This is a genomic window from Citrobacter sp. wls613 (assembly GCF_005281195.1).
GTDB lineage: Bacteria > Pseudomonadota > Gammaproteobacteria > Enterobacterales > Enterobacteriaceae > Citrobacter > Citrobacter gillenii.
The window spans coordinates 230,109-287,779 of sequence record NZ_SZXN01000056.1 but is presented as its reverse complement, the minus strand read 5'-3'; the positions used below and the strand labels follow the sequence as shown (position 1 = coordinate 287,779).

The 57,671-nt window shown below is 53.3% G+C and carries 54 protein-coding genes and 1 tRNA gene (1 of these 55 only partly in view); 17 read left to right on the top strand and 38 right to left on the bottom strand.

Going from position 1 to position 57,671, the window contains the following annotated elements; translation table 11 throughout:
• The 3 genes from FDX01_RS11495 to yfbV all read right to left on the bottom strand — a co-directional run.
• Window positions 1-650, bottom strand: the 5' portion of a protein-coding gene (locus tag FDX01_RS11495) for a sugar phosphatase (RefSeq protein ID WP_117343406.1). The gene continues 28 nt to the left of window position 1, outside the view; only the first 650 of its 678 coding nucleotides appear in the window; its start codon is at window positions 648-650; its stop codon lies beyond the left edge, outside the window.
• On the bottom strand, window positions 643-1,137 hold the full coding sequence (locus tag FDX01_RS11490) for a YfbU family protein (protein WP_096756365.1): 495 nt from the start codon (window positions 1,135-1,137) through the stop codon (window positions 643-645). The genes FDX01_RS11495 and FDX01_RS11490 overlap by 8 nt, the downstream gene beginning before the upstream one ends.
• Before the next feature lie 83 nt (window positions 1,138-1,220).
• A complete protein-coding gene (gene yfbV, locus FDX01_RS11485; RefSeq protein ID WP_045445597.1) occupies window positions 1,221-1,676 on the bottom strand; it encodes a terminus macrodomain insulation protein YfbV in 456 nt (151 codons plus the stop codon).
• A 340-nt stretch (window positions 1,677-2,016) separates the two neighbouring features.
• Here yfbV and ackA point away from each other — a divergent pair, with 340 nt between their 5' ends.
• From ackA to yfcC, 3 genes are all read left to right on the top strand, one after another.
• Window positions 2,017-3,219, top strand: a complete 1,203-nt coding sequence (gene ackA / locus FDX01_RS11480; protein ID WP_115257905.1) for an acetate kinase — start codon at window positions 2,017-2,019, stop codon at window positions 3,217-3,219.
• A gap of 75 nt (window positions 3,220-3,294) precedes the next feature.
• Window positions 3,295-5,439, top strand: coding sequence for a phosphate acetyltransferase (pta, locus tag FDX01_RS11475; RefSeq protein ID WP_096756363.1), 2,145 nt, complete (start codon window positions 3,295-3,297; stop codon window positions 5,437-5,439).
• A gap of 214 nt (window positions 5,440-5,653) precedes the next feature.
• Entirely contained in the window at window positions 5,654-7,174 is a 1,521-nt protein-coding gene (yfcC, locus tag FDX01_RS11470; protein ID WP_117343405.1) for a putative basic amino acid antiporter YfcC, read from the top strand.
• An 81-nt stretch (window positions 7,175-7,255) separates the two neighbouring features.
• Here the strand turns inward: yfcC and yfcD are convergent, their stop codons facing one another.
• From yfcD to yfcF, 3 genes are read right to left on the bottom strand one after another with little or no spacing between them, the layout of a single operon-like run.
• Window positions 7,256-7,810, bottom strand: a complete 555-nt coding sequence (gene yfcD / locus FDX01_RS11465) for an NUDIX hydrolase YfcD (protein ID WP_096756361.1) — start codon at window positions 7,808-7,810, stop codon at window positions 7,256-7,258.
• Window positions 7,811-7,866: 56 nt separating this feature from the next.
• Window positions 7,867-8,418, bottom strand: coding sequence for a phosphodiesterase (gene yfcE / locus FDX01_RS11460; RefSeq protein ID WP_137399793.1), 552 nt, complete (start codon window positions 8,416-8,418; stop codon window positions 7,867-7,869).
• Window positions 8,419-8,473: 55 nt separating this feature from the next.
• Complete coding sequence (gene yfcF / locus FDX01_RS11455) at window positions 8,474-9,118, bottom strand: glutathione transferase (RefSeq protein WP_135911678.1); 645 nt, start codon at window positions 9,116-9,118, stop codon at window positions 8,474-8,476.
• Window positions 9,119-9,252: 134 nt separating this feature from the next.
• Between yfcF and yfcG the strand changes: the two genes are divergently transcribed.
• The 4 genes from yfcG to FDX01_RS11435 all read left to right on the top strand — a co-directional run bounded on the left by yfcG (window position 9,253) and on the right by FDX01_RS11435 (window position 11,807).
• The gene (gene yfcG, locus FDX01_RS11450; protein ID WP_137399853.1) at window positions 9,253-9,888 is read left to right on the top strand and encodes a GSH-dependent disulfide bond oxidoreductase; all 636 of its coding nucleotides are present in this window, start codon (window positions 9,253-9,255) and stop codon (window positions 9,886-9,888) included.
• Between the two features lie 54 nt (window positions 9,889-9,942).
• Complete coding sequence (gene folX / locus FDX01_RS11445; protein WP_096756358.1) at window positions 9,943-10,305, top strand: dihydroneopterin triphosphate 2'-epimerase; 363 nt, start codon at window positions 9,943-9,945, stop codon at window positions 10,303-10,305.
• Window positions 10,306-10,324: 19 nt separating this feature from the next.
• On the top strand, window positions 10,325-11,218 hold the full coding sequence (locus tag FDX01_RS11440) for a TIGR01777 family oxidoreductase (protein ID WP_096756357.1): 894 nt from the start codon (window positions 10,325-10,327) through the stop codon (window positions 11,216-11,218).
• Between the two features lie 70 nt (window positions 11,219-11,288).
• Window positions 11,289-11,807 (top strand): GNAT family N-acetyltransferase, encoded by a 519-nt coding sequence (locus tag FDX01_RS11435; RefSeq protein WP_137399792.1) that lies wholly within the window; start codon window positions 11,289-11,291, stop codon window positions 11,805-11,807.
• Between the two features lie 31 nt (window positions 11,808-11,838).
• On the opposite strand, the gene hisP is transcribed toward FDX01_RS11435, so the two are convergent.
• From hisP to FDX01_RS11400, 7 genes are all read right to left on the bottom strand, one after another.
• On the bottom strand, window positions 11,839-12,612 hold the full coding sequence (hisP, locus tag FDX01_RS11430; RefSeq protein ID WP_096756355.1) for a histidine ABC transporter ATP-binding protein HisP: 774 nt from the start codon (window positions 12,610-12,612) through the stop codon (window positions 11,839-11,841).
• A gap of 7 nt (window positions 12,613-12,619) precedes the next feature.
• Window positions 12,620-13,333, bottom strand: a complete 714-nt coding sequence (gene hisM / locus FDX01_RS11425) for a histidine ABC transporter permease HisM (RefSeq protein ID WP_096756354.1) — start codon at window positions 13,331-13,333, stop codon at window positions 12,620-12,622.
• Complete coding sequence (locus FDX01_RS11420) at window positions 13,330-14,016, bottom strand: histidine ABC transporter permease HisQ (RefSeq protein ID WP_096756353.1); 687 nt, start codon at window positions 14,014-14,016, stop codon at window positions 13,330-13,332. Before FDX01_RS11420 ends, hisM begins: the two co-directional genes overlap by 4 nt.
• Before the next feature lie 186 nt (window positions 14,017-14,202).
• Window positions 14,203-14,985: a histidine ABC transporter substrate-binding protein HisJ gene (gene hisJ / locus FDX01_RS11415; protein WP_096756352.1), complete on the bottom strand. Its 783-nt coding sequence runs from the start codon at window positions 14,983-14,985 to the stop codon at window positions 14,203-14,205.
• Between the two features lie 246 nt (window positions 14,986-15,231).
• Complete coding sequence (gene argT, locus FDX01_RS11410) at window positions 15,232-16,014, bottom strand: lysine/arginine/ornithine ABC transporter substrate-binding protein ArgT (protein WP_096756351.1); 783 nt, start codon at window positions 16,012-16,014, stop codon at window positions 15,232-15,234.
• A gap of 287 nt (window positions 16,015-16,301) precedes the next feature.
• Entirely contained in the window at window positions 16,302-16,871 is a 570-nt protein-coding gene (locus FDX01_RS11405) for a UbiX family flavin prenyltransferase (protein WP_096756350.1), read from the bottom strand.
• A gap of 40 nt (window positions 16,872-16,911) precedes the next feature.
• Window positions 16,912-17,925: a LacI family DNA-binding transcriptional regulator gene (locus tag FDX01_RS11400; protein WP_117343401.1), complete on the bottom strand. Its 1,014-nt coding sequence runs from the start codon at window positions 17,923-17,925 to the stop codon at window positions 16,912-16,914.
• 340 nt (window positions 17,926-18,265) lie between these two features.
• Here FDX01_RS11400 and FDX01_RS11395 point away from each other — a divergent pair, with 340 nt between their 5' ends.
• Both FDX01_RS11395 and FDX01_RS11390 read left to right on the top strand, forming a co-directional pair.
• Window positions 18,266-19,669 carry an MFS transporter gene (locus FDX01_RS11395; RefSeq protein ID WP_115257898.1) on the top strand — a complete coding sequence of 468 codons (1,404 nt, stop codon included), beginning with the start codon at window positions 18,266-18,268 and terminating at the stop codon, window positions 19,667-19,669.
• A 7-nt stretch (window positions 19,670-19,676) separates the two neighbouring features.
• Window positions 19,677-21,644: a beta-L-arabinofuranosidase domain-containing protein gene (locus FDX01_RS11390; RefSeq protein WP_117343400.1), complete on the top strand. Its 1,968-nt coding sequence runs from the start codon at window positions 19,677-19,679 to the stop codon at window positions 21,642-21,644.
• 101 nt (window positions 21,645-21,745) lie between these two features.
• On the opposite strand, the gene purF is transcribed toward FDX01_RS11390, so the two are convergent.
• From purF to pdxB, 9 genes are all read right to left on the bottom strand, one after another.
• Window positions 21,746-23,263, bottom strand: coding sequence for an amidophosphoribosyltransferase (gene purF / locus FDX01_RS11385; protein WP_096756346.1), 1,518 nt, complete (start codon window positions 23,261-23,263; stop codon window positions 21,746-21,748).
• 33 nt (window positions 23,264-23,296) lie between these two features.
• Window positions 23,297-23,785 carry a colicin V production protein gene (cvpA, locus tag FDX01_RS11380; protein ID WP_096756345.1) on the bottom strand — a complete coding sequence of 163 codons (489 nt, stop codon included), beginning with the start codon at window positions 23,783-23,785 and terminating at the stop codon, window positions 23,297-23,299.
• A 234-nt stretch (window positions 23,786-24,019) separates the two neighbouring features.
• Window positions 24,020-24,691 carry a cell division protein DedD gene (gene dedD, locus FDX01_RS11375; protein ID WP_115257896.1) on the bottom strand — a complete coding sequence of 224 codons (672 nt, stop codon included), beginning with the start codon at window positions 24,689-24,691 and terminating at the stop codon, window positions 24,020-24,022.
• A complete protein-coding gene (gene folC / locus FDX01_RS11370; protein WP_137399791.1) occupies window positions 24,681-25,949 on the bottom strand; it encodes a bifunctional tetrahydrofolate synthase/dihydrofolate synthase in 1,269 nt (422 codons plus the stop codon). The genes dedD and folC overlap by 11 nt, the downstream gene beginning before the upstream one ends.
• Before the next feature lie 188 nt (window positions 25,950-26,137).
• On the bottom strand, window positions 26,138-27,052 hold the full coding sequence (gene accD, locus FDX01_RS11365; RefSeq protein WP_096756342.1) for an acetyl-CoA carboxylase, carboxyltransferase subunit beta: 915 nt from the start codon (window positions 27,050-27,052) through the stop codon (window positions 26,138-26,140).
• 149 nt (window positions 27,053-27,201) lie between these two features.
• On the bottom strand, window positions 27,202-27,861 hold the full coding sequence (locus FDX01_RS11360) for a DedA family protein (protein WP_096756341.1): 660 nt from the start codon (window positions 27,859-27,861) through the stop codon (window positions 27,202-27,204).
• Between the two features lie 23 nt (window positions 27,862-27,884).
• Window positions 27,885-28,697 carry a tRNA pseudouridine(38-40) synthase TruA gene (gene truA, locus FDX01_RS11355; protein ID WP_096756340.1) on the bottom strand — a complete coding sequence of 271 codons (813 nt, stop codon included), beginning with the start codon at window positions 28,695-28,697 and terminating at the stop codon, window positions 27,885-27,887.
• A complete protein-coding gene (locus FDX01_RS11350) occupies window positions 28,697-29,710 on the bottom strand; it encodes an aspartate-semialdehyde dehydrogenase (protein WP_115257894.1) in 1,014 nt (337 codons plus the stop codon). The genes truA and FDX01_RS11350 overlap by 1 nt, the downstream gene beginning before the upstream one ends.
• Before the next feature lie 67 nt (window positions 29,711-29,777).
• Window positions 29,778-30,914 (bottom strand): 4-phosphoerythronate dehydrogenase PdxB, encoded by a 1,137-nt coding sequence (pdxB, locus tag FDX01_RS11345; protein WP_137399790.1) that lies wholly within the window; start codon window positions 30,912-30,914, stop codon window positions 29,778-29,780.
• Window positions 30,915-31,022: 108 nt separating this feature from the next.
• Here pdxB and flk point away from each other — a divergent pair, with 108 nt between their 5' ends.
• Window positions 31,023-32,030: a flagella biosynthesis regulator Flk gene (gene flk / locus FDX01_RS11340; RefSeq protein ID WP_137399852.1), complete on the top strand. Its 1,008-nt coding sequence runs from the start codon at window positions 31,023-31,025 to the stop codon at window positions 32,028-32,030.
• Here flk and FDX01_RS11335 read toward each other — a convergent pair.
• Both FDX01_RS11335 and fabB read right to left on the bottom strand, forming a co-directional pair.
• Complete coding sequence (locus FDX01_RS11335; RefSeq protein ID WP_137399789.1) at window positions 32,027-33,205, bottom strand: MFS transporter; 1,179 nt, start codon at window positions 33,203-33,205, stop codon at window positions 32,027-32,029. The genes flk and FDX01_RS11335 overlap by 4 nt on opposite strands.
• Before the next feature lie 237 nt (window positions 33,206-33,442).
• Window positions 33,443-34,663, bottom strand: a complete 1,221-nt coding sequence (gene fabB / locus FDX01_RS11330; protein WP_096756333.1) for a beta-ketoacyl-ACP synthase I — start codon at window positions 34,661-34,663, stop codon at window positions 33,443-33,445.
• Between the two features lie 159 nt (window positions 34,664-34,822).
• Here fabB and mnmC point away from each other — a divergent pair, with 159 nt between their 5' ends.
• Entirely contained in the window at window positions 34,823-36,826 is a 2,004-nt protein-coding gene (gene mnmC / locus FDX01_RS11325; protein WP_137399788.1) for a bifunctional tRNA (5-methylaminomethyl-2-thiouridine)(34)-methyltransferase MnmD/FAD-dependent 5-carboxymethylaminomethyl-2-thiouridine(34) oxidoreductase MnmC, read from the top strand.
• 53 nt (window positions 36,827-36,879) lie between these two features.
• Here the strand turns inward: mnmC and FDX01_RS11320 are convergent, their stop codons facing one another.
• Genes FDX01_RS11320 through prmB form a run of 6 tightly spaced genes read right to left on the bottom strand, consistent with a single transcriptional unit; the run spans window position 36,880 to window position 41,431 of the window.
• Window positions 36,880-37,158: a YfcL family protein gene (locus FDX01_RS11320; protein WP_096756331.1), complete on the bottom strand. Its 279-nt coding sequence runs from the start codon at window positions 37,156-37,158 to the stop codon at window positions 36,880-36,882.
• A gap of 32 nt (window positions 37,159-37,190) precedes the next feature.
• On the bottom strand, window positions 37,191-37,739 hold the full coding sequence (locus FDX01_RS11315; RefSeq protein ID WP_115257889.1) for an elongation factor P hydroxylase: 549 nt from the start codon (window positions 37,737-37,739) through the stop codon (window positions 37,191-37,193).
• On the bottom strand, window positions 37,739-38,548 hold the full coding sequence (locus FDX01_RS11310) for a sulfite exporter TauE/SafE family protein (RefSeq protein WP_096756329.1): 810 nt from the start codon (window positions 38,546-38,548) through the stop codon (window positions 37,739-37,741). Before FDX01_RS11310 ends, FDX01_RS11315 begins: the two co-directional genes overlap by 1 nt.
• Window positions 38,548-39,372: a penicillin-insensitive murein endopeptidase gene (mepA, locus tag FDX01_RS11305; RefSeq protein WP_115257888.1), complete on the bottom strand. Its 825-nt coding sequence runs from the start codon at window positions 39,370-39,372 to the stop codon at window positions 38,548-38,550. The genes FDX01_RS11310 and mepA overlap by 1 nt, the downstream gene beginning before the upstream one ends.
• Window positions 39,373-39,375: 3 nt before the next feature.
• Window positions 39,376-40,461 carry a chorismate synthase gene (aroC, locus tag FDX01_RS11300; RefSeq protein WP_096756327.1) on the bottom strand — a complete coding sequence of 362 codons (1,086 nt, stop codon included), beginning with the start codon at window positions 40,459-40,461 and terminating at the stop codon, window positions 39,376-39,378.
• Between the two features lie 37 nt (window positions 40,462-40,498).
• Window positions 40,499-41,431: a 50S ribosomal protein L3 N(5)-glutamine methyltransferase gene (gene prmB, locus FDX01_RS11295; protein WP_115257887.1), complete on the bottom strand. Its 933-nt coding sequence runs from the start codon at window positions 41,429-41,431 to the stop codon at window positions 40,499-40,501.
• Between the two features lie 166 nt (window positions 41,432-41,597).
• Here prmB and smrB point away from each other — a divergent pair, with 166 nt between their 5' ends.
• Window positions 41,598-42,149 carry an endonuclease SmrB gene (gene smrB, locus FDX01_RS11290; RefSeq protein WP_096756325.1) on the top strand — a complete coding sequence of 184 codons (552 nt, stop codon included), beginning with the start codon at window positions 41,598-41,600 and terminating at the stop codon, window positions 42,147-42,149.
• A 108-nt stretch (window positions 42,150-42,257) separates the two neighbouring features.
• Here the strand turns inward: smrB and sixA are convergent, their stop codons facing one another.
• The 4 genes from sixA to FDX01_RS11270 all read right to left on the bottom strand — a co-directional run bounded on the left by sixA (window position 42,258) and on the right by FDX01_RS11270 (window position 46,870).
• A complete protein-coding gene (sixA, locus tag FDX01_RS11285) occupies window positions 42,258-42,743 on the bottom strand; it encodes a phosphohistidine phosphatase SixA (protein WP_096756324.1) in 486 nt (161 codons plus the stop codon).
• Between the two features lie 208 nt (window positions 42,744-42,951).
• Complete coding sequence (gene fadJ, locus FDX01_RS11280; RefSeq protein WP_137399787.1) at window positions 42,952-45,099, bottom strand: fatty acid oxidation complex subunit alpha FadJ; 2,148 nt, start codon at window positions 45,097-45,099, stop codon at window positions 42,952-42,954.
• Entirely contained in the window at window positions 45,099-46,409 is a 1,311-nt protein-coding gene (gene fadI / locus FDX01_RS11275) for an acetyl-CoA C-acyltransferase FadI (protein WP_137399786.1), read from the bottom strand. Before fadI ends, fadJ begins: the two co-directional genes overlap by 1 nt.
• 176 nt (window positions 46,410-46,585) lie before the next feature.
• On the bottom strand, window positions 46,586-46,870 hold the full coding sequence (locus FDX01_RS11270) for a YfcZ/YiiS family protein (RefSeq protein ID WP_115257884.1): 285 nt from the start codon (window positions 46,868-46,870) through the stop codon (window positions 46,586-46,588).
• A gap of 371 nt (window positions 46,871-47,241) precedes the next feature.
• On the opposite strand from FDX01_RS11270, the gene fadL reads away from it, so the two are divergent.
• Window positions 47,242-48,522 carry a long-chain fatty acid transporter FadL gene (gene fadL / locus FDX01_RS11265; RefSeq protein ID WP_115257883.1) on the top strand — a complete coding sequence of 427 codons (1,281 nt, stop codon included), beginning with the start codon at window positions 47,242-47,244 and terminating at the stop codon, window positions 48,520-48,522.
• Between the two features lie 60 nt (window positions 48,523-48,582).
• On the opposite strand, the gene mlaA is transcribed toward fadL, so the two are convergent.
• Window positions 48,583-49,338, bottom strand: a complete 756-nt coding sequence (mlaA, locus tag FDX01_RS11260) for a phospholipid-binding lipoprotein MlaA (protein ID WP_096756318.1) — start codon at window positions 49,336-49,338, stop codon at window positions 48,583-48,585.
• Window positions 49,339-49,626: 288 nt separating this feature from the next.
• Between mlaA and FDX01_RS11255 the strand changes: the two genes are divergently transcribed.
• The 3 genes from FDX01_RS11255 to FDX01_RS11245 all read left to right on the top strand — a co-directional run bounded on the left by FDX01_RS11255 (window position 49,627) and on the right by FDX01_RS11245 (window position 51,367).
• On the top strand, window positions 49,627-50,568 hold the full coding sequence (locus FDX01_RS11255; protein ID WP_137399785.1) for a formate/nitrite transporter family protein: 942 nt from the start codon (window positions 49,627-49,629) through the stop codon (window positions 50,566-50,568).
• Window positions 50,569-50,643: 75 nt separating this feature from the next.
• Window positions 50,644-50,718 (top strand) — tRNA-Arg (locus FDX01_RS11250).
• 109 nt (window positions 50,719-50,827) lie between these two features.
• Window positions 50,828-51,367, top strand: a complete 540-nt coding sequence (locus tag FDX01_RS11245) for a DUF2058 domain-containing protein (RefSeq protein ID WP_096756304.1) — start codon at window positions 50,828-50,830, stop codon at window positions 51,365-51,367.
• A 51-nt stretch (window positions 51,368-51,418) separates the two neighbouring features.
• Here the strand turns inward: FDX01_RS11245 and pgtA are convergent, their stop codons facing one another.
• From pgtA to pgtC, 3 genes are read right to left on the bottom strand one after another with little or no spacing between them, the layout of a single operon-like run.
• Window positions 51,419-52,666, bottom strand: a complete 1,248-nt coding sequence (gene pgtA, locus FDX01_RS11240) for a two-component system response regulator PgtA (protein ID WP_137399851.1) — start codon at window positions 52,664-52,666, stop codon at window positions 51,419-51,421.
• Window positions 52,656-54,665 (bottom strand): two-component system sensor histidine kinase PgtB, encoded by a 2,010-nt coding sequence (gene pgtB / locus FDX01_RS11235; protein ID WP_137399784.1) that lies wholly within the window; start codon window positions 54,663-54,665, stop codon window positions 52,656-52,658. Before pgtB ends, pgtA begins: the two co-directional genes overlap by 11 nt.
• On the bottom strand, window positions 54,662-55,885 hold the full coding sequence (gene pgtC, locus FDX01_RS11230; RefSeq protein WP_137399850.1) for a phosphoglycerate transport regulator PgtC: 1,224 nt from the start codon (window positions 55,883-55,885) through the stop codon (window positions 54,662-54,664). Before pgtC ends, pgtB begins: the two co-directional genes overlap by 4 nt.
• 391 nt (window positions 55,886-56,276) lie before the next feature.
• On the opposite strand from pgtC, the gene pgtP reads away from it, so the two are divergent.
• A complete protein-coding gene (gene pgtP / locus FDX01_RS11225) occupies window positions 56,277-57,668 on the top strand; it encodes a phosphoglycerate transporter PgtP (protein WP_115257854.1) in 1,392 nt (463 codons plus the stop codon).
• Window positions 57,669-57,671 lie beyond the last annotated feature (3 nt).

Here is a 57,671-nt window from a genome sequence, read left to right as displayed (position 1 = left end):
CCGTTGGGTTGTTTAGTCACGGAAATATGCTCCAGACTGGTCAGCGCAAAATCGACCTCATCCAGACGCGGCGTATCCGCCGGCGCGTTCACAGCGATGACATGACACCCTGCCGCCAGACCAGAGAGCACCCCGGCTGGCGCATCCTCAACAACGGCACATTCACGCGGCGCAAGACCCAGCAGTTGCGCGCCTAACAGATAGGCGTCAGGCTCTGGCTTACCTCTTTTTACCCGCTCGGCAGTGACAAACACTTCCGGAGCAGGCAGACCCGCAACACGATGGCGCGCCCGCGCCACCGGCATGGATCCCGACGTGACGATCGCCCAGGGGATCCCGGCTTTATTGAGGTGATTGAGTAAATCCACCGCTCCTGGCAGTGCGGTGATGCCTGCGGTCTCCGTTGCCTCTATTTGCTCCAGGCGCGTAAATTCTGCGGCAATATCTGCCTCTGACTTACCCACCATAAAGTGTCGCAAGGAAGTAATCGCCTGCTTACCGTGAATAAAACCCAGCACCTCATCGTGGTCAAGCCCAAAACGATCGGCCCAGTTGCACCATGCACGTTCTACCGCAGGTAAGGAATCGACCAGCGTACCATCCAGATCAAACAGAAAGCCTTTGCACTGCACGCTCGCCCCCTCAGGCATTAATGATTTGGTTAATTTCATTCGCGCTCAGGTGGTACTGACGCGGGCAAGAATGCCAGACACTCAACATACGCTGATATTTTTCCCACATCGGCGTCTGGGCGTTAAAACCATGCGTCCCGGCATCAAAGTGGGTATAACGCCCTTCCACATTGACCATAAAACGCACGTATCCGAGGAAGCGCGCTTCCGTTGCGGCATCAAAGCCCAAAAATGTGACGCGGCGCTCATCAATGGACTGGGCGTCTTTAAGGTTAGTCCATGAAACATGTAATGCGTGATACATCTCCATGATATCGATAATTGTGCGGCAGGTTTCTTCTGTCAGCTCACCAAACTCACGATCGAGCTCGCGCATCTGCAAGCCATAACCGCGTTCAATAATCGTCTGTAAACGACGATAACGCTCGGCGTTGGTTGGATCGAGCATAGTCATCATTTTGTACTGGTTAGATAAAATGAGACGTTGAGCGTTGGTCATTTCCATTTGGGACTCCTGTATCACTACTGCTGCGATGAAAAAAAAGAAGGCATCTTATGCCTTCTTTTATATGCGTAATCAGGGGTCAATTACAAATCATCGAGAAAAGTTTTATCCAGTTGTTTGAAGGCGCGCTTAAGCGTGTCAGCTAGCGCTTGATAATCAGGCTTCCCTTCCACCGGAGCTAGTGCCTGGCCGGCCTCTTGTAATTTACCCCGGACTTCATAGAACCAGTTGAGAATCGAGGGCGGCAACGGCGTAACGGAACGTTTACCTAACCACCACATGCCCTGCATTGGCAGGCTGAGCGCAAACAGCGCGGTCGCTACGGCCGGTCCCAGTTGCCCACCCAGCGCGATTTGCCAGCACAGGGTAAAGACGGCAATCGGCGGCATAAAACGGGTCGCGTAACGCGTCATGCGGATTACGCGATTCTCAACAAATACGGGCGCCAGGCGCTTTTCCATCGGCCACGTCTTAGCGTAGTGCTGCCCCCGGCGAAACAAACTGAAAAAATTTACGGAGCGATTATCCGGTGTCGACATGGCGGTTACCTCAACTTCACATATAAAATTTAAAAAATTTGTGCAAAACAACAACTGCAAGGGACATCGTTCAAAACATTTTGTCTTCGATACCCACAATCAGGTATCCTGTGTCGGCCTGTAAGGCCTTTAGTCCAAAATCATTGAGTCGTCAAATTGGCATACAGTATGCCATTGGCTGAAAAATACGCAAAATGACATAGACTCAAAGGTATTTATTCCATCATGCCCAAAAAGACAACGGCGCATGATGTTAATCATAAACGTCGGTGTCATCATGCGCTACGCTCTTTGGCTCCATGACGTTTTTTTAGCCACGTATCCATAAATAGGTACTTCCATGTCGAGTAAGTTAGTACTGGTTCTGAACTGCGGTAGCTCCTCACTGAAATTTGCCATCATCGATGCAGTAAACGGTGAAGAATACCTTTCTGGTTTAGCCGAATGTTTCCATCTCCCAGAAGCACGTATCAAGTGGAAAATGGACGGCGGTAAACAAGAAGCGGCTTTAGGTGCAGGCGCCGCTCACAGTGAAGCGCTGAACTTCATCGTTAACACTATTCTGGCACAAAAACCGGAATTGTCCGCGCAATTGACTGCGATTGGTCACCGTATCGTACACGGCGGCGAGAAGTATACCAGCTCCGTGGTTATCGATGATTCCGTTATTCAGGGCATCAAAGATTCTGCCTCTTTCGCACCGCTGCACAACCCGGCTCACCTGATCGGTATTGCAGAAGCGCTGAAATCTTTCCCTAATCTGAAAGACAAAAACGTGGCCGTGTTTGACACCGCGTTCCATCAGACTATGCCGGAAGAGTCTTACCTCTACGCTCTGCCGTACAGCCTGTACAGAGAGCACGGTGTTCGTCGCTATGGCGCACACGGCACCAGCCACTTCTTCGTCACTCAAGAAGCGGCAAAAATGCTGAACAAACCGGTTGATGAACTGAACATCATCACTTGCCACCTGGGCAACGGTGGTTCTGTGTCTGCTATCCGTAACGGTAAATGTGTTGATACCTCCATGGGTCTGACCCCGCTGGAAGGTCTGGTGATGGGTACGCGTTCCGGTGACATCGACCCGGCGATTATCTTCCACCTGCACGACACCCTGGGCATGAGCGTTGACCAAATCAACAAAATGCTGACCAAAGAGTCTGGCCTGCTGGGCCTGACCGAAGTCACCAGCGACTGCCGCTATGTTGAAGACAACTACGAGACCAAAGAAGACGCTAAACGTGCAATGGACGTTTACTGTCACCGTCTGGCGAAATACATCGGTTCTTACACTGCACTGATGGACGGTCGTCTGGACGCCGTCGTCTTCACCGGTGGTATCGGTGAAAACGCCGCGATGGTTCGTGAACTGTCCCTGGGCAAACTGGGCGTTCTGGGCTTTGACGTTGACCACGAACGTAACCTGGCCGCACGTTTCGGCAAATCTGGTTTCATCAACAAAGAAGGTACCCGTCCTGCGGTGGTTATCCCAACCAACGAAGAACTGGTTATCGCGCAAGACGCGAGCCGTCTGACTGCCTGATTTCACACCGCCAGCCTAGCTGGCGGTGCTGTTTTGTAACCCGTCGAAATCGACGGTAACGAAAGAGGATAAACCGTGTCCCGTATTATTATGCTGATCCCTACCGGAACCAGCGTCGGTCTGACCAGCGTCAGCCTTGGCGTGATCCGTGCAATGGAACGTAAAGGCGTAAGTCTGAGCGTCTTTAAGCCGATCGCTCAACCGCGTGCCGGTGGCGATGCGCCAGACCAGACTACTGCGATTGTCCGTGCGAACTCGTCTCTGCCAGCCGCTGAGCCGCTGAAGATGAGCCACGTTGAGTCTCTGCTCTCCAGCAATCAGAAAGATGTGCTGATGGAAGAGATCATCGCAAACTACCACGCGAACACCAAAAATGCTGAAGTGGTGCTGGTTGAAGGCCTGGTCCCAACCCGTAAGCACCAGTTCGCTCAGTCTCTGAACTACGAAATTGCGAAAACGCTGAATGCAGAAATCGTCTTCGTAATGTCTCAGGGCACTGACACCCCGGAACAGCTGAACGAGCGTATTGAACTGACTCGCAGCAGCTTCGGCGGCGCTAAAAATACCAACATCACCGGCGTTATCGTTAACAAACTGAACGCACCGGTTGATGAGCAGGGCCGTACTCGCCCGGATCTGTCCGAAATTTTTGACGACTCCTCCAAAGCGAAAGTGGTTAAAGTTGACCCGGCTAAACTGCAAGAATCCAGCCCGCTGCCGGTTCTGGGCGCGGTGCCGTGGAGCTTTGATCTGATCGCCACTCGTGCAATCGATATGGCGCGTCACCTGAACGCCACCATCGTTAACGAAGGCGATATCAATACCCGTCGCGTGAAGTCTGTGACTTTCTGCGCACGCAGCATTCCGCACATGCTCGAGCATTTCCGTGCCGGTTCTCTGCTGGTGACCTCTGCCGATCGTCCTGACGTGCTGGTTGCAGCATGCCTGGCGGCAATGAACGGCGTAGAAATCGGTGCTCTGCTGCTGACTGGCGGTTACGAAATGGACGCGCGCATTACAAAACTGTGCGAACGTGCATTCGAAACCGGCCTGCCGGTATTCATGGTAAACACCAACACCTGGCAGACCTCCCTGAGCCTGCAGAGCTTCAACCTGGAAGTCCCGGTTGACGATCACGAGCGCATCGAGAAAGTTCAGGAATACGTTGCTAACTACATCAACGCTGACTGGGTTGAATCCCTGACTGCGACCTCTGAGCGCAGCCGTCGTCTGTCTCCGCCAGCGTTCCGCTACCAGCTGACCGAGCTGGCGCGTAAAGCAGGCAAACGCGTAGTTCTGCCAGAAGGCGACGAACCGCGTACTGTTAAAGCGGCAGCTATCTGTGCTGAACGTGGTATCGCGACCTGCGTACTGCTGGGTAACCCGGATGAAATCACCCGTGTTGCAGCGTCTCAGGGCGTTGAACTGGGCGCAGGCGTAGAAATCGTTGACCCGGATGTGGTTCGCGAAAGCTACGTGGCCCGCCTGGTCGAACTGCGTAAAAACAAAGGTATGACTGAAACCGTTGCCCGCGAACAGCTGGAAGACAACGTGGTTCTCGGTACCCTGATGCTGGAGCAGGACGACGTTGACGGCCTGGTTTCCGGTGCTGTTCACACCACCGCAAACACCATTCGCCCACCGCTGCAGCTGATCAAAACTGCACCGGGCAGCTCTCTGGTGTCTTCTGTGTTCTTCATGCTGCTGCCGGATCAGGTTTACGTTTACGGCGACTGCGCGATCAACCCGGATCCGACTGCAGAACAGCTGGCAGAAATCGCCATCCAGTCCGCAGACTCCGCAACGGCCTTCGGTATTGAACCTCGCGTAGCGATGCTCTCCTACTCTACCGGCACCTCTGGTGCAGGTAGCGACGTTGAGAAAGTCCGCGAAGCAACGCGTCTGGCTCAGGAAAAACGTCCAGACCTGATGATCGACGGTCCGCTGCAGTACGACGCCGCTGTTATGGCTGACGTTGCGAAATCTAAAGCGCCGAACTCTCCGGTTGCAGGTCGCGCTACCGTGTTCATCTTCCCGGATCTGAACACCGGTAACACCACCTACAAAGCGGTACAGCGTTCTGCCGACCTGATCTCCATCGGGCCGATGCTGCAGGGTATGCGCAAGCCGGTGAACGATCTGTCTCGTGGCGCGCTGGTAGACGATATCGTCTACACCATCGCACTGACCGCGATCCAGTCTTCCCAGCAACAGCAGTAATTTTCTGCGTGTGTCGGATAGTGGCGCCAAGCGCCTTATCCGGCCTACACATCATGCTCATGAAAGCCGGAAATAGCTGATATTTCCGGCTTTTTTATCTCCGCAATTGCAGTCGCAAATTCTGAAAATTTTGCTTAGCTGCGCTGCATCAATGAATAACTATTCTTCTCTTCTCATACTTAGTCTCTTTGCTTTGCAACAGGGATAGTCTGTCATGTCTGCAGTTACAGAATCACAATCCGCGAAAAAATGGGCTATGCCCGATACGCTGGTGATTATTTTTTTCGTCGCTATTTTAACCAGCCTGGCCACCTGGGTTGTTCCCGTCGGCATGTTCGACAGTCAAGAAGTGCAGTACCAGGTTGATGGGCAAACCAAAACCCGTAAAGTGGTCGATCCCCACTCTTTTCGCATTCTGACCAACGATGCCGGCGAAGAGCAGTATCACCGGGTGAAATTTTTCACCACCGGCGATGAAAGTCCCGGGCTGATGAATTTTCCGTTCGAAGGGTTAACCTCCGGCTCTAAATTCGGTACTGCCGTTGGCATCATTATGTTTATGCTGGTGATCGGCGGCGCGTTTGGCATTGTTATGCGCACCGGAACCATTGATAACGGCATCCTGGCGCTCATCCGCCATACCCGGGGTAACGAGGTCTTGTTCATCCCGGTGCTGTTTATCCTCTTCTCATTGGGTGGCGCGGTCTTTGGTATGGGAGAAGAGGCGGTCGCCTTTGCCATTATCATCGCCCCACTCATGGTGCGCTTAGGTTACGACAGTATTACCACCGTGCTGGTGACCTACATTGCCACCCAAATCGGCTTTGCCAGTTCATGGATGAACCCGTTCTGTGTGGTTGTCGCACAGGGCATTGCAGGCGTCCCGGTACTCTCCGGCTCTGGTTTGCGTATCGTGGTGTGGGTCGTTGCCACAATGATTGGCCTGACTTTTACGCTGGCCTACGCAACACGCATCAAGAAAAACCCCCTGCTATCCCGCGTTCATGAATCAGACCGTTTTTTCCGCGAACAGCAGGACGAGGTGGTAGAGCGACGCTTCACGCTGGGTGACTGGCTGGTACTGATCGTCCTCACTGCGGTAATGATCTGGGTTGTCTGGGGCGTTATCGTCAACGCATGGTTCATTCCTGAAATCGCCAGCCAGTTTTTCACTATGGGTCTGGTGATTGGCATTATCGGCGTTGTCTTCCGGCTCAACGGAATGACGGTTAACATCATGGCTTCCTCATTCACTGAGGGGGCACGCATGATGATTGCCCCGGCCCTGCTGGTCGGTTTTGCCAAGGGGATATTACTGCTGGTTGGTAATGGTGAGGCAGGCGATGCGAGTGTGCTGAATACCCTGCTGCACAGCATCGCCAACGGCATTAGCGGCCTGGACAATGCCATTGCGGCGTGGTTTATGCTGCTGTTCCAGGCGGTATTTAATTTCTTCGTCACTTCCGGTTCGGGCCAGGCAGCGCTCACTATGCCACTGTTAGCGCCTCTGGGCGATCTGGTCGGCGTAAACCGTCAGGTGACCGTGCTGGCCTTCCAGTTTGGTGACGGATTCAGCCACATTATCTATCCAACATCAGCATCATTAATGGCGACGTTAGGCGTTTGCCGGGTGGACTTCCGTAACTGGCTGAAGGTAGGTGCCACACTGCTGGGCCTGCTGTTTATTATGTCCAGCGTGGTGGTGATTGGTGCGCAGATAATGGGGTATCACTAATTCACAACGCCGGTTGGCGATGTCAAAGCGTGTCACCCGGCCTACCCGATTGCATTACTGGGTAGGCTGGATAAGCGGTGTTTACTCCGCCTCTTCCTGTTTTTCGGCTTTCGCCCCTTCATTCTTGGCGTTGCGGGTCATCCACAGCGCCAGCGCTTTCAGCGAGTCCGGTGTGAACTCATCACAGCGCGCGGTAATTTCTTCCGGCGTTAGCCAGCAGACTTCGCTAATTTCTTCTTCCTGCAGCGCGAACGGACCGTGGGATACGCAGCTAAACAGCCCTCCCCATACGCGACAGTGTTGGTCTTCAAAATAAAACTGACCGTGTTCAGCAAACGGTACGCCTGCAATGCCCAACTCTTCTTCCGCTTCACGGCGGGCAGATTCAAGCATTTGCTCATCAGCCTGAACAACACCACCCGCGGTAGCATCCAGCATGCCGGGCAAAAAATCTTTTGTCTCGGTACGACGCTGAACCAGAATTTTGCCCATACCATCATGCACGACGATATACGTTGCGCGATGACGTAAGCGCTGCGCCCGCATTTGTTCACGGCTGGACTGTGCGATGACTTCATTGTCTTCATTCACAATATCCACCCATTCCGTACTTGCCAAACGATGCTGTTCCACCATCAGGAAACCTTCTTTTTTCTAGCGCTCTTACGGCGCGTTTACGTTTGTGGGGTAACTTACGGATTAATCTCGATCTGCGCAATGATACTTTGATCATTGAGTGCCATTACGCTGAGAACATTATCATCCAGAATCCCGTAACTTGCCGTAAAACCCCCTTTCGGAATACTGACCGAGCCGGGGTTAAAGTGGTAAATATCACCACGCTTCTCGGCAACCGGCAGATGCGTATGCCCATAAATCAGCACATCACCCGCATTCAGCACCGGGAGGTTTTCCGGGCCATAAAGATGCCCATGCGTCAAAAAGAGCCGCTGATTATCCATCAGAACCTGCTGCCATGGCGCAGTTATTGGAAAATGCAGGAGCATCTGATCCACTTCGCTATCGCAATTACCACGTACCGCAATAATACGTGACGCCAGCGCGTTCAAGCGGTCAGCAACCTGCGCAGGTGCATAACCTTGTGGCAGCGCATTACGCGGTCCGTGGTTTAAAATATCACCCAATATCACCAGCCATCGCGCCCCGCTTTGGGCAAACAGTTCAAGTACGCGCTCCGTGGCTGGCAACGACCCATGAATGTCCGATGCGAACATCAGCTTCATCACTCACTCCTCGTCGTATAATACCGTTTAATGATACTGGATTATCGCTCGATTATCAGCAGGAACGCTTCGCTGAAAGCGCGATAAAACGTTGTACCGAAGCCCGCTGCCACTGGAAGGTGGCGTAGTCGGCTAACGCCTGTGGAACGTCATCTCCGTTTAGCACCAGACGATTAAGCATTAGCGCTAAATCACAATCTGCGATACACCATTCGCCAAATAAATTTTGTTTCCCATGAGCAAGCAAACTTCCCGCCGTGGCGAACAATTTTTCTGCGCTGGCTTTACCCGCTTCACTCAACGGCGCTTTCTTCACCCCGGCAAACACAACGTCCGTGGAACGTTCTTCACGAATAGGCATCAGGTCGCTGCGGATCCACGCCTGAACCTGGCGGGCACGCGCGCGTTTTTGCACATCATGCGGATAGATGCGTTCCCACTGCGGCGGCGAGAAGGTCTCTTCCAGGAACTCGGCAATCGCCGATGATTCGCTCAATTCAAAACCGTCAATCTCAAGAACCGGGACGCGACGCGTCAGCGCATATCCTTGCCAGGTGGGTTGTAAATGCTCGCCCGCACTGAGATCAACGGTTTTCAGCGTAAAAGGCAGCCCTTTCTCCTGTAGCGCAACGTAAACGGACAACACATAGGGGGAGAAAAAGTTGGCATCTGACCACAGCGTAATTGCAGGTTTGCTCATAATGACCTCGGGATTGGATTGGCTAGCTTTCAAAATATAGAGTCTTTCTCACCCTGTCACTTGATGAAAACTCACGCACGCCAACAGGCTCTATACTTGTCATGACCCGGTTCATCACTCAACGGACGCTGAAAATGATCGACCTCTACTACACACCAACGCCCAACGGTCACAAAATCACGCTGTTTCTCGAAGAGGCGCAGTTGAAATACCGTCTGATTCCTGTCGATATCAGCAAAGGGAATCAATTTCATCCGGATTTTCTGCAGATCTCGCCGAACAATAAAATCCCTGCCATTATCGATAACGCCCCGGAGGACGGCGGTAAGCCGCTCAGCCTGTTTGAATCGGGTGAAATTTTGCTGTATCTGGCGGAGAAGAGCGGCAAGCTGCTCAGCGGTGAATTACGCGAACGCCACACCACGTTGCAGTGGCTGTTCTGGCAGGTGAGCGGTCTGGGTCCCATGTTGGGCCAGAATCATCATTTTAATCATTTTGCCCCCCAAACCATCCCTTACGCCATTGAGCGCTATCAGGTTGAAACTCAGCGTCTGTACAACGTGATGAACAAACGTCTGGAAATATCCCCCTGGTTAGGTGGCGATCACTACAGCATTGCGGATATTGCTTGCTGGCCGTGGATTCATGCTCATCAGCGTCAGCGTATCGACCTCGATACCTATCCGGCGGTTAATAACTGGTACGAACGCATTCGTACCCGTCCCGCCACGGAACGTGCGCTGCAGCACGCACCGAGTGAGAACCGGTAACGCGATTCGATTCTCGTGTATCATTAAGAGGTTCATACATGGAGGAAACCTGCAATGTCACAACCTGACGCAATTATTCGTATAAAAAACCTTCGTCTGCGCACGTTTATTGGCATCAAAGAAGAGGAGATCCTGAACCGTCAGGATATCGTCATTAACATCGCCATCCACTACCCGGCAGACAAAGCCCGCGCCAGCGAAGATATCAACGATGCGTTGAATTATCGCACCATTACCAAGAGCATTATTTCGCACGTAGAGAGTAACCGCTTCTCATTGTTAGAAAAATTAACCCAAGATGTGCTCGATATCGCACGCGAACATCACTGGGTCACTTATGCTGAAGTAGAGATCGATAAACTTCACGCATTGCGTTACGCCGACTCCGTGTCCATGACGCTGAGCTGGCAGCGCTAATCGTTATCCGGGAGGCAATATGCAGATTCTGATTACCGGTGGTACTGGCCTGATTGGACGCCATCTGATCCCCCGCTTGCTGGAATTGGGGCATCAGATAAGCGTTGTAACACGTACCCCTGATAAGGCCCGTCAGATTCTGGACTCCCGGGTTACGCTGTGGAAAGGGCTGGAGGACAGGCCCAACCTCAATGGCATCGACGCGATTGTTAACCTTGCCGGAGAGCCCATCGCCGATAAGCGCTGGACGGCTGAGCAAAAGGAGCGTTTGTGCCAAAGTCGCTGGGGTATCACCCAGAAACTGGTCGATTTAATCAACGCCAGCGATACGCCACCGACGGCGTTGATCTCAGGTTCGGCTGCCGGATACTACGGTGACTTAGGTGAAGTCGTCGTCACGGAAGAAGAACCGCCGCACAATGAATTTACCCATAAGCTCTGCGCCCGGTGGGAGCAAATTGCCTGCGGCGCGCAAAGCGATAACACGCGCGTATGCCTGCTGCGTACCGGTGTCGTACTGGCACCTGCGGGCGGTATCCTCGGAAAAATGGTTCCGCCGTTTCGCCTTGGTCTGGGCGGCCCCATCGGTAACGGACGTCAGTATCTGGCCTGGATCCATATTGATGATATGGTCAATGCGATCATCTGGCTGCTGGATAACGATTTGCGTGGCCCATTCAATATGGTCTCGCCGTACCCGGTGCGTAATGAGCAATTTGCCCATGCGCTGGGCCATGCGCTGAATCGCCCTGCTGTCTTACGCGTTCCCGCAACCGCAATGCGCTTGCTGATGGGGGAATCCTCGGTGCTGGTTCTCGGCGGTCAGCGCGCATTACCTAAGCGGCTGGAAGCGTCTGGTTTTGCGTTTCGCTGGTATGATTTAGAGGAAGCACTGGCCGACGTCATTCGATAAGCGCGAAGACTGTTCACTGTCGCCATTACGGTGGTAAGGTTATAAGCCTGACTTCTGTAATGGCGAATTTATGGCGATAATTACCACCCCGCGACTTATCCTCTCCCCGTTTCAACCGACTGACTGGCCGTTTTTCCTGCGACTACGCGAAAACCCGGACATCATGCGCTTTATGGGCACTATCTCCCCGATAAAAGAAACACGCCTGCTGTTCGCCCGGCGCCTTAATGCACCCCATACGTTTGTCATCCGCCAACATCATGACACGACTCCGCTCGGTGATATTGGTTTGCAGATTAGTCATCACTTTCCGCAAGAGGCTGATATTGGCTATTGCATTATTTCACGCGCTCAGGGAAAAGGGATTGCCAGTGAAGCGGTACGCGCGGTGTGCGACTATGCCTTTGAACACGCTGGCGTAATGGCGATAAACGCGTGGGTGCTGGCGGACAACAAAGGCTCAGTACGCATACTGGAAAAGACCGGTTTTGCGCACACACAGGTGCTCGAGCAAGCCTATGAAGTGAATGGTGTGCATTATGACGACTGGGGTTATCGTCTGGAGTGCGGGAAGCCGAAGGCCCGGTAAGCAACAAAAACGCCACCGGGCAATCGAGCGCTTATTTCAGCGATCCTTTAAGGAACTGCTGTAAACGTGGACTTTGCGGATTACCGAAGACCTGCTCCGGATCGCCTTCTTCTTCAATTTTCCCCTGATGCAGGAAAATCACGTGCGTGGAGACATGACGGGCAAACCCCATTTCGTGGGTGACGACCACCATGGTTTTCCCCTCTTCGGCCAGCTGTTGCATGATACGCAATACTTCCCCCACCAGCTCTGGGTCAAGCGCTGACGTCGGTTCATCAAACAGCAGAACCTCCGGCTCCATAGCCAGCGCGCGCGCAATGGAGACACGCTGCTGCTGACCACCGGACAGGTGCACCGGATACTTACCCTGAGCGCGTTCATCAATACCCACTTTAGCCAGATATTTCACCGCACGCTCGCGGGCTTCCTGCTTGTTCAGCCCTAATACCTGAATCGGCGCTTCCATGACGTTTTCCAGCACCGTCATGTGGCTCCACAGGTTAAAGTGTTGAAAGACCATGGTCAGGCGCGTACGCAGCAGGCGCAGCTGATTTTTATCCGCCACCTTAAGCTGACCGTCTTTGTCACGGACCAGGCCAATGTTCTGACCGCTGACCACAATCGACCCGGCGCTCGGTTTTTCAAGAAAGTTAATACAGCGCAGGAACGTACTTTTGCCAGAGCCTGACGAGCCGATAATACTGATCACATCACCCGCATTGGCCTGCAGCGATACCCCTTTCAGCACTTCATGTTCGCCGTAGTGTTTGTGTAAATCGATAACGTTTAATTTATTCTCAGACATCATGTTCTCAGTGCGTCGAAGGTTTTACATGCTGCAACCAGCGTTTTTCCGCTTTACGGAACAGACTGATCAGGACATACGAAATCATCAAATACAGCACGGCGGCAATACCGAAGGCGGTAAACGGCTGGTAGGTCGCCGAGTTGATATCGCGGGCAATTTTCAACAAATCCGGTACCGTGGCCGTAAAGGCCAGCGCCGTTGAGTGCAGCATTAAAATAACCTCATTGCTGTACGCAGGCAGCGCAATACGCAATGCGGAGGGCAAAATAATGCAGCGATACATCTTGAATGAAGAAAAACCGTAAGCGCGCGCGGCTTCAATCTCACCATGAGGCACCGAACGAATCGCCCCGGCAAAGATCTCGGTGGTATAGGCGCAGGTATTCAGCGTTAATGCCAGCACGGTGCAATTCAGCCCGCTGCGGAAAAACGCGTTGAGAAGGTCCGTCCCTTTGACAATTTCCAGCGTGTACATCCCGGAATAAAACACCAGTAGCTGAACGTAAAGCGGCGTGCCACGGAAAATATAGGTAAATAGCCAAATGGGGAACTGGATAAACTTATTGCTGGATACGCGACCAATCGCCAAAAACAGCGCCAGAATGCCGCCCATCACTACGGATGAAATCAGCAACCACAGGGTGATCGCTACGCCGGTAAAGCGATAGCCGTCGGTCCACAGCAGGGATTTCCAGTACTCCTGAATAATCTCAATCACAGGTCAGCCCTCTTCACACCCACAGAGTAGCGGCGCTCAAGGTACAGCAGCACACCATTAGACACGGTGGTAAACACCAGATAGATAAGCCCGCACACGACGGCAAAATAGAATGGCTCCCAGGTGCTCTTCCCGGCAAGCTGCGTCGCTTTCACCACGTCTTCCAGTCCGAGCAGCGAAACCAGCGCCGTCGCCTTCAAAATGACCTGCCAGTTATTGCCAATCCCCGGCAGCGCGTAGCGCATCATCGCCGGGAACATAATCCGGCGAAAAATCTGCGAAGAGGTAAACCCAAACGCCGTCGCCGCTTCAATATGGCCTCTTGGAACCGCCATAAACGCGCCACGGAACGTTTCAGTAAAATAGGCCCCGTAGATAAAACCGAGCGTAATAATCCCCGCCACCATCGGATCAATATCAATCTGGCTGATACCAACCGCGTCAGTGACCGTGTTCAGTGCGATTTGTAATCCGTAGAAAATGAGCAACATCAAGACGAGATCGGGTACCCCACGGATCAACGTCGTGTACCCTTCGAAAATCAGCGCCATTGCCCGGCTTTGCGACAGCTTTGCGCCCGCGCCGACAAGGCCTATCAGAACCGCCAGTACCACCGAGCTAAGAGCAAGCTCAAGCGTCACGATTGCGCCCTGTAAAATAACACCTGAAAAGCCATACAACATGCTGCCTGTCCTGTCGTGTGTGGTGAAGTAAGAAGCCTCTTTTGATTTCAGACAAACTGTTAAATGCCGGATGGCGGCGTTGCCTTATCCGGCCTACAAAATCGCTGTAGGCCTGATAAGCGCAGCGCCATCAGGCATAAATTCAACACGTCAAAAATCTACGGGCTTTATCAGCACCAGCGGTGATTAACCGCCATAAACATCAAAATCAAAGTACTTTTTCGCCAGCTTCTCGTAAGTTCCGTCAGCGCGCATTTCTGCAAACGCTTTATTCAGTGCTTCGCGCAGTTCGTTATCCTCTTTGCGCAGCCCCATACCGGTACCCACTCCGAACAATTTCTCGTCTTTCACAGACGGGCCGCCGAATTTGTAATCTTTGCCTACCGGCTGCTTCAGGAAACCTTCGCTGGCCGCAACTTCATCCTGGAACGCGGCGTCAATACGCCCGGCCGTCAGGTCAGAGTAGATATTGTCCTGCCCCTGATAGGAGACAATTTCAATACCTTTCGGCGCCCAGTGTTCATTGCCAAACGTTTCCTGAGTCGTGCCCTGCAGTACACCGACACGCTTACCTTTCAGCGATTCAATGGTCGGCTGGATAGCCGAATCTTTCGCAACCACCAGACGAGAGTCTGCTGCATAAAGCTTGTCGGTAAAGGCGATTTCCTGCTGACGTTTTTCAGTGATCGAAAGTGACGACATGATGGCATCAATTTTCTTCGCTTTTAACGAAGGGATCAGCGCATCCAGCGGGTTTTCAACGAAGGTACATTGTGTATTAATACGCTTGCACAGTTCTTTTGCCAGATCGATGTCAAAACCGACTAATTCACCCTGCGAATTTTTCGATTCAAACGGGGCATAAGTGGGGTCGGTACCGATCCGCACTTTTTGCGGAATAGCGGCAAATGCTGCGGTAGCACTGGAGAACGCCAGAACCAGAGAAAGAGACAACACCAGTTTTTTCATAACTATCCTCAACAGACTGTCTTATATAGGGGATCTTTACAGGACCAGGTGCAGTTATCGTGCCATTAATCAGGCCAACATGGCAAAGCATTCTGCCCTGTTGGCGGTATTTTTTTGCATGAAAAGCGCTTAAGTATGCATTCATGCTCATTATGTCAGCGATAAAAGCACCAAAATAGTGCACTGTAACTATCATGCACCGTAATCGTTCCCCGTTACGGTGCAATCGCTTCCCGTATTGGCGTATTAGTCGCCGTAGACATTAAAGGCAAAGTACTTTTTCGCCATTTTGTCGTAAGTCCCATCCTGACGCAGTTCGCCGAGCGCTTTATTAAAGGCCGCTTTCAGCTCTGCGTCATCTTTGCGTAAGCCAATCCCGGTTCCGTCACCAAAGTACTTTTTGTCTTTTACCGAAGGACCCGCAAAATCGTAGTCCTTGCCCGCAGGCTGTTTCAGGAATCCTTCGCTAGCCGCAACTTCATCCTGCAACGCGGCATCCAGACGTCCTGCCGTCAGGTCAGAATAGATAAGATCCTGGTTCGCATAGGCCACCACATCCACGCCTTTGCTGCGCCAGGTATCGTTAGCATAGGCTTCCTGGGTTGAGCCTTGCAGTACGCCAACATGTTTTCCCTTCAGCGAATCAAGGGTCGGTTGGATCGGGGAACCCTTCGCAGCAATCAGACGTGAGTCTGCGGCGTAAAGTTTGTCTGAGAACGCGATTTCTTGCTGGCGCTTTTCGGTAATAGACAGAGAGGAGATAATGGCATCGATTTTCTTCGCTTTCAGAGAGGGGATCAGCGCATCAAAGTCACTGGCAACCCAGGTACATTTGATCTGCATACGTTTACACATCTCATTGCCGAGATCGATATCAAACCCGACAAAATCCCCTTTGGCATCTTTAGAGGAAAAAGGGGCGTAGGTGGTATCTGTACCAATACGAACTGTCTGCGGAAGCGCTGCGTAGCTGGCCGCGGTGGCGGAAAGTCCTACCAGCAATGACAAAGCAAGTACCGTCTTCTTCATACATAACCCTCAAGTGGCGAAATTTTATTATGTTTTACGTTGTGTTGTGTGTTTGCAGACTTTTTCATGCAGGTCTTATGCCATTTTCGCGTCGATGAGGATATTCGACGTTAAATATGTTAATAAAACGTTGCAATATTGTCCTGATTTTGAAGATAGCAGGTATGACGGTTGAACCGCAGCGTTTCGTTACGTTTTAACGAATTAAATGTTGAGGATATGATCGCGGTTACAAAATTGCCCTGAAACAGGGCAAGGAATGCAGATATGCACGCTGGCGGAGCGGCTTATGCCCCCTGCCAGCGGGTAAACAGATCGTGCGGGAGAGCAATGTCGAACTGGTCGAGCACACGGTTAACCGTTTGATTAATCACATCATCAAGCGTCTGGGGACGATGATAAAACGCCGGAACCGGCGGCATAATTACCGCGCCTATTTCCGCCGCCTGGGTCATCAATCGCAGATGCCCCAGATGTAGCGGTGTCTCACGTACGCATAGCACCAGCGGACGACGCTCTTTCAGCACCACGTCAGCGGCGCGGGTCAGCAGCCCATCGGTATAACTGTGGACGATACCAGAGAGCGTTTTAATGGAACAAGGCAGAATGACCATCCCCGCCGTCTGGAATGAGCCAGATGAAATACTGGCGGCGATATCACGCGCGTCGTGATTCACATTGGCTAATGCCTGCACCTCACGTACGGACAGGTCTGTTTCCAGCGCCAGGGTCTGACGCGCCGCCGCACTCATTACCAGATGGGTTTCCACATCAGCAACGTCACGCAAAACCTGTAACAGCCGCACGCCATAAATTGCACCGCTGGCGCCAGAAATACCAATGATGAGTCGTTTCACTGTGAGAGCCCTTTGTTCTTCATGGCGTGACTGTGCCGGATTACCGCGTAGGGTGCAACTGTGAATGTGCGGTCGCACTCAGCGAGCTTTCGCGGATCACCAGCCGCACCGGCAGCAGTAAATTTCGCTCATGTTGCTCGCTGAGCAGTAAACGAAACGCATCTCGCCCAAGCTCGCGCTTATCTACCGCCACAGTGGTTAACGCCGGATGCGCCCAGGCAGCGGCATCGATGTCATCAAAGCCAACAATCGCGATATCTTGCGGCACGTTAATCCCCTTACGCGCGCAGACGCGCATCGCCACCAGCGCGGCAATATCGTTATAGGCAAAGATAGCATCCGGCGGCTGCGGCAGAGCTAACAGTTTGTCCATGCCCTCGACCAGCGCCTGTTCAATATCTTTGACCGGCGGTGCTTCAACACGGTACTCCGCGGGTAAAGACAGCCCGGCGTCAAATAACGCCTGCTGATATCCTTCTACGCGCTGGCGGATACTGTAATGGCGCTGCGAATGGCCGAGAAACGCAATGCGTTTGCGCCCTTGTTCAAGCAGATGCCGTGTCGCAATGAAGCCCCCATGAAAGTTATCCGGATTGACGCAGGGAAAATCCGCTGCCCACAGATCCACCAGCGTGACCGGCAGTGCCAGTTTACGCAGCTCGACCAGAGTTTCCGTTTCCAGATACCCTGCGGCAATCAGCGCGTCAGGCTGATGCAAATTAATGAGTTCAGCCAGCGAATCTTCCGGGCCAATCGGCAAGAAACTCATAGCAATATCGTTTTCCCGGCAGGCGTCAGCCACCCCAAGCATCACGCTGGAATAGAACGGCAATGCACTGGCTATATTGTGCTCGCGGTGCAGCAGAAACAGCAGCCGCTTAATGCGGCCACTGCGTAAACGACCGAAATCGTAACCTTCAGACTCGGCAATCGCCAGTATCCGCTGTCGGGTCTCTTCGCTCAGTCCTGGCTGCCCTTTCAGGGCCCGGGACACGGCGGCAATCGACACACCGCACGCCATTGCAATATCTTTGATTCGGGTCTTGTTTGCCATTCCGTTCGTTTTTACCTGTCACGCGTGGTTAAGCCGATGTCGGGTTCCTTAAGCGCTAAGAATACCACTAACGCGCCAATGATTAACTCTCCCTCATTTCCCTACAGAATAACTAACAGAACCACTAATGGCGCCTCCCACCGCCACTATCGTGACACCGATCACTATAAAATAATTATTTCTAGTAAAAACCAGGATCATTTTCACAGAGAAAGAAAACCGTCATATACCGAAATACCCGTACAGCCCTATGCTCAGAACCGTTACATCTTTAGTAAAAACTGTCAGAGATAAGCCGTAATGACTTTTTAAATCATCCCCCCTTGTTCGAGGATTGGTTATGACAATTGCTGATAACCTGGATTCTGATGCACAAACCGTTGATGCGGGAGAAACGCTCTCAACCCGCGAAAAGATAGGCTATGGATTAGGCGATGCTGGTGGACACTGCATCTCAGATTTAATAAGCGGCTTTTTACTTTTTTTCTACACCGACGTGTTCGGGCTTAGCCCGGCCATTGTCGGGGCAATGTTTTTTGTTCTACGCATTTTCGACGCCGTCTCTGACCCTGTGATGGGCGTGGTTGCCGACCGAACCCGCAGTCGCTGGGGGCGCTTTCGTCCGTGGCAATTATGGACAGCCGTTCCCTTGGGCATTATCGGTATCCTGACCTTTACCGTCCCGGATATCAGCCCCAACATGAAAATCGCCTGGGCATTCGGTACCTACTTCCTGCTTTCCCTGGGCTATACCGCCAACAATGTGCCCTACTGTGCGCTGATAAACGCCGTCACGAACCGCCACGATCAGGTGATGTCGTGTCAGTCCTGGCGTTTTGTATTAAGCGGTATTGCCGGCTTTCTGGTTGCGGTCGGTCTGCCGTGGATGGTGGAATTCTTTGGTCAGGGCAATCTGGCCAAAGGTTATCAATATGGCGTCACCGTACTGTGCTGCGTGGGCATGGTGATGTTTTTACTGTGCTTCTTGTGGGTGAAAGAACGCGTACCGCTGTCGCTGGTCGGCAAATTTACCCTGCGTGAGCATCTGGCCGGGCTGCGTAAAAACGATCAGTTACTGATGATGCTGGTGATGTCCTTCCTGCTGGTGAATATCCTGTGTATTCGCGGCGGCGGCTACATGTACTTTATTTCGTATGTTCTGCAGGGCAGCGCCGGGTTTATGTCGCTGTTTTTCGGTGTACTGACAGTGGCGGGCATTTTAGGCGCGATCATCGTTAATCCCCTCTCGCGGCGTTTCGATATGGTGCGCTTGTATATCTGCACCAACCTGATTCTGGTGGTATTTGGCATTGCGATGTGGTTCCTGCCAACCGGAGCTGATTACCGCATGCTGTGGCTGGGCTGCATTGCACTAAACGGCGTGATCCTCGGCTTCACCCTCCCCCTGCACTTCTCAATCATGGCCTTCGCCGACGACTACGGCGAATGGAAAAACGGCGTGCGCTCATCCGGGATGAACTTCGCTTTTAATCTGTTTTTCATCAAGCTCTCGTGGGCATCTTCCGGCGGCATTATCAGTATTCTGCTGATCATGGTGGCCTACCAGCCAGGTCTTGAAAATCAGACCGCAGCTTCTCTTCAGGGCATCACCCTATTGCAAAGCATTGTGCCGGCCATTTTCCACCTCGCACTGGCGCTGTGCCTGCTCAAATGCCGCCTCAATGGCCCGATGATGCAGCGTATTTCAACCGATCTTCACCAACGACATTCACACATTTCCTGAGGTATACATGATGCAGTCTGCTGTGATTGAAGCCGATCTCAACCGAATCACCATCACCGATCCATTTCTGGGTGAATACCAACGCTTGATTCGCGACGTGGTGATCCCGTACCAATGGGAAGCACTGAACGACACGATTCCCGAGGCAGAACCCAGCCACGCGCTGGCTAACTACCGCATCGCCGCCGGTCTGGAACACGGCGAGTTTTACGGCATGGTCTTCCAGGACAGCGATGTCACCAAATGGCTGGAAGCCGTAGCCTGGTCGCTGTGCCAGAAGCCAGATGCAGTGCTTGAAAAAACTGCCGACGAGGTGATTGAGCTGCTGGCTCAGGCGCAGTGTGACGACGGCTATCTCAACACCTGGTATACCGTAAAGGAGCCAGGCCTGCGCTGGACCAACGTCGCCGAATGCCACGAGCTCTACTGCGCCGGACACCTGTTTGAAGCGGCAGTCGCCTTCTTCAACGCCACCGGAAAACGTCGACTGCTGAACATCGCTTGTCGCTTTGCCGATCACATCGACACGGTGTTTGGTCCCAAAGAAGGCCAACTGCGCGGCTATCCTGGGCACCCGGAAATCGAGCTGGCGTTGATGCGTCTGTATGAAGTCACTCAGGAACCGCGCTACCAGGCGCTGGCCTGCTATTTCGTCGAGGAACGTGGCAAACAACCCTACTATTACGATATTGAGTTCGAAAAACGCGGCGGTACCCGACACTGGGTTGGTTGGGGCGACGCTTGGCCGGGAATGATAAAAGACAAAACATACACCCATGCGCACAAACCGCTCGCTGAACAGCATGAAGCGGTCGGTCATGCAGTGCGGTCGGTGTATCTGATGACCGGACTGGCGCACATTGCCCGTATCACCCAGGATGAAGAGAAGCGCCAAACCTGCCTGCGCATCTGGAACAATATGGTGCAGCGGCGGATGTACATCACCGGCGGTATCGGCTCGCAGGGCATCGGCGAGGCCTTTACCAGCGACTACGATTTACCGAACGACACCGCTTACGGCGAAAGCTGCGCCTCCATCGGCCTGATGATGTTCGCCCGCCGCATGCTGGAAATGGAAGGTGATGCGCACTACGCCGACGTCATGGAGCGTGCGTTTTACAATACGGTGTTGGGTGGAATGGCGCTGGACGGGAAGCACTTCTTCTACGTCAATCCGCTTGAGACGTACCCGAAAAGTATTCCACATAACCATATTTACGATCACATTAAGCCGGTGCGCCAGCGCTGGTTCGGCTGCGCCTGCTGCCCACCGAATATCGCCCGCACGCTGGTCGCCATTGGTCACTATATTTTCACCCCGCGACCGGACGCGCTGTTTATCAACTTCTACGCCGGGAGCGAAGCGCAGTTCAGCGTAAAAGACCAGACCCTGGCGCTGAACATTAGCGGTAACTATCCATGGGATGAGCGGGTCACTATTCACTTTAGCCAGCCAAAGACCGTTGAACATACCGTCGCGCTACGTCTACCGGCGTGGTGCGAAACACCGCACGTGCAGGTCAACGGAGAAACGGCACAAGGCAGAGTGATTAAGGGCTATCTGCATCTGCGTCGTCAGTGGCAGCAAGGTGACATCATTACCCTGAACCTGCCGATGACGGTCCGTCGCGTTTACGCCAACCCACTGGTGCGCCACGCTGCGGGCAAGGTCGCTATTCAGCGCGGGCCGCTGGTGTACTGTCTGGAACAGGCGGATAACGGCGCTGAGTTGCATAACCTGTCGCTGCCAAAAGCAAGCGAGCTGCGTGAAATTCAGGGCGTCGGAGTGCTGAAGGGCAAAGTGTTGCTGCAAGCTGAAGGGCTGCGCGTGTTGACCGCTGAGAGTGACAAGCCGCTGTACAGCTTTGATAACCGTCAGACAACGGTCGAAAAGCAGACCTTAACGTTTATTCCGTGGTTTAGCTGGGCCAATCGTGGCGAAGGTGAAATGCGGATTTGGGTCGACGAGGCGTAACATAAAAATGCCGGATGGCGGCTACGCCTTATCCGGCCTACAACGATGGTGGACTATAGGCCGGATAAGACGCAAAGCGTCGCCATCCGGCATGCCCTGACTTACCCTTCGTTGTGCATCTCGAGGTTTTCCGCTTCATTCTGACGCAATACCGCTTTAGCGTCATCATTGCGCAGGGAATCGAGGAAATCGAGGTACTGTTGGTCAACGTCTTTGGTGACGTACACGCCGTTGAACACGGAACATTCAAACTGCTGAATATCCGGATTCTCTGCGCGGACGGCTTCGATCAGATCGTTCAGATCCTGGAAGATAAGACCGTCAGCGCCGATGATTTGGCGGATCTCGTCAACTTCGCGGCCATGAGCGATCAGCTCCGTCGCCGTGGGCATATCAATACCATAGACGTTCGGGAAGCGTATTTCCGGTGCCGCAGAGGCCAGGTACACTTTCTTCGCCCCGGCTTCACGCGCCATCTCAATAATTTGTTCAGAGGTGGTCCCGCGCACGATGGAATCGTCTACCAACAGCACGTTCTTATCGCGGAATTCAGCACGGTTGGCATTCAGCTTACGACGCACGGATTTACGACGCAGTTGCTGACCCGGCATGATAAAGGTACGGCCGACGTAACGGTTTTTCACAAAGCCCTGACGGTACGGTTTACCGAGAATCCGGGCAATTTCCAGCGCGATATCGCACGAGGTTTCCGGAATAGGGATCACCACATCGATGTCCAGATCTTCCCACTCACGAGCAATTTTTTCGCCAAGCTTGGTGCCCATATTCACGCGGGCGCTGTAGACGGAAATCTTGTCGATGAACGAATCAGGACGCGCAAAGTAAACGTACTCAAACAGGCACGGGTTGCTGACCGGATTATCCGCACACTGACGGGTAAACAAATTGCCTTTTTCAGTGATATAGACCGCTTCACCGGGCGCAACGTCGCGCAGGAATTCAAAGCCAAGGGTATCCAGCGCCACGCTTTCAGAAGCCACCATATACTCGGTGCGGCCATCACCAATATCGCGTTTACCCAGCACCAACGGACGGATACCGTTAGGGTCGCGGAAGGCAACCATACCGTGGCCGATAATCATTGCTACACAGGCATAGGCACCACGGATCTGGCGGTTCGTCGCGGCGATCGCGGCAAAAATATTGTCCGCTTCCAGCGGGTAGTGGCGGAAGTTATCCAGCTCACTGGCGAAAATATTCAGCAGGATTTCTGAATCGGAAGTGGTGTTGATGTGGCGGCGCTTTTCTTCAAACAGCTTTTTACGCAGCTCATGGGCGTTGGTCAAGTTGCCGTTGTGGGCAAGCGTGATACCGTACGGTGAGTTGACATAAAAAGGTTGAGCTTCGGAGGCGCTGGAGCTGCCAGCTGTTGGATAACGCACATGACCGATGCCCATATTGCCCTGCAAACGCTGCATATGGCGAGCTTCAAAAATGTCGCTCACCATGCCGTTCGCTTTTCGCAAGCGGAAGCAGTTGTTGGCATCAATGGTGATGATGCCAGCGGCATCCTGGCCACGATGCTGGAGCACCGTTAACGCGTCATAAATCGACTGGTTTACCGGCATAACACCGGCGATACCGACAATACCGCACATACGTCTTTTCCTCGTTCAGCAACGACCCAAAATTTATACTTTGGGCAAGAAACTTGACGAGCTTTGCAGATAGTCAAAGAACCATCTGATGATGAAACTGAACTGCGGGATCAGCTGCGACTTACTCCAGTCTTCACTTTTCGACACACCGGTAAACGTATCGAGAAAGAACAGTATGGCGGCGACGATCAACGCTCCGCGCAAAGCACCGAAGCAGATCCCCAACACCCTGTCGGTACCCGACAGACCTGTTTTCTCCACCAGTTGGCCTATCACAAAGTTAACGATAGCGCCGACGATAAGTGTCGCGATAAACAGTATCGCGATAGCAATCCCATTTCGAACCAGTTCGTCTTCAAAGCCCGTAAACCAGACAGACAGGTAAGTGTAGTAATGGCTGGCGACAAAGAAAGCACAACCCCAAGTCACCAACGATAATGCTTCACGAACAAAGCCACGGATCAGGCTAACCAGACAGGAAAAACCAATCACCGCGATAATGGCGTAATCAATCCAGACCATATATGTCCCACGATTTTACGCCCTGTCGTCCTGTTCGGGGCGCATTCTAACAGAAAAAGAAAACGTTTGCGTAGGGATTTCCTTTCCACGCGTAAATAAAAATGGCGCTGAAAAAATCTTCAACGCCATCTAACTTTTTGCCTCTTTGGGCACTGCCGGATGGCGGTGTAAACACCTTATCCGGCCAACCTAAGCGTAGCGCCGTAGAGCGCAGCGCCATCAGGCAACGTCCCATTAATTAGGGGTATACCCCATCACGACCCCACTCAAGCCGGAGATCTTCTGCAGTTCGCCAAGCGAATTTTTCAGCTTATCTCTGGAGGCGTCAGGCCCAACGAGAATACGGGTTATTTTACCCTGTACCGGCGTGGACGGGGAAGTAAATACCCGGAAACCCGCACCGCGAAGTTTACCCACGATCTCATTGACCTTGTCCGCATTTTTCAGCGCACCCAGTTGCACAACATACGCTTTGCCGGTCGGTGCCGGCGCTTCTGCGACAACCGGTTTCGGTGCAGGTGCAGGGGCGGCCGGTGTTGGCACTGGCGTCGCAACAACAGGTTGTGGCTTCGGTTTAGGTTTAGGTTGCTCGACCGGCGCAGGAATAGGATCAAACTCCGCGCCGTTAGCCACCGGCAGGCGCGACGGATCCAACGACGGCGCGGCAGCATCGCCCGCGCGCACCTCTTCTGCTGCACCTTCCGGCGGCTGCGTCGGCAGCGCCTGCGTGGCAGCAGGCATCATATCCGGCTCATCGCGATCGCCAGGTTTAGGCACCAACGGAATGGCCGCGAACTCATCCTGATAATGTTTTTTCTGCCCGTCAAGCAGCCCAGGAAGCACAATCACCCCGAGCGCAACCAGCACAATTGTGCCGACTAATCGATTCTGAAACTTACTCGCCACCGCTTCTCCCCACGTCTATCACTTCCATGACATGTGCGACAGTGTGAAACGATCCACACACCAACACGGTATCTTCTGGTTTTGCATCTGCCAACGCCGCACGCCATGCCTGCGCCACGCTATCATAGGCTTCACCTGTTCCCAGATGTTCCAGCAGTTGTTCTGCCGTCGCGCCTCGCGGCCCTTCCAGGGGTGCACAATACCACGCATTTACCACGCTTTTCAGCCAGGCCAGCGTACCGGCAATGTCTTTATCATGTAGCATACCGATAACCGCAAGCACGCGCCCGTTTTTCACTAACTTTTTCAGACGCCCGGTCAGATATTCTGCTGCATGAGGGTTATGTGCGACATCAAAAATAACGCGCGGCGATTCACTCACAATCTGGAAACGCCCTGGTAAAATGGCCTGCTCAATCCCCTCACGAATCGCTTGCTCGCTAACATCAAGTCCGCTTGCCCGTAGCGCAGCCAACGCCGTGGCGGCATTAGGTTGCGGCACCTGAGGTAACGGAAGATGCGTCAGCGTACCGTGACTGTCGGTAAAGGACCAGTCGCTTTCCGTCACCACATAGCGCCAGTCAACGCCACAGCGCTGCAAAATAGCCCCGGTCTCTTGTGCCACATCGGCAATGGTGTAAGGCATTTCCGGTTCACCGACAATGGCCGGTTTTTCAGCGCGGAAGATCCCGGCCTTCTCACGACCAATGCTTTCGCGATCCGGCCCCAGCCAGTCAGTATGGTCAAGTGCAATACTGGTGACTACGGCGACATCAGCATCAACGATATTGGTAGCATCAAGGCGCCCGCCCAGGCCGACTTCCAGAATCACCACATCAAGCTTAGCCTGCTTAAACAACCACAGCGCCGACAGCGTACCGTATTCAAAATAGCTCAGCGAAATATCACCGCGTGCGGCTTCAATCTCGGCAAACGAGGCAGTATGGGCAGATTCCGCGAGTTCACGCCCCTGCACGCGAACACGTTCCGTGTAGCGCACCAGATGAGGAGAACTGTATACCCCGACTTTATATCCCGCCGCGGTCAGTACGGATTCCAGCGTACGGCAGGTTGTACCCTTACCGTTGGTGCCTGCCACCGTGAAAACAAACGGCGCGGGTTTCAGCACACCCAGATTTCGTGCAACCTGGCTGACGCGCTCGAGGCCGAGATCGATGGTTTTACTGTGCAGGTTTTCCAGATAAGAAAGCCACGACGCCAGGGGCGACGCGGCTTGGGGAATACGTTTATTGTCCATGATGCCTGTCAATTCGTCACGTTAATAAAAGCAAAAGGGCAGCGCCAACCGGCCTGCCCTTTTCTACTCGTCGTCTTTCACGTTGCAGGCGCGTTGGCTGTGCTCGCTCCCCCGAATCACTTAGCGGTGTAAGCTCATCGGGAATCACTCACCGTCTTCCTGCGACGCGAAATCCATAGAGTCCGTTATCAGGCCTCTGATTCCTGATCGGGTACCGGAGGTACCACTACGCCTTCAGTCGGCTCATCCGGATTCGGCGCCGGAAGATTCATCAGCTTCGCCAGAACGCTCGCCAGTTTCAGGCGCATTTCCGGACGGCGGACGATCATATCGATAGCGCCTTTTTCAATCAGGAATTCACTGCGCTGGAATCCCGGCGGCAGTTTTTCACGTACGGTTTGCTCGATAACACGTGGACCGGCAAAGCCAATCAGTGCTTTCGGTTCAGCAATGTTGAGGTCGCCCAGCATCGCGAAACTTGCGGAAACACCGCCCATGGTTGGGTCAGTCAGTACAGAGATATACGGTAAACCGCGTTCCTGCATTTTTGCCAGCGCCGCAGAGGTTTTAGCCATCTGCATCAGCGACATCAGCGCTTCCTGCATGCGCGCCCCGCCGGAAGCGGAGAAGCAGATCAGCGGACAATTGTCTTCCAGCGCCTGCTCAACGGCACGAACAAAACGTGCGCCAACCACAGAACCCATGGAGCCGCCCATAAACGCGAACTCGAATGCGGCTGCAACGACCGGCATACCGTGAAGCGTGCCTTTCATTACTACCAGCGCATCTTTTTCACCGGTTTCTTTCTGCGCAGAAGCCAGTCTGTCTTTATACTTCTTGGAGTCACGAAACTTCAGCAGGTCTTTCGGCTCAAGCTCGCTACCCAACTCCACAAGAGAACCTTCATCTAACAGGCTATGCAGGCGATTGCGCGCCGACATGCGCATATGATGGTCACACTTCGGACAGACCTCAAGATTACGTTCCAGCTCAGCACGGTATAATACCTGACCGCAGCTATCACACTTGGTCCACACCCCTTCAGGAATGCTTGCCTTGCGGGTGGGAGTAATATTGCTTTTAATTCGTTCAATCCAGCTCATTGGTGACCTTTCTGCCTGAACCTTAGTCAGCTTTGTTATAAGGGGCGCATAATGCCATTTTTGCCCCCAACAGACCATGAATGTTGCACATTAAAACATAACAGCCCGAAACTTTGGACAAAAAAGTGGTCGAACCGCTGAGTTACTTTCTATTTTTGCGCCCTTGATGCTGCGCGTTTGTGACGAATCACTTCGATAACACCAGGCAATACGGAGAGGACGATAATCGCCACAATCAATAATTTCAGGTTTTCCTGCACCACCGGCAGATCGCCAAACAGATAGCCTGCGTAGGTGAACAGTAATACCCACAGCAGCGCGCCCGCTACGTTAAACAGTGCAAAATGACGGTAGGACATGTGTCCCATACCGGCAACAAACGGTGCAAATGTGCGTACGATAGGGACAAAACGCGCCAGAATAATGGTTTTACCGCCATGACGCTCATAGAACGCGTGGGTTTTATCCAGATAGCTGCGACGGAAAATTTTCGAGTTCGGATTGCTGAACAGCCTTTCGCCGAACACCCGACCGATAGTGTAGTTCACCGCATCGCCCACGATTGCCGCCACGATCATTAACGCCACCATCAGATGGACATTTAAATCATTAGTGGGCAATGCAGAAAGCGCGCCTGCGACAAACAGCAGCGAATCTCCCGGCAGGAACGGCGTAACCACCAGTCCGGTTTCACAGAACAGGATCAGAAACAGAATGGCATATACCCAGACACCGTATTCTGCGACCAACTCCGCCAGGTGCACATCAATGTGCAGGATAAAATCAATAAGAAAGTAAATCAGTTCCATAGTATGCCTTTATACGACTCAAATTAGTCCGCCAGAAATAGCGGGCCCATCGGCGGTTTTGGCAGGTCAAACCGGTCGGGGTAATCTACCGCCACCAGATACAAACCTTCCGCTTTCGCCGTTGCCGCTGCCAGCGTTCTGTCCTTCGCCGCTAACAGTTCTGCTATCCAGCTCTCCGGCTGGTTGTGGGCACCTACTTCCATCAGGCTGCCAACAATATTCCTGACCATATGATGTACAAAGGCATTCGCTTTAATATCTACCACCACATAAGGACCATGACGCGTCACGTTAATGTGCATCACGTTACGCCACGGTGTGCGCGACTGGCACTGCACTGCCCGAAACGAGGTGAAATCATTCTCCCCAATCAGGCATTGGGCCGCGCGATGCATACGTTCAGCATCCAGCGGCTCATAGTAATGCGTCACGCCTTTACCCAGAACTGCTGGGCGCAACCGATGATTGTAGATGATATAACGGTAGCGGCGCGCCGTGGCGCTAAACCGCGCATGAAAATCATCCGGTACAGCTTTCACCCAACGCACGGCAATGTCACCAGGTAAATTCGCATTTACCCCCAGCGTCCATGCCGCATCTTTACGTTGCGCGGTGGTCTCAAAGTGCACCACCTGGCCCGTACCATGAACGCCAGCATCGGTACGCCCGGCACAAAATACCGTGATGCGTTCATTGGCGACCTGCGAAAGTGCTTTTTCCAGCTTTTCCTGAACGCTGCGAACTTCGTTCTGGCGCTGCCAGCCATAATATTTGCTGCCATCATACTCAATACCCAGCGCAATTTTATGGACGGGCAGCTGTTGCAGGTCAGACATTAGTACATATACTCCTGCACCAGTTTTTCAGCGATTTTCACCGCCATCAACGCGCCGCCAAAGCGTACGTTGTCTGCTACAGACCAAAACTGTACCTGTTCTGGCATACCGTAATCATTGTGCACGCAGCCTACCGAAAGATGTGGGCTACCCGACGCATCGCTGACCTGGGTTGGGAAATCGGTCGCTTCCGACAGCACAATGTCCTCACCGCGCTCAAACGCATCGCGCGCTTCTTCTGCTGCCAGCGGACGTAATGCTTCAAAGCTCACCATTTGCGCATGACCGTAGAACACCGGCGACTGTACGATGCTGGCGGAGATCATCAGCCCCTCGTCCTGCATGATTTTACGCACTTCATCAACGATACGACGCTCTTCACGCACACTGCCTTCGCGGTCTGGCAGCAACGGCAGCATGTTGAACGCCAGTTGACGGCCAAAGAAATCGTCGTCATCAATCGGAATACCGTTGAGCAGTTTCGCACTTTGCCCGGCCAGCGCATCTACCGCTTTTTTGCCATGAGCGGAAGCTGAGATAATATTGGTCACCGTAATACGCGAAAGGCCACCGTCGTCAATCAACGGTTTCAATGCAGACAACAGTTGGCTGGTCAGGCTGCCAGGGACCGCAATCACGTTGCGGTTGCGGTAATCTGCCAGTACGAACGGGTTCACGTCCGGTACCACCAGCGGGACGTCCGGCTCAAGCGCAAACAAACCGCTGCTGTCAATCACCAGGCAACCCGCATTGGTGGCTTCTTCTACCCATGCTGCGGTGGCTTCCACGCCCGCAACAAAAAAGGCCAGCTGCGCTTGAGTCCAGTCAAAGTCAGCGACGTCCTGGACAATGATTGATTTACCGTTAAAACGCAGGTGCTCACCCGCGCTTTCATTACGAGCCAGCGCATAGATCTCACCGACCGGGAACTGGCGTTCCGCCAGCGTGTCGAGCAGGGCTTCGCCTACGGCGCCCGTTGCGCCCAGAATGGCAATATTCCAGCCTTCAGACATGGTGATTTACTCCAGAAATACGTAAGCGTCCCTGTCGTATTATTCGACAGGGAGCATTAAGAAGACATTAATGTGCCGGGTGATGAACGGCGTTAAAACCCAGCTTACACAACAAGGTAGCGGCAGCGACGTCGTCACACATGACGTACAAAGACGACCATTCACGGCGCTCAAGGTAATTTTTACGCAGTTTATCAAACTCACCCGGAATTCCAGCGACTTTACGCAGCGGCGCATCGTCGCGGCGCACATCATACACTAAATGCACCAGCCTTTTCAGCGTTGGCTGATCCAACGGGCCATGCAACGTGATGCGTCCAAATTCCGGGGCAGGTAACAGGGTGCTCAGTGCAACATGCTGTTCGCGGCCAATAAACTTGCTATAGGCCTCAAAGACCTGCGTGGTTCCCCGAGCCTTCCCTTCAAGGGTGTATCCTGCAATATGCGCCGTACCGATATCCGCTTTCTCGAGCAACGCGACATTCAGGTCCGGCTCGCCCTCCCAGACATCCAACACCACGCTCAGATGTTGCCCGGCATTAAGGCGGGACAGCAACGCGGTATTGTCGATGACCGGCCCACGGCAGGCGTTAATCAGGATGGTGCCCGGCTTCAGTCGGCCAATTAGTGCTTCATCAGCCAAATGCAGAGTCTTGTACGGACCGTCTTTAAACAGCGGCGTATGGAAAGTCAGTACATCGGCGTGCTCAACCAGTTCGTTCAGCGAGCGGAAATCGCCCTCGTCTCCCCGGTCAGCACGCGGCGGATCGCAAAGTAACGTGCGGATCCCTAATGCTTCCAGTCGCGCCTGCAAACGCGCACCCACATTGCCGACACCAACAATACCCACGGTGCGATCGGCTAACGCAAAACCATCGCGCTCCGCCAGCATCAGCAGTGCTGAAAAGACATACTCGACAACCGCAATCGCATTGCAACCGGGCGCGGCAGAGAAGCCAATCTCAGACTGTGCAAGCCAAGCTTCATCCACATGGTCAGTGCCCGCAGTTGCCGTCCCGACAAACTTAACCGGTTTTCCGCCAAGCAGTGCTTCATTGACCTTCGTCACCGAGCGCACCATTAAGGCGTCCGCATCATCCAGTTCTGCGACGGGAATCGGACGACCGGGAACCGCTTTTACCTCCCCCAAACGACTGAACAGTTCGCGGGCATAGGGCATATTTTCATCAACGAGGATTTTCACGTCTTTCGCACCTGTTTGAGAACGAGAGTTAACCGGGCAAGTGTGCCATAATCTCGCCGCCAGGCATACTGCGAGACCTGGCTAGCACAGTTTTAAGGAACAGAGATGATGCAGCCCATTTCAGGTACGCCCGCGCGCCCTCCCGGTGAAGGCCAAAACGCCCCTTCCGTTACGGGCGAACAACCGTTATCCACGCAACAACGTACCGTGCTGGAACGACTGATTACCCGTCTGATTTCACTTACCCAACAGCAGAGCGCTGAGGTGTGGGCCGGAATGAAGCACGATCTGGGCGTCAAAAGTGATACGCCGTTACAGTCACGTCACTTTCCTGCTGCAGAACAAAACCTGACCCAACGACTTGGGGTTGCTCAACAAAAGCATGTCAATCGTCAGGTGCTGGCGCAGCTTACGGAACTACTGAGTCAGGGGAATAATCGTCAGGCAGTAAGCGATTTTATCCGTCAACAGTACGGACAAACGGCCCTCAGTCAACTCACGCCCGATCAGTTGAAAAATGTGCTGACGCTATTGCAGCAGGGGCAGCTTTCTATTCCGCAGCCGCAGCAACGCCCGGCAACCGCTCGCCCTCTGCTACCCGCCGAGCACAACACGCTGAATCAACTGGTTACAAAAGTAGCGGCCGCTACAGGAGAATCCGGCAAGCTGATCTGGCAGTCGATGCTGGAACTGTCTGGGGTAAAAAGCGGTGAGCTGATCCCGGCAAAACAGTTTACGCACCTGGTCACCTGGCTACAGGCGCGCCAGACGCTGAGCCTGCAAAATGCCCCGACGTTGCAAACGTTGCAGGCGGTGCTCAAGCAACCGTTAGAGCCAAATGAACTTGTGGCCATCAAGGACTACGCGCAGCAAACGTATCAGATCCAACCGCAAACGATTCTGACCACCGTGCAGATACAGGATTTGCTCAACCAAATCTTCCTGCGCCGCGTTGAGCGTGACCGGGAGCAAGAATTAAGCGATCCGCGCCACCTCCAGCCGATTTACAGCCCGTTCACGCCAGTGATTGAAACCGTTAAATCACTGTCGGCGCGACCGGGACTGCTATTTGCGGCGCTACTGGTTGTGTTAGCTATATTCTGGCTCGTCGTTTAGTTTTTGCGCAACGTCAGCAGCGTCACAACAATCCCCACCACCGCGGAAATCGCCCCGGCAAGGAATACCGAGGAATAGCCGTACGCGGTGGCCAGAACGCCCGCGACAGGACCGCTTACGCCGTAGGAGATATCCTGAAATGCGGCGTAACCACCGAGTGCAGTACCGCGTACCTGTGCAGGAACGCGCTTCACCACCTCCACGCCCAGCGCCGGGAAGATCAGCGAGCATCCGGCCCCGGTTAATGCTGCACCCAGCAGCGCAATCCAGGCCGTTGGCGCCTGCCAGAGCAGCAGCAGCCCCACGGTTTCAACCAACAAAGAAACCACCGCCACCTTCACGCCGCCAAACCGATCCGGCATCCAGCCAAATAGAATGCGCATGAGCACAAACGCACCGCCGAACGCGGTCAGGGTAAAACCTGCCATCGTCCAGCCGTTGCTGACAAAATAGAGCGAAATAAACGTGCCGATCACCGCAAACCCCACGCCCTGCAGCGCTAACCCCAGCCCCGGTTTCCAGATAAGCCCAACCACGCTCCATAGCGAAGGACGTTCCCCCGCATGGGCGGGCACTTTACGCACGGTGCCGTTGAATGCCCATGCCAGCAGCGGCAATGCCATGGTGGTCGCCGCCAGCGCTGCAAAGCCAAAATGGCTGTGGATCAGCAGACCCAACGGCGCACCGGCCGCCAGGGCGCCGTAAATCGCCATCCCATTCCACGACATCACCTTGCCGGAACGCGTTGGCCCAACCAGCCCCAATCCCCAGGTCAGGGTGCCGGTCAACAACTGACTTTCACCAAAGCCGAGGATCAGACGTCCGACAATCAACAACGCAAACTTTACTGGAACGGAAACGGGTAAAAGTGCCGCTAATAGCCACGCGACTCCCGCCAGTGCACAGGCCAACATCCCCTGCAGCGCCGAACGTTTGGCACCGTATTGATCGGCTAAGCGCCCGGCGTAGCCACGTGTTAAGACCGTTGCCAGAAACTGGATGCCCACGGCAATGCCGACCATGGTGTTGCCATAGCCTAGCTCCTGGTGCACAAACAGTGGGATGACGGGTAAAGGTAGCCCGACCGTCATATAGGTCAGGAAAACGGCAAAAGCGATACGAAACAGCGACACATTCGCCGACGGTGTTTTTTCTTGTTGGGTTACTGCTGTCATGCGTTACTCCAGAATGCAGAGTAAGGCGAGGAATGCCCACGCCCCCCTCTACCTGACGATCAGGATTAAGGTGCGTTGGATAACGTTAAACGCTTACGCATTATCATGAGGATAATGTTGAACCTGGAGTCTGCCTGTAAACCAGATTAATTGTCAACGATATAAAAAAGGGGAGCCAGGCGGCTCCCCTTACTGTATAGCATGGACCGGATAACAAATCCGGCCTGTTCTGATCTCTTACGCTTTCAGCTTACGCATAACCAGCGTGGCATTCGTGCCGCCAAAACCGAAGCTGTTGGACATAACGGTCGTCAGCGCTTTTTCAGTCGGTTCGGTCACGATGTTCAGACCCGCCGCCTGCTCGTCCATCTCTTCGATGTTGATGCTTGGTGCGATAAAGCCGTGTTCCAGCATCAGCAGGGAGTAGATAGCTTCCTGCACGCCAGCCGCGCCCAGAGAGTGACCAGTCATCGCTTTGGTTGCGGAGATCGCCGGGCTGTTGTCGCCGAAGACTTCACGGATAGCGCCCAGTTCTTTCACGTCGCCTACCGGAGTAGAGGTACCGTGGGAGTTCAGGTAGTCGATTGGCGTATCTACGCCGTTCATCGCCATCTGCATGCAACGCACTGCGCCTTCACCTGATGGAGCCACCATGTCTGCGCCATCGGACGTTGCGCCGTAGCCAACGATTTCAGCATAGATATGCGCGCCACGTGCCAGAGCGTGTTCCAGCTCTTCAACCACAACCATACCGCCGCCGCCTGCGATAACGAAACCGTCACGGTTCGCATCATAAGTACGGGATGCTTTTTCCGGGCAGTCGTTATATTTGGTAGACAGTGCGCCCATGGCGTCGAACTCACAGGCCATTTCCCAGCACAGCTCTTCGCCGCCGCCAGCAAAAACGATATCCTGTTTGCCCAACTGAATCTGCTCAACCGCATTACCGATACAGTGCGAAGATGTCGCACAGGCGGAGCTGATGGAGTAGTTCACACCGTGGATTTTAAACGGGGTTGCGAGGCAGGCAGACACACCTGAGCCCATCGCTTTTGTGACCACATACGGGCCAACCGCTTTCAGGCCACGCGGGCTACGCATTGCGTCAGCGCCGAACACCTGAAAACGTGGGGAGCCGCCGCCGGAACCTGCAATCAGGCCAACGCGCGGGTTATTCTGGTAAACTTCTGCAGAGAGGCCGGCGTCAGCCACTGCCTGCTCCATAGAAAGGAATGCATAGATGGATGCGTCGCTCATAAAGCGCACAACTTTACGGTCAATGAGTCCAGTGGTATCCAGTTTTACGTTGCCCCAAACGTGGCTACGCATGCCGGAGTCCTTCAGCTCCTGAGAGAAAGTGATCCCTGAACGTCCTTCACGCAGAGATGCCAGGACTTCCTGCTGGTTATTACCGATGCTGGAAACGATGCCCAAGCCAGTAATCACTGCACGTTTCATTCAATACCTCTGTAAGTCGCACTATTTTAAAGTTTCGAGTGGCACAATAGCGTACACTTGTACGCCGAACAAGTCCGATCAGCCATTTTATGTGGAAATTTGCGCACTCAGGCACTCATCGTTAAGATCGAGACACAGCAAGCCAGACGAGTAACTTACGTGAAACAATACGCGATACAACCTGCCAACCTCGAATTCAACGCTGAGGGTACACCTGTTTCCCGAGATTTTGACGATGTCTATTTTTCTAACGATAACGGGCTGGAAGAGACGCGTTATGTCTTTCTCGGCGGCAATCATCTCGCGGACCGATTTCCCACCCATTCACGCCAGTTATTCATAGTGGCGGAAAGTGGTTTTGGCACTGGGCTAAACTTCCTCACCCTCTGGCAGGCATTTACGACTTTTCGCACTGCGCACCCTGACGCAACCCTGAAAAGATTACATTTCATCAGTTTTGAAAAATTTCCGCTGACGCGTGACGACCTGAAGTTGGCCCATCAGCATTGGCCGGAACTGGCTCCGTGGGCTGAGCCATTACAGGCTCAGTGGCCGCTACCGTTAGCAGGTTGTCATCGACTGCTGTTGGATGAAGGTCGGGTTACGCTGGATTTGTGGTTCGGCGATATTAACGACCTCACCAGTAAGTTGGATGAATCCCTGAACCAGCAGGTCGACGCCTGGTTCCTTGACGGTTTCGCTCCGGCAAAAAATCCCGATATGTGGACGCCAACGCTGTTTAACGCCATGGCCCGGCTGGCCCGTCCGGGCGGCACGCTGGCAACCTTCACCTCCGCAGGTTTTGTCCGGCGGGGCTTGCAGGACGCCGGTTTTACAATGCAGAAATGCAAAGGCTTTGGGCGCAAACGTGAAATGCTGTGCGGCGTGATGGAACAACACCTCACGTTCCCGTCACCCGCACCGTGGTTCTCACGCGCCAGCACGGAAAAACGGGAAGCGGCTATTATCGGGGGCGGTATTGCCAGCGCACTGCTGTCGCTGGCTCTTTTACGTCGTGGCTGGCAGGTAACGCTGTATTGCGCTGACGATAATCCTGCACAGGGCGCATCCGGTAATCGTCAGGGCGCACTTTACCCTTTACTCAGTAAACATGACGCCGCCATTAATCTCTTTTTCCCCACCGCATTTACCTTTGCCCGACGTCTGTATGACGCCCTGCCGGTGGATTTTGCCCACGACTGGTGCGGCGTAACGCAACTTGGTTGGGATGAAAAAAGCCAACAGAAAATTACCCAAATGCTGTCGCTTGCCTTACCCGACGACCTCGCGCTGGCCGTTGATGCTGAGCAGGTTCTGCAAACAACCGGCGTCGCAACCAACTGCGGCGGGATTCAGTATCCTGGCGGAGGATGGCTGTGTCCAGCGCAGCTCACCGCCGCCGTACTGGATTACGCCACGAGGCTGGGATTACGCACCCATTACCAACATACACTGGCATCACTTGTACAGCAGGAAAACAGCTGGCAGCTTCAGTTTGCCACTGGCGAAACCGTCGAACACGAGGTAGTGGTGCTGGCGAATGGTCATCGCATAAATCGCTTTGATCAGACCCAACCGTTACCGGTTTATTCTGTCGGCGGTCAGGTGAGCCATATCCCCACCACGCCTGCACTGTCGGTCCTACATCAGGTGTTGTGTTACGACGGCTACCTCACGCCGCAAAATCCGGCCAATCAGCATCATTGCATCGGTGCGAGCTATCGTCGTGGTGAGGAAGAGACAACGTATCGCGAGGAGGATCAGCAGCAAAACCGCCAGCGTTTACTCGACTGCTTCCCGCATACCGCATGGGTAAAAGAGGTGGATGTCAGTGGGCAATCGGCACGCTGTGGCGTTCGCTGCGCCACCCGCGATCACTTACCGATGGTCGGCAATGTGCCGGACTATGAGGCAACGCTCAGTCAGTACGCCAATCTGTCAGAACACAAAGAGACCGCTGCGCGCGCACCGGTTTACCGTGACGTCTTTTTGCTGGGCGCGCTGGGCTCGCGCGGACTGTGTTCCGCCCCGCTGTGTGCAGAGATCCTGGCCGCGCAAATGAGTAATGAACCCATCCCAATGGATGCAGAAACCCTTGCCGCGTTAAATCCGAACCGTTTATGGGTGAGAAAATTAGTGAAGGGAAAAGCGGTAAAATCCTGAGGTCATCATTGCGGGCCGCATGAGTCGTTAACGGCATCCGGCCCGCAAGGCAATTATTGTTGTGTCGCCTTCTGGAACAACGTGTCCCACATCTCTTTTACTAACGCCTGGTCACGCGGCGAAAGTTCGCCCGCGCTGATGGCTTTTTCCAGGCTGCTGGTAACATTGGCGTACAGTGCCTCAGCGGAATGGTCGTCGCCGCCGTCCAGTTCTGCCACAGCCAGCGTCAAGTGTCCACGCAAGTACCCACTGGCAAACAGCTCATCATCGCTGGCGTGTTCTACCATATCGTCGATTAGTACCAGAATGCGTGATTCAAACTCCGCGATCATCTTCTTTCCTCATTGTAAACGTGGCAGCCGCTTCAGTTGAGCGCTTCGGGCCACGGGAATTGTTCCGCCTTAAGTTCAGGCGTGTGATAATAATTCTGTAACGCACGAATAAAACGCGCCGGACGTTCAGGAATGCCGTTTTCCAGATACGCCATCACCTGAGCATGAACACGCCGCTGGAACACCACGCGATCCGGTTCAAAGTCCCCTTCCAGGTTGTCGCAGCTAACGTTAAACGGATAGCCCGCCGCCATGCAGAACAGCCAGTCAAATGCCTGGGGCTTCACTTCCACGTCTTCAAACTGACATTGTGTTTTAGCGTCACGCCCGTCCGGGCAGTACCAGTAACCAAAGTCGACCAGTTCACGGCGCGCTTTACCGGCAATGCACCAGTGTGAAATTTCATGTAGTGCACTGGCGTAGTAGCCATGGGCAAAAACGATCCGGTGATACGGCAATTCTGTATCTGCAGGAAGGTAGATCGGTTCGTCATCGCCTTTAATCAGACGGGTATTAAATTCATCGGCAAAGCAGCCGTTAAAAATATCAATTAACTGTTCATAGTGATGGGTCGTATTCATTAGTTCATCCCCAGCCAGTGGAGAATCTCCTGTCCATGATTATCATAAAGTAGCTTGGCGCTCATCACTGCGGAGACAATGACGATCATTGGCCGAATCAGTTTTTGTCCTTTGCTGAGGACCAGTCTCGACCCCATTCGTGCGCCAATAAATTGGCCGATGAGCATCACAAAACCGGTGGCCCAAATCACTTTGCCACCCAGCGCGAACAGCAGCAGCCCGCCGATATTCGAGGTGGCATTCAAGACTTTGGCGTGCGCCGTGGATTTCGCCAGGTTGTAACCGCACAGCATGACAAAGGCCAGCGCGTAAAACGATCCGGCTGCCGGGCCAAAAAAGCCATCGTAAAAACCGACGCAGCCCCCGGCGACCAGCGCAAAAGGCAGGCCGTACAGCCGACGCTGTCGGTCTTCTTCACCCAGCTTAGGCATTAACAGAAAGTAGAGACCGATACAGATAACCAGAATCGGCAGGATCTGGCGCAAAATGTCCGACTGCACATGCTGGACAAGCAGCGCGCCGCTCATTGAGCCGATGAAGGTCATGGCGATATTAAGCTTCTGGTCGGCCAGGTTCACCACGCCACGGCGGATAAAATAGAGCGAAGCGGAGATGGACCCACCGCAGGCTTGCAGTTTATTCGTTGCCAGCGCCTGAGCTGGCGGCATGCCTGCTGCCATCAGCGCAGGAATGGTGAGTAAGCCGCCGCCACCCGCCAGGGAATCAATAAATCCCGCCAGAATGGCCACAAAAAAAAGAACGCCCAACAGCAGCGGAGACACCATAAACAGATCGGCAAAATTATCCATTAAAGTACATGCTCATCCAGTAGCGCCTGGCAGGAAGGCGGCAACGGAGGCGGTGTCTTCTTCTCAGGCTTAGTGGTTCCCGGTTTAGGAGGTTCGAACCAGCTTTGCAGCTCCGCGCCACAGCCATCACCCGGTGGAGGTAACGGTTGATCTTCGCACTCAAGACTGTCGGCAGGACAACGTAACCGGACATGCATATGTGCACGGTGTTGGAACCATGGCCGCACTTTACGTAACCAGTCCCTGTCGCTCCCTGCATCCAGACAAAGTTGCTGTTTAATTGCCGGATTCACGAAAATACGCGTTACATCATTATCTTTTGCCGCCAGCCTGATCAGACTGAAAATCTCCGGCTTCCACAGTGACGGTACGACACGTTTGCCATCCTGAGCGACCAGATCCAGCGCCTGTGGTCGCAGCAGTTGCGACTGCGTCCAGCGCGTCTTTGGCAGTTGCAGGAAAATATCGACATCCAGCCCCGTCTGGTGGCTGGCGTGTCCGCCGTTGAAACGTCCACCGGCCGGCATACCCATATCGCCGATTAACACCGTCCCCAGTCCCAGATTATTGGCCTGGGTACTCAGACGCTGGATGAACGTCACCAGGTCAGGATGACCAAAATAGCGACGTTGATCGGTGCGCATCACCTGATAGTGTTCGGACTGTACGGGCAGCGTATCTGCCCCCACAATGCAGCCATTGGAAAACGCGCCGATAGACTGCGCGCTACCTGCCACCGGGTGGGTAATTTTCTGCCAGGGCGTCGCCGCCAGGCAGGCCGAACTGGCAAACAGTGCCAGCGCCGCAAGTGCCGTTTTTTTCATTTCTTACCAGCGTGGAATGTCAGTCTTTACATCCGCATTCTGCGCCCGCTGACGCAGCAGGTGATCCATCAGCACAATCGCCAGCATGGCTTCTGCGATCGGCACCGCGCGGATCCCAACGCACGGATCGTGACGTCCTTTGGTTATCATCTCGACTTCTTCGCCAAAGCGGTTAATAGTGCGCCCGGGAACGGTAATACTGGAAGTCGGTTTCAGCGCCATATGTGCAACAATTTGTTGCCCGCTGCTGATGCCCCCCAGAATGCCGCCAGCATGGTTACTCTGGAAACCCTCTTTGGTGATTTCATCACGGTTCTGACTACCGCGCAACGCAACAACGTCGAAGCCGTCGCCAATCTCCACGCCTTTCACCGCATTAATGCTCATCAACGCATGGGCGATGTCAGCATCCAGACGGTCAAAAACAGGTTCGCCGAGACCGGCCGGTACACCGCTTGCAACCACGGTCACTTTTGCACCGATGGAGTCACCCTCTTTCTTGAGTGCACGCATCAGTTCATCCAGCGCGGTGATTTTGTCCGGATCCGGGCAAAAGAACGGGTTTTGTTCGACCTGAGACCAGTCTTTAATTTCCAGCGGTATATTGCCCATTTGGGTCAGGCATCCGCGGATTTCGACGCCGAATTTTTCCGCCAGGTATTTTTTGGCAATCGCCCCGGCCGCCACGCGCATTGCCGTTTCGCGCGCGGACGAACGCCCGCCGCCACGGTAGTCACGCACGCCGTATTTCTGCTCGTAGGTGTAGTCGGCATGGCCTGGACGAAAAACATCCTTAATGGCGCCGTAATCCTGCGAACGCTGATCGGTATTTTCAATCAACAGGCCAATACTGGTGCCGGTGGTGACGCCGTCAAACACGCCGGAAAGGATTTTCACCTGATCCGGCTCGCGACGCTGCGTGGTGTAACGCGAGGTTCCCGGACGACGTCTGTCGAGATCGTGCTGCAGATCAGCTTCTGTCAGCGGAATACCCGGCGGAACACCATCAACGATACAGCCGAGCGCCAGCCCGTGTGATTCACCGAAGGTCGTTACGCGAAAGAGTTGTCCAATTGTGTTTCCTGCCATCACCGCTCCGTTATCGTTGTTGTGTGTGCGCGTGTCGTTAATCTTTATAGATGCTGAAATGTTCGCGAGCGGCAATCAGCTGCGCTTTGGTCAGCATGAATACGCCATCACCGCCGTTGTCGAATTCCAGCCACGTAAACGGCACGTCCGGATATTGTTCCATCAGATGTACCATGCTGTTACCGACTTCACAAATCAGAATACCGTTGTCTGACAGGTAGTCCGGCGCATTGCCAAGAATGCGACGGGTCAGCTTCAGCCCATCACTTCCGGACGCCAGGCCCAGCTCAGGTTCGTGGCGATACTCATTCGGCAGATCGGACATATCTTCCGCATCCACATACGGCGGGTTGGTCACAATCAGGTCATACTGTACTTTCAGCAGGTCACGGAACAGATCGGAGCGGATCGGCGTCACGTGATTGATCAGACCATGCTCTTCAATATTGTGCTCGGTCACCGCCAGGGCGTCAGTGGAAATATCCACCGCGTCCACTTCGGCTTCCGGGAAGGCATACGCGCAGGCAATAGCAATACAGCCGCTGCCGGTACACATATCGAGAATGTGCTGCGGCTGCTCGCTGATAAGACCGGCAAAGCGATTATTGATCAGCTCGGCAATCGGTGAGCGCGGCACCAGCACGCGTTCATCAACATAGAATTCGTGACCGCAGAACCAGGCTTTGTTGGTCAGGTAGGCAACCGGGATACGCTCGTTAACGCGGCGAATTACGCGCTCAACAATACGGTGGCGTTCGCTGGAGGTCAGGCGCGCAGTGCGCATATCTTCAGGAATATCCAGCGGCAGGTAGAGTGACGGCAGCACCAGTTGTACCGCCTCATCCCATGGGTTATCCGTCCCGTGACCATACCAGATATTCGCCGCGCTAAAACGGCTGACCGCCCAACGCAACATGTCCTGAATGGTATGCAGTTCACTCACTGCTTCATCAACGAAAATTTTATCCACGTATTCCTCCAGGGCATGCTCGTATTAAATTCGGCGGCTAGTTTGCCACGAAGACGGCGATAAATCAGCATTCACGCCGAGCCTGAGCGCGAAAATTGCGTTTTAAGCGATCGGATGCCCATCGAGTCGGGTTAAACTAACGGAAAATAAAAGATGAGACGCTCAAATGAAAAAGAAAACATCGCTCAGCGAGGAGGATCAGACGCTGTTTCGCCAGTTGATGACCGGCACTCGTCAAATTAAGCAGGACACGATTGTCCATCGACCGCCGCGTAAAAAAATCACCGAGGTGCCGGTTAAAAGGCTGTTGCAGGAACAGGCTGATGCCAGCCACTATTTCTCTGATGAGTTTCAGCCGCTGTTGAATACAGAGGGTCCGGTCAGATATCTGCGGGCCGACGTCAGCCACTTTGAACTGAAGAAAATGCGCCGTGGTGACTACTCCCCGGAACTGTTTCTTGATTTACACGGGCTGACGCAACAGCAGGCTAAACAGGAACTCGGGGCGCTGATTGCCGCCTGTCGTCGTGAACACGTCTTCTGCGCCTGCGTCATGCACGGCCACGGAAAGCACGTTCTGAAACAGCAAACGCCGCTTTGGCTGGCGCAACATCCGCACGTGATGGCTTTTCATCAGGCGCCTAAAGAGTACGGCGGCGACGCCGCGCTGCTGGTACTGATTGAAGTGGAAGAGTGGTTACCGCCCGAACTTCCCTGAGAACGGAAAACAGAAAGAGCCGCAGTTGCGGCTCTTTTTATTGCAGGCTCATGTCAAAGACGTTTTACCGGATGGCTGCGCTCGCGCTTGATCCGGCCAACGAAACGACTATATCGCTTTCGCCATCTTCAGATTACACGGGCTCATCTGCCAGTTGAAAACGCCCTTTCCGCTCTCATCAAGCGTGACGCTGGCAATCGCAGATGTGGTAAACATCGGCGGCGTTTCACCCGGACACAGCTCGGACACCAGATATCCCACCAAAGGCAGGTGAGAAATGACCAGCGCCGTAGCGACACCTTCATTGGCCAGTGCCTGTAAATAGGCGCTGACCAGACCGACATCGCCGCAGGGAGTCAGCTCCGGCAAAACATCCACACCGGTTGGCAGGTTCATACATTCCCCGACCACATCCAACGTTTGTTCGGCTCGCAGGAACGGGCTCACCAGAACACGTTCGATATCCACTTTTTGACCTTTCAGCCAGTTCGCCATCAGGCGAGATTCGTCACAACCGCAGGAGGTTAAGGGACGAACCGAATCACTGGCGGCATCGAGGGCCGCGTCGCCGTGACGCATGATAAAAACTTGCATATTGCACCGCTTTTGTTAACCAGAAACACCAACACCTTTAGCCAACGCCCCTATTGGCGAGGGTAAATGTGTGGTGGCCGGCATTGTGCCTTATCCATTCACCGAATGAAACGCTGTTTTTTACCTTAATGGCGTAAGTATAGTCAATCTCTGTTTACATTTTGAGCTTAACTCGTACATTCGGTGCGGATTCATCTTACCTTTGACCTCATGAATTCAGGTCAGTTTCCCCGTGCTTCCAGAAACTCTCTCCGCGTTCCGCCATCTGCAGTAACGGTTCACACGGCGTAAACCGGGAACCATACTGTGTAGTCAGTCGTTGCAGAACCGCAACCACTTCACCCGCCCCGAGGGAGTCCATATACCGGAACGGGCCGCCGAGGAATGGCGGAAAACCAATACCAAACACAGCGCCGATGTCACCATCGCGTGCGCTGCGGATAATCTTCTCATCGAAACAGCGTGCCGCTTCGTTGAGCATTAACATGACACACCGCTCTGCAATCTGCGGGCCACTGAGTTTGCTCTGCCCCTGGACGCCAATAAGCGTATAAATTGCAGGGTCGACCTGTTTTTTGCTTTTACGCCCTTTCGCACCATAAAGATAGAAACCCCGACCATTTTTTCTACCTTTGCGATCATCATTCAAAATTGAAGCAACAACATTTGCAGGTGCGCTAAAACGTTCACCGTAAGCGGCTTCCAGTACAGGTATAATTTTAGTGCCTGTATCAATTCCGACCTCATCCAAAAGTTGGATTGGCCCTACCGGAAAACCAAACTTTACCAGCGCAGCATCAATCTGCTCAACGCGCTCGCCCTCGGTCAATAAGCGGATAGCTTCGTTGATGTACGGAGCAAGAATGCGATTTACATAGAACCCGGCCTTATCCTGCACCACAATCGGCGTTTTCCCCTGTTTTTTCGCCAGTTTAACCGTGGTGGCAATAGTGCGTTCAGACGTAGTTGTATGAGGAATAACTTCCACTAGCGGCATTTTTTCTACCGGACTAAAGAAGTGCAAACCAATGACCTGCTCAGGTCGCGCCGCATTGGCCGCAATGTCGCCAATGGGTAGAGATGAGGTGTTGGAGGCAAAAATGGTATGAGGCGCACAATTGTGCTCAACATCTGCCACCATCTGTTGTTTCAACGCCAGATCTTCAAACACCGCCTCAATTACCAGATCTCGATGCGCAAAACCGCGAAAATCGGTGGTGCCTGAAATCAGCGCCAGCTGTTTGTCACGCTCGCCGGCTTTGAGATGGCGGCGGCGAACTTTTGTTTCAAGCTGATCCCAACTGTATTTCAGCGCGTGGTTGATTCCCTTAGCATTGATATCTTTGATACGCACCGGCAAGCCGCCTTTGCAGGCCGTCACGTAGGCAATCCCCCCGCCCATCAGCCCCCCGCCCAGAACCCCGACGCTGTTTAGCGGACCGGGTTGTACCTCGCTACCGGGATCTTTTTTCACGTCGGTGTTTGCAAAAAAGACGTTACGCAGAGCCTGAGACTGCGGCGTCATCGCCAGCTCACCAAACGCGCGGGCTTCGGCGTCATAGCCGCTGCTGCTGCCCTGCGCCAGACCAGTCTCGATCACCTCAAGAATACGATGGGTTGCGGGGTAATTTCCTTGCGTTTTCTGTGCGGTCTTTTTACCGACCATACGGAACAGCAACGCCCGCCCCAGCGGTCCGGCCAGAATGCGTTCCCGTACCGGCAGGCTATGGTGTACCGAACTCTCCTTTTTAGCCAGTTCCACCGCTGCTTCCAGCAAAATGGTCTGCGGCACAACCTCGTCCACCAACCCCACTTTCAGCGCCTGTTTAGCGCGTAATTGTTTGCCGGTCAGGATCATGTCCAGCGCAGTGCTAACGCCAATCAGACGGGGCAACCGCTGCGTGCCGCCAGAGCCGGGTAACAGACCAAGCTGTACTTCCGGCAGACCCAGCACGGTTTTAACGTCATCAGTACAAATACGGCTATGACACGCCAGCGCCATCTCCAGACCGCCGCCCAGACAGGCACCGTGAATGGCAGCGATAACCGGGATCGGCAACGCATTAATTTCCGCCATCATCTGTTGCCCCTGACGAGCCAGGGTTTCGGCTTCCTGCGCACTGCGGCAGTTGCCGATCATATTGATATCCGCCCCGGCGATGAAATTATCCGGCTTCGCCGAAATAAACACCACGCCACGCAGATCTTTGTTATCGCGAATTTGTTTCAAAATAGCCCGCACCTGAGAAGCAAACTCTGCTTTCAGGGTATTCATTTTCTCTCCGGGCACATTAATGGAGACCACCGCCACGTTATCCAGACGCACGTGTAGCGTAAAAGCCGATGCCATTTCCATTATTCCGCCTCCAGAACCATTGCCGCACCCAGACCACCCGCCGCACACGCGGTGACCAAACCAAACCCACCACCACGACGCCGTAATTCATGCAGCGTTTGGGTGATCATGCGCGCGCCGGTCGCGGCGAAAGGGTGTCCGTAGGCAATTGAACCGCCCAGCACGTTAAATTTGCTGTCATCCACTTCGCCAGTGGCATGTGCCCTACCCAGAACGTCACGAGCAAAACGTTCGCTGCCAAGCAGTTGAATATTCGCCAGCGTCTGCGCGGCAAAGGCTTCATGCATATCAATCAGCGTGAGATCGGCCAGAGTCAGGCCCGCGCGCTCCAGAGCCAGCGGCGTCGACCACGCCGGGCCCAGCAGCATATCCTGCCAGACGTCGATGGCAGTAAACGCAAAACTGCGTAGATAGCCCAGCGGCACCAGTCCCAGCTCTTTCGCCCGGGACTCCGTCATCAAAATCACCGCAGCAGCGCCGTCGGTCAACGGTGTACTGTTTGCCGCCGTGACGGTGCCATGTTTACGGTCAAACGCCGGGCGCAGTTTGGCGTAATCCGCCAGCGTAGAGTTTCCGCGAATATTGTTATCTTCTGAGAAGGGATCTTTAAACGGCGGAGCATAGGTGGTCATCACCTCGTCTGCCAGTTTGCCTTCGGCCCAGGCCTGAGCGGCTCGCTGATGCGAACGGTACGCCAGAGCATCCTGCTGCTCACGCGTGATGCCGTAGGTTTTCGCCATTTGCTCTGCCGTATCCCCCATACGTAAGCCGGTGGAATACTCAGCAACTGCAGGTGGGACCGGCACCAGGTCGCGCAAACGCAGTCGGGAAAAAAGCTTCAGCCGCTGACCGGTGGTGCGGGCTTTATTGACGTCCACCAACACCCGCGCCAACTTTTTGCTGACGCCAATTGGCAGCACGGAAGAGGAGTCAGCCCCGCCAGCAATACCCGCACGGATGGTTCCTGCCATCAGGCTTTCCGCGACATTCGCCACCGCCTGAAAACTGGTGGCGCAGGCTCTGCTCACGCTGTAAGCATCGGTATGTACGTTCATCCCGGTGCCCAGCACAATTTCACGGGCGATATTGGGCGCTTCCGGCATTTGCACAACCTGGCCAAAAACCAGTTGTTCAATGGCATCGGCAGGAATTTCACTGCGCGCCAGCAACTCACCGACGACCATTTTTCCCAAATCAACGGCGGGAATGCCATGAAACGCGGTTGCCTGACGGGCAAAAGGTGTACGCAATCCGCTCACAATGGCGATGCGATCGCCCTGACGGGTAACCAGCGGTAAAGCCTGACTCATAACACTCCCCTGTTAAAAAATAAAATAAGTGGTCTGACCTGATCACAGTCTTAACCAATTTTTTACATTTAGCCAAGTGGAGAGAAATGAAAGTGGGAGCTATGGCACAGTGAATAATCACTGATTGTTACGAAAATGCCCTTGTCAGAAGGTGGCAAGGGCACTGAAAGAAGGGATTAACGCAGACCCAGCTGGAAGATCAGGGTTTCGGCTTCACAGGCGAAAACAAAATCGATATCCAGACGAACACCCTCAGCTTCTTCAGTAAAGGTCGGGGTGATTTGGCAAGGCTCAGATTCTACGCCACGCGCCTTCTCGGTGAGAGCAGCCAGCGTTTCTTCTGCCTGTGCGCGAGTCGCGAACACACGGCTGTATGACGCGGTGCAATCGGTGTTGTCCATGATGGTACCAACATCCATACAGCAGCAAACCGGGGTTTCATCAGCACTGCATTTACTCATTGTAGATTTCCTCTGTATTCGCACCAAGGGTGCCAGATAAACGTTGGGGATATTTTACGCTCCCATTATCCTCCTCTCCAGTCGTTAATTGTGCGAAATGCGATAAGCGACCGAAATCACACTTAAAAATGATCCAAAACAAAAATCGCCCGAACAGGTGAGTGCGCATCCCCGCAATTTTGCCAGCTGGATCGCGTTTTTAAGATCATATTTGAAAAAACTTATAAACATACTTGCAACATTCCATCTGGTCGGACCTATACTCTCGCCACTGGTCTGATTTCTATGTGGTACCTCAGACCCTACACTTCGCGCTCCTGTTACGGCATGTAACATTGTTTGTATAAAAATAAATCGATGAGGTTATGGTCATGAGCCAGAAAACCCTGTTTACAAAGTCTGCTCTCGCAGTCGCAGTGGCAATTATTTCCACACAGGCCTGGTCTGCAGGCTTTCAGTTAAACGAATTTTCTTCCTCTGGCCTTGGCCGGGCATATTCGGGTGAAGGCGCTATCGCAGACGACGCAGGTAACGCCAGCCGCAACCCGGCACTGATCATGATGTTCGATCGCCCTACTTTCTCAGCAGGTGCGGTGTATATCGATCCAGACGTTAATATCTCCGGTAAATCGCCATACACCGGGCGCAGCACCAATGCGGACAACATCGCCCCGACGGCATGGGTTCCGAATGCGCACTTCGTGATGCCTATTAACGAGCAGTTTGGCTGGGGCGCGTCTGTCACCTCTAACTATGGTCTGGCGACCGAATTTAACGACAGCTACATTGTCGGTGAATACGGCGGCAAGACCGACCTTAAAACGGTCAACCTTAACCTCAGCGGCGCCTATCGCCTGAATGATAGCTGGAGCTTCGGCCTTGGTTTTAACGCCGTTTATGCTGACGCCAAAATTGAACGTTATTCCGGTGAAATGACCGCAGCATTACCGAAGGTCAGCCCTAAAATTGCAAGCATGGAAGGTGATGAATGGGGTTACGGTTGGAACGCGGGTATTTTGTATGAGCTGGATAAAGATAACCGCTGGGGCTTAACCTATCGTTCAGAAGTTAAAATCGATTTCGACGGTGATTATAAGAGCGGCATCAGAAGCCAGGCCAACGGCTTACCGGGTGCTGGCGTGACGTTCCCATGGGGTACAACCAACACGACCGTTCCGGGCGCATTGACGCTTAACCTGCCGGAAATGTGGGAACTGTCTGGCTATAACCGCGTAGCACCGCAATGGGCCGTTCACTACAGCATCGCTTACACCAGCTGGAGTCAGTTCCAGGAGTTGAAAGCAACGGGCACCAACGGACAAACATTGTTCTATAAAGAAGAAGGCTTCCGGGACTCTTACCGCCTCGCGCTGGGTACGACCTACTACATGGATAAAAACTGGACGTTCCGTACTGGTATCGCCTACGACGATAGCCCGGTTCCTGCGGATAAACGCTCCATCTCCATTCCAGACCAGGACCGCCTGTGGCTGAGCGCGGGTACGACCTACGCGTTCAATGAAGATGCGTCTATCGACATCGGTGCTTCTTATATGCACGGGCAGAACGTGACCATCAAAGAAGGTCCATATACCTTCGAATCTGAAGGTAAAGCCTGGCTGTTCGGTACCAACTTTAACTACGCATTCTGATTTTCTTCAGGCGTAAAAAAGGTGAGCTTTTTAGCTCACCTTTTTATTTGTACCTCTTCCTTATTCGGAATCGATATCCTTTAAATCATCCTGAATAGCTTGCGCGTTCGGGTTTTCTTCTGGTTTGAGTTTCCCGCCGTTCGCGATGAAGTCATGACGCTGGAAGTAAGCTTCACGCACCATAATGTACGGATCGGAAGATTGACGCAGCAGACCGTCGGAGTCGAGCAGTTGCGCGCGGGTTTCAATCCCTTCAATGGTCCATTTACCGACCGACAACGGCCAGGTCAGCCACGACAGAACCGGATACAGCGTATCCACCATATCACCACCGTCATCACGTACCGTGAAGCTGCCGTAGAACGGAAGCTGCATATACGGACCGTAACCTACATCATAGTGACCTAACGTACTGCCGAAACGATGTGGTTCAACGCGCTGCAGTTTTGGATTCGCCATGCCCGCAACATCGATAAAGCCGCCCATACCTAGCAAGGTGTTCAGGAAGAAACGGGTGAAATGCACCATCCCCTGATAAGGATCGCCCTGCAGGAAATAGTTGACCATTACGGCCGGCTCTTCGAGGTTGCCCGTAAAGTTGCTCAAACCGTTTCTGGCCGGCTGCGGAACATAATCACGCCAGGCTACAGCCACCGGTCGAACAACATACGGATCCAGCACATTAAAGTTGAAGTTGTACATGGTGCGGTTGAACCCTTCAAACGGATCCGAGCGCCCCTGCTGTTCTGTACCGGAGCTCGCACACCCCACCAAAAGTGTGGTTCCCAGCGCAAGCGCCGACAGGCGAAGCTTCATAAGTGTCTCCCTGTGTATTATGGCTATCGCTGATTGCCATCCATGACGGAACAATAAGGTATCCGCCAGTTTAGATGTGAGCGATTGTAACAGCACGTCAAACGATGTCTATATACCCTAACTTACTGATTTGATCATAGCCTGGTAAGGTAGACCTCGCGGTGTTTCTATTTTACCGAATCCGATAAATACAAACGTTACCATTTTTGCGATTTCAGAGTTTCTCCCGCCAGTTCCTGGATAAAAACCGCTACGCTTTAGCAATACGTGCTTATTCAGGACTCAAAAATGAATGACATCGAAAAAGAAAAAATTGATCAACACAGCAACGAACTCGAAGTAGAAAGTGAAGAGAAGTTGCAGGGTAAAAAGATAGAAGTCGACGAGGACCGACTTCCTTCCCGTGCCATGGCGATTCACGAACATATTCGCCAGGACGGGGAAAAAGAGATGGAGCGCGATGCGATGGCGCTGCTGTGGTCAGCTATCGCCGCTGGGCTATCGATGGGAGCCTCTTTACTGGCAAAGGGCATTTTTCACGTACAGCTTGAGGGCATTCCCGGCGGGTTCTTACTGGAAAACCTCGGTTATACCTTCGGGTTTATCATCGTTATCATGGCCCGCCAACAGCTCTTTACCGAAAACACCGTAACCGCTGTCCTGCCGGTCATGCAAAATCCAACCCTCGGCAATTTTGGTTTACTGATGCGTCTGTGGAGCGTGGTCTTGCTGGGTAACATTATCGGCACCGGCATTGCGGCATGGGCGTTTGAATATATGCCAATTTTTGATGAAGAAACTCGCGACGCCTTTGTCAAAATTGGGATGGACGTTATGAAAAATAGCCCGACGGAGATGTTTTCCAACGCGATTATTTCCGGTTGGCTGATCGCCACCATGGTGTGGATGTTTCCCGCAGCGGGCGCGGCAAAAATTGTCGTCATTGTTCTGATGACCTGGCTTATTGCGTTGGGTGATACCACGCACATCGTCGTCGGCTCGGTTGAGATTCTCTACCTGGTCTTTAACGGCACGCTGCACTGGAGCGACTTCTTCTGGCCGTTCGCGCTTCCAACACTTGCCGGGAATATTTGCGGTGGGACATTTATCTTCGCGTTGATGAGCCATGCGCAAATTCGCAATGATATGAGCAATAAACGCAAAGAAGAGGCCCGATTAGAGGCTGAGCGGGAACAAAAAGAGCAGAAAAACCAGAAGAAACAATCCTGAATGGCGACTGTTTGAGCAGTCAGGCAGACACAGACTTACCGTTGCAGGTAAAAAACGCTATACTCGTGCCGCTTCGTCCCCTTAGTTAAATGGATATAACGAGCCCCTCCTAAGGGCTAGTTGCAGGTTCGATTCCTGCAGGGGACACCATAGCCTGCCATTTTATCCCCGACGCTTTGCAACTCCCCGCAATCTGGCATCCCCCCGGACGTTAAGGGTATAATCCTGAGAACTCTTTTTACTGGATTTAGAAACGAACATGACAAAACTCACCCTACAAGAGCAGATGCTTAAAGCTGGCTTAGTCACCAGTAAAAAAATGGCGAAGGTGCAAAGAACGGCGAAAAAGTCGCGCGTTCAGGCGCGTGAGGCCAGAGAGGCGGTTGAAGAAAATAAAAAAGCACAGGTTGAGCGTGATAAGCAACTCAGCGAGCAGCAAAAGCAAGCAGCCCTGTCGAAAGAATACAAAGCTCAGATTAAGCAGCTGATTGAAATGAATAAAATCACCATTTCAAGAGGCGATATTGGTTATAACTTTACCGACAACAATCTGATTAAAAAAATCTACGTTGATAAAGTTACCCAGACTCAGTTAATCAAGGGGCGTCTTGCCATTGCGCGTCTGGCCGCTGAAAGTGATCGCGAGAGCGAATACGCCATCATCCCGGCGGTGGTTGCCGATAAGATCGCGCAGCGTGACGCCAGCTACATTGTCTTAAATTGCGAACTGAGCCAGGAAGATAAGGACGAAGATGACCCGTACGCTGACTTTGTCGTACCTGATGATTTGATGTGGTAAGAGATATGGCCAGATGATTTTCTGGCCTCTGTTCGAATATTTCGATGAGCGCTAGAACTTATAGTGCTCTTTACTCAGCCCGTATTTTCGCATTCTCAGATACAGCTTCTTACGCGGAATTTGCAGATACTCTGCCACCTCATTAATCCGCCCCTGATGGATATTGAGCGCTTCCGTGATGATTTGTCGTTCATACTCTTCTACCCGACGATCCAGCGGGGTCGGCTCGGGCATATGCATCTGCGGGTTGGCAGTTTCAGCCAACGGGAGTAACCCGACGGCAAACAACTCTGCGGCATTTGCCAGTTCCCGTACATTGCTCAACCATACTCGTCGCCGCATGCCTTTTAGCAATTCCCCGTCGACTTCAGGCACGGGATGGTTTAACCGCAGACAGGCTTTATGCAGGTAGTGATGAAATAACGGCTCAATGTCGTCCGGGCGCAGAGACAGCGGTTGGCAGGCGATTTGCGTCATGGCAAAGCAATAATAGAGTTCTGCAACAATCTGGTGGGTTGCCGCCAACTCCACCAAGGACGTCTCCCCGATCCCAATCAAGCGAAAAGGACGCCGCTCTTGACTTTGCAACTGCACCAGATGGTGCTGCTGCTCGCGCGTCAGGCATTCAATATGACTCAGTACCAGCGTTCCACCTTGAGCCTGATCAATGAGCGCGTTGAGCTGAACCGCATTTCCGGATGTCAGGTCTGCACGTATAAATGGCCCGTGGACATTGCGCCCAAGCTGATGCAGATACCGCGCGCCCGTCATGCGTCCTGTTCCGGGTTCACCATAAAACCAGACGGCGATATCCGTTTCTGCCAGTTGCTGTAGTCGCTGGCGGAATTGCGTTGCCCAGTCACTGTATCCGACCAGTTCAACCTGTAATTTCTGCTGGCAGTAATGACGACGCGCAATTACGGACTGCCTCTGACGCAGGGCATCCTCAACCTGCGCCAGCAGCTTGCCAGGATCGACCGGCTTTTGCAGAAAGTCCCATGCGCCTTTCTTCACTGCATCCACCGCCATCGGGACATCGCCGTGCCCGGTGATCAGCAGGATCGGCAGTTGATTATCATCCTGATGAAACAGAGTCATCAGATCGATCCCCGAACAGCCTGGCATACATACATCGCTTAATACGATCCCTAGCCAGTCGGCAGGCATCAGATTTCTGGCGTCAAACGGATTGTTACAGGCCAGGACGCGATATCCTGCCTGCTCCAACAATAACGTGTAAGCATCGAGCACATCGGCATCGTCATCAATCAGCAGAACAGAACATTCATCACTCAACATCATTTACATCCGTCAGGTTGAATTGCAGGACTACGCAGGCATTGCGCTCCAGCGTTGACGCCAGGCGTAACTCACCGTTCATTTGCGTCATTAACGATACACAAATCGACAAACCAATGCCGAGACCCACATCCTTACTGGTCGTAAATGGCTTCAATAGCGACGGTAACAACGCCTGAGGCCAACCGGGTCCGTTATCAGCGATCAATACGCACAGCGTTTTGCCCTGAGCCCGCCAGCTCACCTCAATTTCAGCCGTAGCCGGACAGGCGTCGAGCGCGTTTGCCAGCACATTAACCAATACCTGCTGGATCCTCACCTCATCACCGAGTACCCATACGGTCTCCGGCGGGAGCGTTAGCCTGCCCTGCTGTGGCTTATGACGCATGGCTAACAGTTCCCAAGCCGCACTAAAAGTTTGCCGCAAATCAACCGGATGCAACGGCGCCCCCGGCTCGGCCCGACGCGCAAACTGGCGCAGCGAGCGAATAATGGCATCAATGCGGGTAATCAGCCCTTGCGCTTTGGTTAAAGTGCTTCTTGCCTGCGCTGGTTGTCCCTGTTCAATGGCCCTTCCCGCCGTAAACAAGTACATCGATAGCGCGTTCAGCGGTTGGTTTATTTCATGCGCCAGAGTGGTCATGGTCTGGCCGACCACCGCCAGTTTCGCCGTCTGAATCAGCTCATCCTGCGTGGCACGAAGATCGGACTCAATCTCTTTACGCTCAGCCACTTCCTGCTCAAGCTGATTTTTTTGCGTATTAAGCTGCCCCAGCGTATGGCGTAGCAAGCCCGCGATGCGCCCTAACTCATCGCGACCATACACCGGGATAGTTGCATCCGTTCTACCGAGACCGATCTGCACCACGGCCTGATTCAGTGCGGTAAAACGCTTCACCAGTCGGGAGCGGATAAAGTAGTGGTTGAGCGTCCAGGCGAGAAGCAGCGCCAGTAAAGTCGCCAGCAGAATCAGTCCACCACTGACGCGAACAATCTGCTCCAGGCGCTGATTAAACATCTGCATTTGCTGATGACTGCTGCCCAGTTGCGCCTCAAGCAAGGTACGAAAGCGCCCAAGCGTCGCTTCTCTGGCGCGATTAGCATCAACGAGGGCCTTTTGCGCCGCCACGTAGTCGCGCATTGTGTCGGGCATTTTATTTTTCATCATGCCAATTTCCAGCAACTCATCAATAGTTTGGCGCAACGTTATGGTACTGGGCCAGTCATCCAGCGTACGGATATTTTCATCCGCCGTTGTTTTCAAATTTGCCAGATAACGAATGTGGGTCTCCACCAACATACCGTCATCGCTACCGGACTTCAGCTCGTTCAGCCTGTCACGCAGATCGTCGACGATTTGATTCTCAATTCTCGCCAGTGTGTAAACCTGCTGCTGTTCGTTTTGCACTTCCCGGGCACGTTTCAGGTATTGCGCCGCATCACCATTTTTGGCCTCAATTTGATCCAGCAGAGTTCCCTGTTGCCAGGTAAAATCCTGCACCAGTGAGTTCAACTCGGTCGTAAAATCATCATGCAGCCAATCTATGCGCGCAGACAATTCACTTACTTTTTCTCGTACCAGAAACATGTTGTAGAGCACCCTGTCCAGCTCCGTCATCAGGGTACGGCTGTCTTGCAAAATGACCGCCAGTTGCTGCTGTTCCGCGGGCTGCAATCCACGACTTAACGTCTCAATCTTATCCAGATGCTGGATTATCTGGTTGCGCAGTTGCAGTCTTACCGTGGTATTGGGAGCCAACAGGAACTCATTGAGCTGATCCACCACCAGGTTGAGATTGCCTTCAATTAAAAAAGCGGAATGGACGCGCGGGAAGTAGTCATCCAGCGAATAACGGATCTGCGAGCTCTGCTCATGCCAGGAATACAGACTGACGCAACTCACACTTAACGTCAGCAACGCCCCTGTCAGGAAGGCCCCGCGCAGACTGCTGCTAATGCTAAGCTGACGAAGACGTTGCAGTAACGACCCGCCCTTCATTTTAATTCTTCCAGTTTGGCGATAGCCTGGCGCTGGTTATTGAGAAACCATAGCTGCCATTCCATCATCTGCTGTTCAGCAACGCTTTTATTCTCAAATTGCGCAAGCCAGGCCTCATCTTCACTACTGCTGGCGTCTATCGGGACGCTGGTCAATAACGCTCGTATTTCAGGGAGAGGCCGTTTTAGCCGCGCTTCGGCGCTATACAGCGCTCGCCAGGCATCCTTCAATTGCGCGAGACGAAAACTGATGGCGGTATCAAACATCCGCTGCACCAGCTGCTGCCGCTTGAGGATCAGGCGATAATTTAGTGGTGGCTGGTCCATCAGTATGGCCTGCTGAGCAGCACGCGGATTATTGGCGGGCAACCGCGTGACCGGATATTTCCCGGTATTCGCATCGGCAAGGATCCGCTGCCCTTGAGGACTCAATAAATAGCGAATAAAACGACGGGCTTCACCGGCATGCTGGCTATTGTTCAACACCGCCACATAAGTTGGCGACACCGCGGAATGCGGAAAATAGTTAAACGCCAGGTGCGGGTCGTTGAGCAGCAGGTTGGCGTAATTATCAATCACCGGCCCGGCGACGCCTAATCCACTCTTAATTTTGTCAGCAACACCGAAACTGCGCGAGGAAATCGTCACCAGATTGCCGGCACTCGCCAGCAGCGTCGCCCATCCTTGTTCCCACCCTTTTTGCTGCAGCAGTGATTCCACCATCAAATGGTTGGTATCCGAACGTGACGGGCTACTCATCAACAGCGCGCCCTGATACCGGGGGTGCGTTAAATCCCCCCAGTCAGTCGGAGCCGGTAAATGCCGCGCCGCCAGCGCAGAACGGTTAATCAACAGGCCAAAACCTGATATTGCCACCGCCACGGACGTAGAACGGATGGACTCCGGCACCAGGCGTTGACTCTCAGGCAGCGCATTATCAAACGGAGCCAGCTTCTGATGTTCCTGCAAATGCTGCAACAGCATGGGAGAGGAGGTCAAAATCAGATCAACATTGTCCGCGTTCGCTGTATCGAGCAGTTGTTCCAGAGAGGCACTGGTGCGGTTTAGCGTACGAATCATTACCGACCCTGGCTCGGTTTGCCATTGCTGGATAATCCATGCCGTCGCTCCTGGGGAGAACGTCGTGGCCATGACGAGCTCTTTACCCTGTGCCTGGCTGGCCGTAGACAGCAACGTAAAACAAAGCGACAGGATGATCATCCGCCCCTGGTCGCAAAGCCTGTTTGTGATCCCGTTCATAAATACCAACATGTTCGAAAAATAATATTGAGACAAAACTTACCCGTTTACCCCAACTCAGGGGAAAGGTAAGGTGGTTATAAAAATAACCAAGCCGAAAGCGAAAGCATGGGTACAGAATACCTTAAATTACCGATTAAAATTGTTAGTATCCGCACATGCTGGCTATAAATCCCCGCTAAAAATAAAAAACACACACCTCTGTTAATTTAAAAGAGTCAAAATTAGTCATTCTTTGGTTAAGTTGAGTCAATACTGACACATTTCATCGAGTTGAATTCCATCATCGTTTATTTCACCCTGCACAACGAAAACTCCTGATATTCACATCAATATAAATTTAGGTGATGATATGCTTTCAATATTTAAGACAGGGCCATCGGCAAATAAAGTCCCGCCGGAGCAAGTCCAGGCGACATATGGTCGATACCGAATGCAGGCACTACTTAGCGTATTTCTCGGCTATCTTGCGTACTATATTGTACGTAATAACTTCACACTCTCTACGCCGTACCTGAAAGAACATCTGGATCTCAGTGCCACCCAAATTGGTCTGCTCAGCAGTTGCATGTTGATTGCCTACGGGATCAGTAAGGGTATTATGAGCAGCCTGGCCGATAAGGCCAGCCCCAAAGTCTTTATGGCATGCGGTCTGGTCTTGTGCGCCATCGTGAACGTCGGGTTAGGTTTCAGCACCGGATTTTGGATATTTGCCACACTGGTAGTGTTCAACGGTTTATTCCAGGGGATGGGCGTTGGCCCCTCATTTATAACTATTGCCAACTGGTTCCCACGTAAAGAACGTGGACGCGTTGGCGCCTTCTGGAATATCTCGCACAACGTTGGCGGCGGTATTGTCGCCCCGATTGTAGGCACCGCTTTTGCCATTCTGGGTAGCGAACACTGGCAAAGCGCCAGCTATATTGTCCCCGCCTGTATCGCCGTGTTATTTGCCTTTATTGTTCTAATGCTGGGTAAAGGTTCGCCACGTAAAGAAGGTTTACCACCGCTGGAAGAAATGATGCCGGAAGAAAAAGTCGTGCTCAACGCCCGACAGGTCACCCAGGCACCGGAGAATATGAGCGCCTACCAGATCTTTTGCACCTACGTGCTGCGTAATAAAAATGCCTGGTATGTCTCTCTGGTGGACGTATTTGTCTATATGGTGCGTTTTGGCATGATCAGCTGGTTGCCGATTTACTTGCTTACCGAAAAACACTTCTCAAAAGAACAAATGAGCGTGGCATTTCTGTTTTTTGAATGGGCGGCCATTCCTTCCACATTGCTGGCCGGTTGGCTTACCGACAAGTTGTTTAAGGGGCGCAGGATGCCGCTGGCAATGATTTGTATGGCGCTGATCTTCGTCTGTCTGATCGGCTACTGGAAAAGTGAATCCCTGGTGATGGTAACTATTTTCGCCGCCATTGTCGGTTGCCTGATTTACGTTCCTCAGTTTCTGGCATCCGTGCAGACCATGGAAATCGTCCCCAGCTTCGCCGTCGGTTCAGCCGTAGGGTTGCGCGGATTTATGAGCTACATTTTTGGTGCATCACTAGGAACCAGCCTGTTTGGTGTGATGGTCGACAAAATGGGGTGGCACGGGGGATTTTACCTACTGATGGGGGGGATCGTCTGCTGTATCGTGTTCTGCTACTTGTCTCACCGCGGCGCGCTGGAGTTGGAACAACAGCGAAAAGATGCCCAGCAAGAGGAAGCGGCTTTAGAGCTTGCTGATGCCCGGTAATCT

Coding starts and splice junctions, on each gene's coding strand:
- FDX01_RS11490 (WP_096756365.1), bottom strand. CDS start 1,137: ATGGAAATGACCAACGCTCAACGTCTCATTTTATCTAACCAGTACAAA.
- yfbV (WP_045445597.1), bottom strand. CDS start 1,676: ATGTCGACACCGGATAATCGCTCCGTAAATTTTTTCAGTTTGTTTCGC.
- ackA (WP_115257905.1), top strand. CDS start 2,017: ATGTCGAGTAAGTTAGTACTGGTTCTGAACTGCGGTAGCTCCTCACTG.
- yfcC (WP_117343405.1), top strand. CDS start 5,654: ATGTCTGCAGTTACAGAATCACAATCCGCGAAAAAATGGGCTATGCCC.
- yfcD (WP_096756361.1), bottom strand. CDS start 7,810: ATGGTGGAACAGCATCGTTTGGCAAGTACGGAATGGGTGGATATTGTG.
- yfcE (WP_137399793.1), bottom strand. CDS start 8,418: ATGAAGCTGATGTTCGCATCGGACATTCATGGGTCGTTGCCAGCCACG.
- yfcF (WP_135911678.1), bottom strand. CDS start 9,118: ATGAGCAAACCTGCAATTACGCTGTGGTCAGATGCCAACTTTTTCTCC.
- yfcG (WP_137399853.1), top strand. CDS start 9,253: ATGATCGACCTCTACTACACACCAACGCCCAACGGTCACAAAATCACG.
- folX (WP_096756358.1), top strand. CDS start 9,943: ATGTCACAACCTGACGCAATTATTCGTATAAAAAACCTTCGTCTGCGC.
- FDX01_RS11440 (WP_096756357.1), top strand. CDS start 10,325: ATGCAGATTCTGATTACCGGTGGTACTGGCCTGATTGGACGCCATCTG.
- FDX01_RS11435 (WP_137399792.1), top strand. CDS start 11,289: ATGGCGATAATTACCACCCCGCGACTTATCCTCTCCCCGTTTCAACCG.
- hisP (WP_096756355.1), bottom strand. CDS start 12,612: ATGTCTGAGAATAAATTAAACGTTATCGATTTACACAAACACTACGGC.
- FDX01_RS11420 (WP_096756353.1), bottom strand. CDS start 14,016: ATGTTGTATGGCTTTTCAGGTGTTATTTTACAGGGCGCAATCGTGACG.
- hisJ (WP_096756352.1), bottom strand. CDS start 14,985: ATGAAAAAACTGGTGTTGTCTCTTTCTCTGGTTCTGGCGTTCTCCAGT.
- argT (WP_096756351.1), bottom strand. CDS start 16,014: ATGAAGAAGACGGTACTTGCTTTGTCATTGCTGGTAGGACTTTCCGCC.
- FDX01_RS11400 (WP_117343401.1), bottom strand. CDS start 17,925: ATGGCAAACAAGACCCGAATCAAAGATATTGCAATGGCGTGCGGTGTG.
- FDX01_RS11395 (WP_115257898.1), top strand. CDS start 18,266: ATGACAATTGCTGATAACCTGGATTCTGATGCACAAACCGTTGATGCG.
- FDX01_RS11390 (WP_117343400.1), top strand. CDS start 19,677: ATGATGCAGTCTGCTGTGATTGAAGCCGATCTCAACCGAATCACCATC.
- purF (WP_096756346.1), bottom strand. CDS start 23,263: ATGTGCGGTATTGTCGGTATCGCCGGTGTTATGCCGGTAAACCAGTCG.
- cvpA (WP_096756345.1), bottom strand. CDS start 23,785: ATGGTCTGGATTGATTACGCCATTATCGCGGTGATTGGTTTTTCCTGT.
- folC (WP_137399791.1), bottom strand. CDS start 25,949: ATGGACAATAAACGTATTCCCCAAGCCGCGTCGCCCCTGGCGTCGTGG.
- accD (WP_096756342.1), bottom strand. CDS start 27,052: ATGAGCTGGATTGAACGAATTAAAAGCAATATTACTCCCACCCGCAAG.
- FDX01_RS11360 (WP_096756341.1), bottom strand. CDS start 27,861: ATGGAACTGATTTACTTTCTTATTGATTTTATCCTGCACATTGATGTG.
- truA (WP_096756340.1), bottom strand. CDS start 28,697: ATGTCTGACCTGCAACAGCTGCCCGTCCATAAAATTGCGCTGGGTATT.
- FDX01_RS11350 (WP_115257894.1), bottom strand. CDS start 29,710: ATGTCTGAAGGCTGGAATATTGCCATTCTGGGCGCAACGGGCGCCGTA.
- flk (WP_137399852.1), top strand. CDS start 31,023: ATGCAGCCCATTTCAGGTACGCCCGCGCGCCCTCCCGGTGAAGGCCAA.
- FDX01_RS11335 (WP_137399789.1), bottom strand. CDS start 33,205: ATGACAGCAGTAACCCAACAAGAAAAAACACCGTCGGCGAATGTGTCG.
- fabB (WP_096756333.1), bottom strand. CDS start 34,663: ATGAAACGTGCAGTGATTACTGGCTTGGGCATCGTTTCCAGCATCGGT.
- FDX01_RS11320 (WP_096756331.1), bottom strand. CDS start 37,158: ATGATCGCGGAGTTTGAATCACGCATTCTGGTACTAATCGACGATATG.
- FDX01_RS11315 (WP_115257889.1), bottom strand. CDS start 37,739: ATGAATACGACCCATCACTATGAACAGTTAATTGATATTTTTAACGGC.
- FDX01_RS11310 (WP_096756329.1), bottom strand. CDS start 38,548: ATGGATAATTTTGCCGATCTGTTTATGGTGTCTCCGCTGCTGTTGGGC.
- mepA (WP_115257888.1), bottom strand. CDS start 39,372: ATGAAAAAAACGGCACTTGCGGCGCTGGCACTGTTTGCCAGTTCGGCC.
- aroC (WP_096756327.1), bottom strand. CDS start 40,461: ATGGCAGGAAACACAATTGGACAACTCTTTCGCGTAACGACCTTCGGT.
- smrB (WP_096756325.1), top strand. CDS start 41,598: ATGAAAAAGAAAACATCGCTCAGCGAGGAGGATCAGACGCTGTTTCGC.
- sixA (WP_096756324.1), bottom strand. CDS start 42,743: ATGCAAGTTTTTATCATGCGTCACGGCGACGCGGCCCTCGATGCCGCC.
- fadJ (WP_137399787.1), bottom strand. CDS start 45,099: ATGGAAATGGCATCGGCTTTTACGCTACACGTGCGTCTGGATAACGTG.
- fadI (WP_137399786.1), bottom strand. CDS start 46,409: ATGAGTCAGGCTTTACCGCTGGTTACCCGTCAGGGCGATCGCATCGCC.
- FDX01_RS11270 (WP_115257884.1), bottom strand. CDS start 46,870: ATGAGTAAATGCAGTGCTGATGAAACCCCGGTTTGCTGCTGTATGGAT.
- fadL (WP_115257883.1), top strand. CDS start 47,242: ATGAGCCAGAAAACCCTGTTTACAAAGTCTGCTCTCGCAGTCGCAGTG.
- mlaA (WP_096756318.1), bottom strand. CDS start 49,338: ATGAAGCTTCGCCTGTCGGCGCTTGCGCTGGGAACCACACTTTTGGTG.
- FDX01_RS11255 (WP_137399785.1), top strand. CDS start 49,627: ATGAATGACATCGAAAAAGAAAAAATTGATCAACACAGCAACGAACTC.
- FDX01_RS11245 (WP_096756304.1), top strand. CDS start 50,828: ATGACAAAACTCACCCTACAAGAGCAGATGCTTAAAGCTGGCTTAGTC.
- pgtA (WP_137399851.1), bottom strand. CDS start 52,666: ATGTTGAGTGATGAATGTTCTGTTCTGCTGATTGATGACGATGCCGAT.
- pgtB (WP_137399784.1), bottom strand. CDS start 54,665: ATGAAGGGCGGGTCGTTACTGCAACGTCTTCGTCAGCTTAGCATTAGC.
- pgtC (WP_137399850.1), bottom strand. CDS start 55,885: ATGATCATCCTGTCGCTTTGTTTTACGTTGCTGTCTACGGCCAGCCAG.
- pgtP (WP_115257854.1), top strand. CDS start 56,277: ATGCTTTCAATATTTAAGACAGGGCCATCGGCAAATAAAGTCCCGCCG.